The sequence below is a fragment of the Luteimonas sp. TWI596 genome, from assembly GCF_039674105.1.
Taxonomy (GTDB): Bacteria; Pseudomonadota; Gammaproteobacteria; order Xanthomonadales; family Xanthomonadaceae; genus Luteimonas.
Genome location: NZ_JBDJMU010000005.1, coordinates 112,684 through 169,466 on the forward strand (window position 1 = coordinate 112,684; position 56,783 = coordinate 169,466).

The window sequence follows — 56,783 nt, forward strand, 5'->3', positions numbered from 1 at the left end:
TCGCGGCCGGTGCCGACACTGTGCACCTGATAGCTTTCCAGCGACAGGTCCACGCCGGTCGCCGTCGCCAGCGCGGCGAACAGGGCGTCCACCGGCCCATCGCCCAGTGCGCTTTCACCGACCTTGTTGCCGTCCGGGTCGGACAGTTCGATCACCGCGCTCGCGCGCTGGCCGCGATCGCTGATCGTCATCGACGCCAGGCGCCAGCCCTGGCCATGCACGTCGCCGTGCATCAACGCCTCCAGGTCGTCGTCCTCGACCACGCGCTGGCGCTCGCACAGCGCCTTGAACGCAGCGAACACCTGATCGAGCTGCGCATCCTCGACCGTGTAGCCAAGCGCGCGCAGCCGGTGGCCGACCGCGGCGCGGCCGCTGTGCCGGCCCAGCACCAGCTTGGAATCGGGCCAGCCGACGTCCGAGGGGTTCATGATCTCGTAGGTGCCGCGGTGGCGCAGCATGCCGTGCTGGTGGATGCCCGATTCGTGCGCGAACGCGTTCTCGCCGACGATCGCCTTGTTGCGCTGGACGCTCATCCCGGTCAGGCGGCGCAGCAGTTGCGAGGTCGGGACCAGACGGCGGGTGTCGATGCCGGTGTCGATGTCGTAGAACGCGTTGCGGACTTTCAGCGCCATGACCAGTTCTTCCAGCGCGGCATTGCCAGCGCGCTCGCCGATGCCGTTGATCGTGCACTCGACCTGGCGCGCGCCGCCCTCGATCGCGGCCAGCGAGTTGGCGACCGCCAGGCCCAGGTCGTTGTGGCAGTGCGCGCTGAAGATCACGTCACGTGCGCCGGGGACGTTGGCGATCAACCGCTGGAACAGCGCGCGGCTTTCCTCGGGTGTCGCATAGCCCAGGGTGTCGGGAACGTTAATCGTGCCGGCGCCGCTGGCGATCGCCGCGGCGATGACCTCGGCCAGGAAATCGTCCTCGGTACGGGTGCCGTCCTCGGTCGAGAACTCGACGTCGTCGACCAGCCGTCGGGCATGCGCGACGCTGGTGGCGGCCATGTCCAGCACCTGTTGCCGGCTCATGCGCAGCTTGTGCTCTCGGTGCAGCGGGCTGGTGGAGATGAAGACGTGGATACGCGGACGGGCGGTGCCCTCGAGCGCACGCGCCGAGGCTTCGATGTCGGCGGGCAGGCAGCGCGAGAGCACCGCCAGCGTCGGCGTGCGGACTTCGCGTGCGATCAGCCGTGCGGCCTCGCGGTCGGATTCCGAACTGGCGGGAAAGCCGGTCTCGATGATGTCCACGCCCAGCTCGGCGAGTGCGCGGGCCATCACGACTTTCTGTTGAGGCGACATGCTGCAGCCCGGCGATTGCTCGCCGTCGCGCAGGGTGGTGTCGAAAATTCGGATGGTGTCGGAAGCGGTCATGCGGGAAGTTCCTCGGCAATACGGTGGGGCGTGCGGTCGGGCGGCGCTTTGATCGCGCGTCGAAGTCGCGGTTCGCCGCCTCCGGCCGGCGCCGTGGTGCCCAGGTCGTTGCGCCGCCGTGGCGTGGCGGCCGGTGCCGGCGGCGCCGCGGTGGTCGCGGTCGCGTCGACGATGCGCTGGCGACGCCTCGGCTTGCGCGGTGGCCGTGGGCGGACCTCCGACAGCAGGCGCGCCAGCACCCCGGCGTCGAGGTTGCCGCCCGAGACCACCGCGACCTTGCGGCGCCCGGCGACGCGGCGGCCGGCCGCCAATGCCAGTGCGCCGGCGCCCTCGGCGATCACGTGTTCCTCCAGCGCCAGACGCACCAGCGTCTCGCGCAGTTCCGCCTCGCGGACGATGACCACATCGTCGAGCAGGTCGGCCAACAATGCCCGGGTCAGCTGGCCGGGGTCGGCCACGCGCACGCCGTCGGCCAGCGTGGCGACCGGCGAGAACGGGGCGTCATCGCCGCGCAGCACGCGTGCCATCGCGTCCACGCCCTCGACCTGGGCACCGACGATGCGCACCCCCTGACTCTTGAGCGCGAGGGCCACGCCGGCCGCGAGCCCGCCGCCGCCGATCGGCACGATGACCACGTCCGGCACCAGGGCCGCGGCGATCTCCAGGCCCACAGTGCCCTGGCCGGCGATCACGTCGATATCGTCGAAGGCCGACAGCAGCCGGAAGCCGTTCTGCGCCGCCAGTTCGCCTGCGAACGCCTTGGCCTCGTCGTAGGTGTCGCCGTGCAGGCGCACTGTGGCGCCCCAGTGCGCGACGCCGGCGATCTTGGTCTGCGGCGCGTTGCGCGGCATCACCGTGATCGCCGGAACGCCGAGCCGGTAAGCGGCCCAGGCCATGCCCTGGGCGTGGTTGCCGGCCGAGGCGGCGATGACCGTGCGGTCGTCGCCGCGCTCGCGTGCGGCCAGCAGCGCGTTGAGGGCGCCGCGCACTTTGTACGAACCGGTGCGCTGCAGATTCTCCAGCTTCAGCCAGCAGCCGAAGCGCTCGGCATAGTGGATCGGCGTGACGTCGAGATGGCGGCGCAGCCGCGCCTGCGCCGCCAGCACATCGCTGGCGGTGGCGCGCGGCACGCGGCGTACATCGGGGTCGGGCATGCTCAAACCGCCGTCAGCCAGCCGCGGCCGGCCTCGGCCTGGCCGCGCACCACGCGGGCGTAGAGATCGGCCAGTTCGCGGGTGACCGGATTGTCGCCATAGCTCCGGTCCTCGATCGCCTGCACCGGCGCCACCTCGGCGGCGGTACCGCAGGCGAACACCTCGTCGGCATCCAGCAGTTCGGCGACGGTGACCGCGCGCGAGGACGCGCCGGTCAGCGCGATCAGCGTGTCGCGGGTGATCCCGGGCAATGCGTCGCGGTGGGCAACCGCGGTCAGGCGGCCGTCCTTGACCAGGAACACGTTGGCGCCGGTGCACTCGACCACGAAGCCGTCGGCATCGGTGAACAGCGCTTCGTCGAAGCCGCGCGACTTGCTCTGCCGTTTGGCCAGTATCGAGTTGACGTAGGCGCCGCACAGCTTGAGCGGCGGCAGCGAATCGGCGGGATTGCGCCGCCAGCTGCTGATGCCCAGCCGTGCGCGGGTGCCGGCCAGGTGCACGCGCGTGGCGGTGGTGGCGACCATCAAATGCTCGGCATGGCCCTCGACATCGAGCCCGAAGCCGCCCTCGCCGAACCAGGCCAGCGGCCGGATGTAGGCGTCGCGATGGCGGTTGGCGCGCAGCGTCGCCAGCACGGCCTCGGTCGCGAGCGCGGGATCGAACGCCATGCCCAGCAGCGCCGCCCCCTCTCGCATGCGCGCCAAGTGCTCGGGCAGCCGGAACACAGCGGCGCCGTCGTCGGTGGCATAGGCGCGGATGCCCTCGAACACGCCGCTGCCGTAATGCATCGCGTGCGTGGTCAGGCCCGCCTGCAGCGCATCGACAGCGTGCAGCGCGCCGTCGAACCAGACCCGGTCGCTGGGCGCGCGTGCGGCCTCGGCGATCGGTGCGACCGCGACCGCGGCATCGGCGGCGACGTTCAACGACATGGCTGCACCTCCACCGACAGGCAGTCGTAGAGCTTGGCCAGCTGGCCTTGCAGTGCGCTCGCGGCGCGGTCGCCCTCGACGGTCATGCGCAGGCACCAGCGGTCGTCGTCCTCGCCGGCGGCGCCTTCGAAGGTCAGCGGTCGGAAGCCGCGGCGCTCGGTGGTACCCAACACACGCACCAGCGCACCTTCGGCGCGGCGCAGGGTCATCTCAAACTGGTAACGCATGGCGGCATTCCTCGGGCGCGGGGGCAGTGGGGTCGGTCAAGGCGGAGGCGCCGGCTGTCGCGGCATCGTCCTCGATGTCGGCATCGGCGTGGTCGAGCATCTGCGCGTTGTTGTGGTTGGGCGGCACCAGCGGCCAGACGTTGGCGGCGGTGTCGATGGCGACATGCAGCAGCGCCGGGCCCGGCGCATCGAGCAGGGCCTGCAATGCCGTTTCGACGTCGTCGCTGCGGTCGACCGACAGCGCCTGGATGCCGAACGCGCGGGCGACCTGGGCGAAGTCGGGGTTGTCGGACAGGTCGATCTCCGAGTAGCGACGATTGAAGAACAGCTCTTGCCATTGCCGCACCATGCCCAGCGCCTGGTTGTCGAGCAGCACGATCTTCACCGGCACCTGGTAGCGCTTGAGCGTCGCCAGCTCCTGCACGTTCATCAGAAACGAACCGTCGCCGCTGACGCAGACCACGCGGCGCCTCGGGTCCTGGAGCTGGGCGCCGATCGCGGCCGGCAGGCCGAAGCCCATCGCGCCCAGCGCGCCACTGGTCAGGTGCTTGCGCGGATGGTCGAAGCGCCAGTGCTGGGCGACCCACATCTGGTGCTGGCCGACGTCGCAGGCCACCACGGCGTCAGGCGCCAGTTCGCTCAGGCGCTTGAGCAGCGCGGGGGCATAGACCTTGTCGCCCGGGGCGTCGTAGCGGGCAGCGAAGCGTTCGCGTCGCTCCGCGCACAGCGTGCGCCATTGCGCACGCGCCGCGGCAAAGCGCCCGTGTGTGTGCGCCGCGCATGGCGCGGCCAGCCGCGACAGGCTGGCGGCGACATCGCCGCAGACCGCGACATCGGTCTGCCGCAGCTTGCCGATCTCACACCCGTCGCCGTCCAGGTGCACGATCCGCGCGTGCGGGGCGAACTCGGCCAGCTTGCCGGTGGCCCGGTCGTCGAAGCGGGCGCCCACGACCAGCAGCAGGTCGGCCTCCTGCACCGCCAGGTTCGCGGCGCGCGTGCCGTGCATGCCGAGCATGCCCAGGTTCGCAGGGTGCGATGGCGGCAGTGCGCCGAGACCACGCAGCGTCAGCACGGTCGGGATCGCGGTCAGGTCGGCGAACTCGCGGAATGCCTCCAGTGCATCACCTAGCACGATGCCGCCGCCGCCGTAGACGACCGGACGCTGCGCTTGCGCCAGCAGCGCCGCCGCCTCGTGCAGCGCGTGGTCGGCGCAGGGCGGCATGGTGTCGGCGCGCGAGGGCACGTGCGCTCCCAGATGGGCGGCGTCGCCGATCTGCACATCCTTGGGCATGTCGATCAGCACCGGCCCGGGACGCCCGGAGCGGGCGATCCGGAACGCCTCGGTGACGGCATGCGGCAGCTCGTCGACGCTGCGCACCAGGAAGCTGTGCTTGACGATCGGCAACGTCATGCCGAACACGTCCAGCTCCTGGAACGCGTCGGTGCCCATCAGCGGCGTGGCGACCTGGCCGGTGATGATCACCATCGGCACTGAATCGAGCATCGCATCGGCGATGCCGGTGACCAGGTTCGAGGCGCCCGGGCCGGAGGTCGCTACACAGACGCCGACGCGCCCGCTGGCCCGCGCGAAGCCGTTCGCGGCGAATGCCGCGCCCTGTTCGTGGCGGACCAGGACGTGCTTCAGCGACGCGCCATGCAGCGCGTCGTAGAACGGCATGATCGCGCCGCCCGGATAGCCGAAGATCGTCTCGACTCCTTCGGCCTCCAGCGCCTGCACCAGCCAGCGGGCGCCATTCATCACGCGACTTCCGTACGCTGTGAAGGAGCGTCGGCCTGCTCGCCCAGCCAGGTCATCTTCGCGCGCAACTGGCGGCCGACCTGCTCGATCGGGTGGTCGAAATCGGCCTGCTTGTAGCGCTTGTAGTTCGGCAGCCCGGCCTCGTACTCGGCAACCCAGTTCTTGGCGAATGTGCCGTCCTGGATGTCGGCCAGCACGTCCTTCATGCGCGCCTTGACGCCGGCGTCGATCACGCGCGGACCGCTGACGTAGTCGCCGTACTGCGCGGTCTCGGAGATGAACTCGAGCATGCGGGTGATGCCGCCCTCGTAGAACAGATCGACAATCAGCTTGAGCTCGTGCAGCACCTCGTAATAGGCGATCTCGGGCTGGTAGCCGGCTTCGACCAGCGTCTCGAAGCCGGCCTGCACCAGCGACGACGCACCGCCGCACAGCACCGCCTGCTCGCCGAACAGGTCGGTCTCGGTCTCTTCCTTGAACGTGGTCTCGATCACGTTGGCGCGCGCCCCGCCCAGGCCCGCGGCATAGGCCAGCGCGGTATCGCGGGCATGACCACTGCGATCCTGGTGCACGGCGTAGATGCACGGCACGCCGCGGCCGATCTCGTATTCGCGGCGCACCAGGGCGCCGGGCCCCTTGGGCGCGACCAGGACCACGTCCAGGTCCTCGCGCGGGGCGATCATGCCGTAATGCACGTTCAGGCCGTGCGCGAACAGCAGCGTCGCGCCCTGCTTCATATGCGGCGCCAGCACCTCGGCATAAAGCTGCTTTTGCACCATGTCCGGCGTCAGCACGGCGACCAGGTCGGCCTCGCGCACGGCGTCGGCGGGCGCCTTGACGGTGAAGCCGTCGGCCTTGGCCTTCTGTTCGGTCGGCCCGCCGGGACGCAGGCCGACAACGACGTCGAAGCCAGAGTCGCGCAGGTTCAGCGCGTGCGCGCGACCTTGGCTGCCGTAGCCGACGATGGCGATGGAGGGGTGTGCATTGCTCATGGGCGATCGTGTCCGCTGGAGGAAAAGGAGGAGGGGGGCGTCGGGATCGACGCCCGGATACGACGACGGCCGGAGGTCGAGGGCATCGCCCTGTTCCATCCGGCCGTCGCATGCGTCGTCGCCATCGCAGCGCCCGTGCGTGCAGGTGTCCGACACGCCCGCGCCGCGCCGCGAGCGCCTTGGGCGGCGCTGCGGGCGGGGGTGAAGACGGGCATCGTGTCGGGCATCGGTTCGCTCTGGTGCTAGGCAATGGGCAACAAAAAACCCCGCGCTTGTCGGCGCGGGGTTCGGTTCTTTCGACCTTGGGTTTCGCTTTTCTTACACGAACCCCGTTCCCGCGCCTGACTGGACGGTAATAAGAAGTACGGCAATAAGAAGCGCGGTGGTCGCGGCGAACATGACGGTCCGGCCGTCACCGGTGGCGGTGCGGGCGGGGAGCTGCATGCGGGTGCTGCGCTGCGTCATGGGTCGAGAAAACCATGCCCGGGACGGGCTGTCAACAGTTGCGTCGACAACCAATTCATTGACCCGGCAGATCAGCGCTTGCGCGCCGCGCGATGGGCGCGGCGCAGCAGGCCGAGCGTTGCCTGTTCCCACTGCCGCGGACCGCGCGCGTTGGCGGCTGCGCGCTGCAGGCGGCCGTCGCGCCACGCGGTGTAGAGCACCGGATCGATGTAGGCCTTGCGGCACACCGACACCGTGTTGCCCAGCGTCGCGGCGACATCGGCGATGACCTGCTTCTCCTGCAGCGCCAGCGCCCGCTCGCTCGGCGGGCCGCCATTGCGTCCGGTGGGCAGGGGCCGCGCGGCGAACTGGCGGAACGCCAGTGCGGTGCCGCCCCAGGTGCGGAAATCCTTGGCGGTGAACGACTCGCCCATGGCCTCGCGCAGGTAGTCGTTGACCATGCCTGAATCCACACCGCGGCATTCGCCCTCGTCGTCCATGTACTGGAACAGCGCCTGCCCCGGCAATTGCTGGCAGCGGCGTACCAGCCGGCACAGCCGGGCGTCGTCGATCGCGATGTCGTGCGCCTGACCACTCTTGCCGCGGAAGCGCAATCGCGCGCCGCCGGCCTTGGCCCGCTCGAAGTGCCGGTTGCGCAGCGTGGTCAGGCCGAACGATCCATTGCTGCGGGCGTAGGTGTCGTTGCCGACCCGGATCAAGGTCTGCGACAACAGCGACACGACGATCGCCAATACCTTCTCGCGTGGCATGCCCGGGCGCGCCAGGTCGCGTTGCAGCGCACGGCGCAGGCGTGGCAGTGCGTCGCCGAACGCGACGATCCGGTCGAACTTGCCCAGGCCGCGCGTGGTCGACCAGTCGGGATGGTAGCGATACTGCTTGCGCCCGCGTGCATCGCGCCCGGTGGCTTGCAGATGGCCGTTGGCATATTGGCAGATCCACACGTCGGTGTAGGCAGGCGGGATGGCCAGTTGCCGGATCCGGGCGAGCACCTCGCGGTCCCGCACCGCTGCGCCGCCGGGATCGCGATAGCTGAATCCTTTGCCGGCGCGGCGGCGGCACAGGCCGGGATCGCGATCGCAGACCCAGCGCAGGCCGGCGGCCCGGGCCGCTTCGAGACTCGCCTGCGTGACAGGCGCGGCAGGGGGGAGATGACGATTCATGAGCGGCTGATAACAACGGGGCGCGCTGCGCGCCGTGAACATGTCGCCTTCACCCCCCCGGCACGGGGAGGCTGCGCAGACTCGCGGCACACCATAAGATTCGGAGGACGCCCAATGATGACTCTGCACAAGACCCTGATGGCCGGCGCGCTTGCAGGTGCGGTTGCATTCACCGGTTCGGCGCTCGCGCAGGATCACGACCGCAAGGATCACACCACTGCCGCGCAGACCGATTCGCATCAGCCGATGTCCGACACCTGGATCACCACCAAGGTCAAGGCCGATCTGCTGGCGTCGAGCGATGTGTCCGGTCTGGATATCAGCGTGGAGACCAGCAACGGCATTGTCAGTCTGTCGGGCGATGTCGAGTCGCAGGCGCAGATCGATCGCGCGACTGCGATCGCACGTGGCATCGAAGGCGTGAAGAGTGTGGACGCCAAGCAGCTGAAGGTTGCCACGGGCACCCGCACCTCGCGGCCCTGATCGACGGCATTGCATTATCGAAGGCCCCTGCCATCCGGCAGGGGCCTTTTTCATTGGGCGCCAGGACACCACACGGCACCGGTGCTCGGTCAGCGGCACAGGGGCCTCGCGCTTACGCGGTCGCAAGCACGGCCAGATGGTCTGCAAGTCCGCCCGCGTCGCAGGCCGCGTTCACATGGTCAAAGTAGTCGTACCAACCGCTATCGCGAATACCGGCCAGTAGGGCATCCCGGGCCGTCGTGTTGGGAAATCGCCACAGCCCCAAGTAACGGTGGCCGCTCGCATGATCGATGTCGGCGTCCGCTTCGCCCAGCGCCAGGGCCTCAATGCCGAGACTGGACAGCCCGCCCATTCCAGCGTGGATGCTGGCCAGGAAGCGTTCGCGGTTGGCGTTGGGCAACGCGCGCCATGCGGCGTTCGCGCTATAGAGTTCGACGAGGTAGTGAGCCATGGGCTTGGGGTCTTCGTTTCAGGTTGTATGGCAGGAGTGGCGGAGATGCCGGCGTGTATGGATCGCCTGTGGTCGCAGTAGCTGCGCACGCGCCATGGGGCGAATCCGGTCGCTCCGTCGTGGTCTTCGCCGCATGCTCATCCGTACGCTTGAGGCAAAGGGTCGGATCGGTATCGGGTTAGCCGCCGCATGGTATGGCGGCTAATTATATCGACATTGTGCACAACGTCCAGCCGGTCTGGCTGGACAAGGCGATGCGTCAGCGGCGTCGCTGCCGCCCGCGTCTTCGCCCGACCCCCTGGGCATGGGGGCCAGCGCCCGGTGTGTCGGGCCTGGGACGCTTGCTCGGGCGCACGCCGCCCGAACGAGCGTCGGTCAGCCCATGTCGGCAGTCCGGTGCCAGCGTTCGAGCGTTTCGGCAAGGGCGTCCGCATCGGCCGGCAGCGGAGTGTCGCGCGCGGGGCGTGCCAGGCAGTCGGCGAGCGCGGGCGGTAGCGGCACGTCGTGTCCGATCAACGGCTCGACGATGGTTTCGAACTTCGCCGGGTGTGCGGTCGCAACGACCGCCCAGCCGCGTGTATCGCCGGCTTCGCGCAGTCGTTCGAGCACGGCCAGCGCCGTCGCGGTATGCGGACAGGACACGATGCCGTGCCCCGCCGGTGCCGCTGCGATGATCCGGCGGATCGTGGCATCGTCCACGCTGTCTGCGGCGAAACCGGCGCGCAGCGTGGCGTCGTCGACATGCCAGTGGCGCAGCCGCTCGAAGTTGCTCGGCGCACCGACGTCCATCGCATTGGCGAGCGTGGCCCGCGTGGGCTGCGCGGCGTAGTCGGCACCGGCGAAGAAGCGTGGCAGCGTGTCGTTGGCATTGCAGACCAGGCGGATCTCGCCCAGGGGCGCGCCCATCGCGCGCGCGAGCACCGCAGCGCAGGCATTGCCGAGGTTGCCGGTGGGCACGATGAGGTTCAGAGGCTCTCCATGCCGGGCGTGATGTGCGGCCGCGGCATGCACGTAGTACGCCGACTGCGGTAGCAGACGGCCCAGACTGATGCTGTTGGCCGAACCCAGCGGCACGCGCGCCCGCAGCGCGGCATCCGACAGCGCGTGCTTGGCGAGGCGCTGGCAGTCGTCGAAGCTGCCGTCGACGCGGAACGCGCGTACGTTGTCCCCCCAGCATGCCAGGCCGTGCGCCTGACGCGGAGATACCCGGCCTTCGGGATAGAGGATGGCGACACGGAAGCCCGGCCGCCTGTGGAAGGCCGCGGCCACCGCGGCCCCGGTATCGCCCGAGGTGGCGACCACGATCGTGGTGTCGGACGCGGTGGGCGAGCGCAACGCGCCCAGCGCACCGGCCAGGAAACGGGCGGCGTAATCCTTGAACGCGGCGGTCGGGCCATGGAACAGCTCGAGCACATGGTCACCGGCGCCGCGCAGCGGGCGCAGCGGCGCCTCGAAGGCGAACGCCTCGTCGCACAGTGCCGGTAGCTGTGCCTCGAGCCGGGATCCCGAGAACCAGGGGGCCAGGGTCGCGGCCGCGGTCTCGGCGAGCGCGGCGCGCGGTACCTCCAGGTCGAGGACAGGAATCGACGCGGGCACATACAGGCCACCGTCGGGCGCGAGGCCCGCCACGAGGGCATCGTCGATCGGTGTCGGCGGCACGCCACCGCGGGTGCTCAGGAAATGCATGGTGCGCTCGTCACTGGGAGAAGGGTAGATGCGCGGCGCGCGTGCCAAGCGGCCGCGATACCGGGCTCGGGTCGAGCAGCGCGGCCCGTGGGCCAACCACTGGACCGACATAGGTGCGGGCGTCGAAACCGGCGTCGGCGAACGCCTGGCGCATGACTGGTGCAGCGGCCTCGGCCTCGGTGCGCGAGGCGAACCAGGCGAAGACGCTCGGTCCACCGCCCGAGATGCTGGCGCCGAGCGCGGCGTGGTCGAGTGCGGCCGACTTGACCTGCGCGAACCCGGGAATCAATCCGGCGCGGCGCGGCTCGACCAGCACGTCGCGCAGTCCGGCACGCACCAGATCGAGGTCACCGCGTTGCAGGCCGGTCAGAAACAGCGCCAGGTGCACGCTATGGGCAACGATGTCGTGCAATGGATAGGGGGCGGCGAGCACCGCACGCGACCGGCGCGTTTCCAGCACCTGGTCGGGATGCACGACGACCGCGTGCAGCGTCGCTGGGACCTCGAGTGCGATCGCACGGTCGGCGGTGGCCAGGGTCACCCCGCCCAGCAGCATCGGCGCGACGTTGTCGCCGTGCCGGCTGCCGCTGGAGATCGCTTCGCCGTCCAGCGCGAACGGGTACAGCGCATCGCGCGGCAGGGGGGCGTCGAGCAGCGCATTCGCGGCCACCAGTGCCGCGACGCACGAGGCGGCCGAGCCGCCGAGCCCCGATCCCAGCGGGATGCCTTTCTCCAAACGCAGTGCGAAGCCGTACGGCAGCGACAGCGCCTCGCGCAACGACTGCAACGCAAGGCCGGCGGTATTGCGCGTCGGATCGAGCGGGATCGCGTCGATGCCCGCAACGTCGCCGTCGATCGCCTCGATGACGACGGTCGGCGCGGCGATGCGACGTACCCGGGCGATGTCCCGCGGCCCGTCGATCGCGTGGCCGAGCAGGTCGAAGCCGACGCCGATGTTGCCGACGCTCGCCGGCGCAAACGCCGCGACCCAGGGATGTTCGGGCATGGTGGAGCCTCCTGCTGCCGCCCGGTCGGCGGCGTTGGATCGTGACATCGACATCGTATCGACCAGGGGCGGCCGGGTCGGCTTTCGTGCCTGCGCCGTCATCCGCAGGCCGCCGATTCGATGGCCTGCGCGTTGCATCCATCATGCCGCAGGAACGGCAGGCCGGCCTGCTTGCCGAGCGCATGGGCGATCGTCAGCACATCGGCGAATACGCCCGCGGCGGTCACTTCCGGGCCGGCCCCTGGCCCCTGGACGACCAGCGGGTTGTCCGCGTAGCGGGCGGTGCGGAACTGCACGAGGTTGTCGGTCAGCCGGGTGTGGCAGCACGAGTGCTCGGCCGGTAGCGCGACCACGCCGACACTGGCCCGGCCGTCGCCTTGCAGGCGTGCCAGGTGACGCAGCGCATGGCCGTCGGCGCGGGCGGCATCGAGCCTGCTTTGCATCGGCGCGTCGAGCTCATGCAGGCGGTCGAGAAACGCCGCCAATGGCACGTCGCGCAGGGTCTCGGGCACCAGGCTTTCGACCGCGACGTCCTTGAGGGACAGCGTCCGGCCGGCTTCGCGCGCCAGAATCACCAGTTTGCGCGCGACGTCCAGGCCCGACAGGTCGTCGCGCGGGTCGGGCTCGGTGTAGCCCAGCGCCCGGGCCTCGCGCACCAATTCGGAGAACGGATGACTGCCGTCGTAGCGATTGAACAGCCAGGCCAGCGTGCCCGAGAGCATGCCGTCGATGCCGTGCAGCGTGTCGCCGGTATCGAGCAGGCCGCGCAGGGTCTGGATCACCGGCAGGCCGGCGCCCACGGTGGCCTCGTACAGGAAGCGGCCGCCCCCGGCGCGCTGGGCCCCGCGGATCGCCGCATAGCGTGCCCACGCGCCGCTGCCGGCGTGCTTGTTCGGGGTGACGACGTGGATGCCGGCGGCCAGCCACTCGGGATACTTCGCCGCGACGGCATCGCTGGCGCTGCAGTCGACGATCAAGGCATGCGGCAGATGACTGGCGCGCACGTGCGCGGCGAACGCGTCCAGGTCGCAGGCCGGCGCGGTGGTGTCGAGCGTCGCGGCGGCATGGGCGGGATCGAGCGGCGCGTCGTCGAGATGCATCCGCCGGCTGCTGGCGATCGCGCGCAGCCGCAGGTCCACGCCTGCGCGCTCGCGCAGCGCCGGTACCACGTCGGCCAGTTGCGCCAGCAGTGCACGGCCGACGTTGCCTGGCCCGATCACGCCGACCGAGACCGTCTGCGGCGACAGCCAGAAGGCCGCATGCGCGGCGCGCAATGCGCGGGTGGCGTCGGTTTGGGCGATCGCGACCGAGATGTTGCGCTCGCCCGCGCCCTGCGCAATGGCGCGGATGTTGACGTGGGCCTGGGCGAGGCCGGCGAACAGCCGCGCGGCGACGCCCTGGGTCCCGACCATGCCGTCGCCGACCGCCGCCAGTACGCACAGGTCGCTGGTCACGGTCACCCCCTGGGCCTGGCCCTGGGCGATTGCGTCGGCGAACGCGGCGACGATCGCGGCGCGGCCGCGCTCGACCTGGCCGGCCTGCACGACGCAGCAGATCGAATGCTCCGACGAGCCTTGCGAGATCATCGTCACCGATACGCCGGCCGCATGCAGGGCCGCGAACATGCGCTCGGCGGTGCCGGGCACGCCGACCAGACCATTGCCGACCAGTTCGAGCACGGCCACATCACGCACCAGGCTCAGGCCCTTGACGGGCGAGGCCGCTGCCGCGGCCGCCGGTGCGATCGTCGTGCCCGGCGCAGACGGATCGCGGCTGTTGCGGATGCGCACTGGAATGCCCCGGGCCTGTACCGGCGCCAGGGTCTGGGGATGCAGCACGCTTGCACCGAAGTAGGCGAGTTCGCAGGCCTCGGCATAGGACATCGCCGGCAAACAGACCGCATCGGGCACCAGGCGCGGATCGGCCGAGAGCACGCCGTCGACATCGGTCCAGATGGTCAGGGCCTGGGCGTCGAACAGGTTGGCGAAGATCGCTGCCGAGTAGTCGCTGCCGTTGCGCCCGAGCGTGGTGTCGCGACCGTCGCCGTCGCGGGCGACGAAGCCGGTGATCACCACATCGCGCGCGGCGTGGGCCAGGCGCCAGCTCGCCAGACGGGCGCGACTTGCGTCCCAGTCGACGACCGCGCCCATCTCGCCGTGCCGGACCACCAGCACGTCGCGTGCGTCCAGGCGCTGCCAGCCCGGACCGAGCGCGGCCTGGGCCAGTCGTGACGACAACTGCTCGCCGCAGCCGTGGATACGCGCCAGCCGCGCGTCGCGATCGGCGGCGTCGGTGTGCAGACTCTGCAGGTCGTGGGCGAGAGCGGCGAACTCGTCCTCGAGCGCGGCGTGCAGCGGGCCGTCGGCCTCGTGTTCGAACGCGTCGGCGGCCGCGACGTGGCGCTGGCGCAGCGCGTCCCACGCCGGCTTCCAGTCATCGAGTGCGAGGGCGGCGTCGGCGAGCGCGATCAGGGCATTGGTGGTGCCCGACATCGCCGACACGATCACCGGCCGCACCCGCGCGTCGGCCGGCACCAGGCGGGCCAGCGCCGCGATGCACGGGGCATCGGCCAGGCTGGTGCCGCCGAACTTGTGGACATGGCAGGCGAGCGCCGGCGACGCATCGTCGGCGGTGGGGACGGACTGGGCGCGAAGCGCGACGGCGGACGACATGGGGAGCTCCTGGAAAGGGGCTCCGCATCACGATCGGGCGGGACGTGGCGTCCGCATCCCGGGAGGGATGCGGAGCGGGCGGTCAGGTCAACTGGCGGCGCGCGTCCACATCCCGGTCCCGGTGATACCGGTGCCGGTAATGCCGACGATCGTCGTGATGATCGCCGCCGCCGCGCGCCCACGCACCACCGCACGGATGGCGGTCGTCGACAGGCGGGAGGCGTTGGTGCGATGCATCATGTCCGCAGCACATCATGCCGCCGCGCGCGTTGTCAACCGGTTTTTCGTACAGGCCTGCGCCGCGGGGTGCCTGGAGATCCTGCGTCGACTGATCCGCGCACAACGGCGTCGGGACGCCGGTGGCGCCCGTCTCGGCTTGGGTGTTCGCGCCCCGCATGGTCTAATCGGCCCCGAAGCGGGGGTACCGACGTCAGTCGGTTGAGACAGTCCCTTCGAACCTGATCCGGTTGATACCGGCGTAGGGAAGCTTCGCAGCCGGCCCCCGGACCGATGGCGCGCGCATGCGTGCCAGCGGCACGCGGTCCGGGCGCGCCGCCGCTTCGTCCCGCCTTGCGAATCCCTCGCTGGCGACGCCCGCATCCCACGATGCGGCATCCAACAGGACGAATGCCATGAACGCCCAGCCCGTCAGCTTGTTGCAGCAGGCCCAGCAACTCTCCGATTCGGTCACCCGCCCCATCCCCGGGTCGCGCAAGATCCATGTCCAGGGCTCGCGCCCGGATCTGCGCGTGGCGATGCGCGAGATCGCGCTGACCCGCACGCCGACGCTGTTCGGCGGGCAGGACAATCCGCCGGTCACTGTCTACGACCCATCGGGCCCCTACACCGACCCGGACGTGAAGATCGACCTGGCTGCGGGCCTGGCACCGCTGCGCGCGGCCTGGATCGCCGAGCGCGACGACACCGAGGTCCTGCCTGGCCTGTCGTCGAGCTTCGGGCGGGCGCGCGAACACGATCCGCGGCTGGCCGGCGTGCGCTTCCCGTCGCGCGTGCAACCGCGTGCGGCCAAAGCCGGCGCCAACGTGACCCAGATGCACTACGCGCGCCGCGGCATCGTCACCCCCGAGATGGAGTACGTCGCGATCCGCGAGAACCAGCGTCTGGAGCTGGTGCGCGATGCGCTGCTGCGCAGCCAGCATCCCGGTCAGGCCTTCGGTGCGAGCATTCCGCCTTCGATCACTCCGGAGTTCGTGCGCGACGAGATCGCGCGTGGTCGCGCGATCCTGCCTTGCAACATCAACCATCCCGAAAGCGAGCCGATGATCATCGGCCGCAATTTCCTGACCAAGATCAACGCCAACATCGGCAACAGCGCGGTGTCGTCGGGCATCGCCGAGGAAGTGGAGAAGCTGGTCTGGGCGATCCGTTGGGGCGGCGACACGGTCATGGACCTGTCGACCGGCAAGCACATTCACGAGACCCGCGAATGGATCGTGCGCAATTCGCCGGTGCCGATCGGCACGGTGCCGATCTACCAGGCGTTGGAGAAGGTGGACGGCCGCGCTGAGGCGCTGACCTGGGAGATCTTCCGCGACACGCTGATCGAGCAGGCCGAGCAGGGCGTGGACTACTTCACCATTCACGCCGGCGTACTGCTGCGCTACGTGCCGCTGACCGCCAAGCGCGTGACCGGCATCGTCTCGCGCGGCGGTTCGATCATGGCCAAGTGGTGCCTGGCGCACCATCGCGAGAGCTTTCTGTACGAACATTTCGAAGACATCTGCGAGATCATGAAGGCCTACGACGTGGCGTTCTCGCTCGGCGACGGCCTGCGCCCGGGCTGCATCGCCGACGCCAACGACGCAGCGCAGTTCGGTGAGCTGGAGACGCTGGGCGAGCTGACCAAGATCGCCTGGAAGCACGACGTGCAGACCATGATCGAAGGGCCGGGCCATGTGCCGATGCAGCTGATCAAGGAGAACATGGACAAGCAACTGCGCGAGTGCGGCGAGGCGCCGTTCTACACACTCGGCCCGTTGACCACCGATATCGCACCGGGCTATGACCACATCACCAGCGCGATCGGTGCGGCGATGATCGGTTGGTACGGCACCGCGATGCTGTGCTACGTCACGCCAAAGGAGCACCTGGGTCTGCCCAATCGCGAGGACGTGCGCGACGGGATCATGGCCTACAAGATCGCCGCGCATGCCGCCGATCTCGCCAAGGGGCATCCGGGCGCGCAGGTGCGCGACAACGCGCTGAGCAAGGCCCGGTTCGAGTTCCGCTGGCAGGACCAGTTCCACCTGGGGCTCGACCCGGAGAAGGCGGAGGCCTTCCACGACGAGACCCTGCCCAAGGACGCCCACAAGGCCGCGCACTTCTGCTCGATGTGCGGGCCGCACTTCTGCTCGATGAAGATCACCCAGGACGTGCGCGAGTACGCGGCCGAGCATGGCGTGGAGGCCGAGCAGGCACTGGCTGCGGGCATGGCGGAGAAGTCTGCCCAGTTCCGGGCACAGGGCGCCGAGGTCTACCTGCCCGAGTGACCGCGGTGGCGGCCGGATGGACCATTCGTCCGGCCGTCGCGTCCGCTCGACGGCGCGCCGCGTATGTTCAGGGCCGGTATCGTGGCGGCGCGCCAAGATCCATCCGTCAATAGGGAGACCCCAAGATGAAGACTTCCACGTCCCGCGTGGCCGCCTGGCTGGTGGCCCTGTGCGGCCTCGCGCTGCTCGCCGGTTGCGCGACCGGGCCCCGCATCACCACCGAAGCCGATCCCAGGGCGGACTTTTCGGCCTATCGCACCTGGTCGTTCTACACGCCGCTGGCGATCGAGAAGGACGGCTACGAAACCCAGACCAGCGAGGTCACCAAGGCCGCCGTGCGCGCCGAGATGGAGCGCCGCGGCTACCGCTACAGCGAGGCCGACCCGGACCTGTGGGTGAACATCAACGCCTACATGGAACGTCGGACCGATGTCACCAGCTATCCGACGGTCGACTACGCCTACTACTACAGCTATCGCCACCGCGGCTACTTCGCGGTGCCGTACTGGAACGAGCGCACCAGCGTCTACCGCTACACCGAGGGCACGATGAACGTGGATCTGGTGGATGCGCGGCAGAAGCGGTTGGTGTGGGAGGGCATCGCGGTCGGACGCGTCGCCAATCTCAAGCCCGAACAGCGCGAGCAGCGGATCCGGTCGACGATCGCCGAGATCTTCGCCAGCTATCCGCACCAGGCCGGCGTGCGCAGCCAAGCGCTGTAATCGCTCAACGCGGGAAACGAAGAAGCGGGCCGATGGCCCGCTTTTCGTTTGTGTTCCGGCCGCGGACGGTCCGGGGTCAGCGCTGCGTTTGCCAGCGAGCCTCGATGAAGACGCCGATCTCCTGCGCCAGGTCGTCATCCTCTGGCGTTGCGCCCATGAAGCCGCCATGGGGCATGCCTTCCCCGAGATAGAGCTCGACCGGGACCTTGGCTCGGACCAACCCGCGATGCAGGCGCGCCGCGTTGGAGAGGAAAAGGTCGCGGGTCCCCGTTTGCAGGAAAGTCGGCGGCAGGCCGTCGAGTTGGCCGAACAAGGGGGACAGATAGGGATGGCCGAGGTCTGCGCCTCCGGCATAGAGCCGATTGATCTGCATCAGCGGGAGGGGGAGCATCACGTCCATGTAGCGATTGGTGTGAAAGCTGTCGCCGGACTCGGTCAGGTCGACTTCGGGCGACAGCAGCACCAGGCCGGCGGGCATCGGCAGGCCTTCATCGCGTCCGCGCAAGAGCATCGCCAGGGCGAGGTTGCCGCCCGCCGAACGCCCGATGAGGACGATATCGGTGGGCGCGTGCTGGGTCAGGACATGCCGATAGGCCGCCAGACAATCGTCCAGCGCAGCAGGGTAGGGATGCTCGGGCGGCAAGCGATAATCCACGCCATAGCAGCGGGCACCGTAGCGGTCCGCCTGTTGCTGCGCGCTGACACGGCAGGCCTCGCCACCACCGAACAGCAGGGCGCCGCCGTGCAGGTCGATACAGGCGCGCTGGGGGTGCGCCGACGCGTCAGGCGTGGCGACGTGGATCTCAGCCTCGCCGAGGATCAAGGTGTCGACCCTGGCGCGAAGGTGCTCGGCCAGGCCTTTCATGGCAGCCGCGTACTGGCTGTCCACCTGGTCCCTGAGGGCTTGCCAGGCCGCTGTATCTTCCGCCGCGGGCAGGGGCATGAGCGCATTCACCGGCGCACCCTGCGCCGTGACCAAGCGCTGCAGTGCGGCCCTGGCCTGCGCGCTGATCGAAGTCGGAAAGGGGACAATGCGTTCAGGCAGCGACACGCCGTTGCATGGGGTGGTGGACTTGGCCTGTGTCATGAGCGATTCCAGCGCGATGGTTGTAATGGGGGCAATGGCACTGGTCTACGAAGAAGAATCCCCCGCTATAGCGCTTCGTCGAGCGCCGGTCCCGGCGCAGACTACATCGGGGCTACGCAACACCCGCGTCGATCCGGCCCCGGACGACATCCACCACCCATGTCAGTTCAATCGTAAAGGAGCGTAGGCGACAGCGCAGTCACGCCAGGCACGCCCGACAATGCTGTCGTGTTGCGCCCGTCCGCTTTGCCGGATCTGGCGTAACATCGTGCTGCGTTCAGCTGTTGTTGACTAGGCTTGGCGACCCAGCAGTTGGGATTGCAGCATGACCGTTTCACGCCATGGAGAGGACGCCGTTCCACTGCCACGTCTTCGTGTCGGCGTTGGTATGGTGGATTTCGCGACGCGCGAGGTCGAGATGCCCGGTGCGCGCCGGCCCATGCGCGTGACGCCGAAGGCCGCCGCCGTGCTGCGCGCCCTGTCACGCAGTCCGGGCACGGTGCTCTCGCGGCATGAACTGCTGGCAGAAGCCTGGCCGGATACGCTGCCGACCGACGACGTGCTGACCCAGGCGATCACCCAACTGCGCAGAGCATTCGGGCAGGGCGACCTCGGCACGGCCGAGGGACGGCGTTACATCGAGACTATTGCCAAGAGCGGCTATCGGTTGACGGTTCCGGTGTCGACAGTCGACAGCGAATCGACGGCATCGCCGGCGCCTGTGGACGCGACGTCGCCGGTATCCGGGGGGCCGATGACGACGGCTCCGTCGGCGAGCGAAGGGCCGTCCCGACCCCATTCGGTGCGGATGCAGGGACAGGCGGGTTGGTGGGCAGGCGCAGTGTTCGCGCTGCTGGCGATTTGTGTCGTGAGCCTGGTCCTGCTGGCGCCGCCGACGTCGGTCCCGCCGCCGCCGCTGTCCGACGCCGCCGCGGCGGTTGCACCGGGGCGCTCGTATCGGCTCGTGACCTCCGCTGCAGGATTTGAACTGTCGCCCAGCCTGTCGCCAGATGGCAGCCAAGTCGCGTATTCGGCCCGTACGCTGCATGACGGGACGCCATTGCCGAGCGCATCCATCCTGGTGCAAGCGACGAGTGGTAGCGCACCTTGGGCGCTGTCGGTGCCGACCGCCGGAGAACGGGACGATCTGCCTGTATGGTCGCCTGACGGGGCGCGCATTGCGTTCGTCCGTTGGGACGATGCGGGCCGCTGTCGGATCATGCTCGCCGCCGCCGACGCTGTGGGGCAGGAGCGAGAGATCGTGCGTTGCGATGGAAGCGAACTCCTCAGCTTCGATTGGTTGCCCGACGGCAGCGGGCTGCTGTTCGGCACCATGACCGGCAGCCCGGACGGCGGCGGCGTGCGGATCTTCGACCTGGCGACGGGCCAGTGGCGCGCTGTGCGCTATCCCACCGTCCCCGGTGCCATCGACTACCTGCCCAAGGCATCCCCCGACGGTCGCTGGATCGCCTTCGTTCGCAATCCGCAGCTCGGTGATGTGTGGCGGATCCCGGTCGAGGGGGGGAGCGCCGAGCAATTGACCCAGATCGGTGCGGAGTTGCGCGGACTGAGCTGGACCCGCGACAGTCAGGCGCTGGTCTATGGCAGGAGGATCGATAGCGAAACACGCCTACACCGCCTGGACCTGGCGACCAGGACGACCGCCGATCTCGGGGTCGAGGATGCGCAGATGCCGGCGACTGCGCGGGATGCGGATCTGGTGGCCTTCGTGCATCGGCAGCCGCAGTTCGGTATCAGCCGGATCGATGCGACCTCCGGGCATCGCGAACGCTTGTTCGCATCGTCGGGGCGCGACACCCAGCCAGTCGTGGCGCCGGATGGCCGGCAGTTGATGTTCACGTCCGACCGCTCTGGTAGTTCCGAGTTGTGGTGGGCCGATCTTGAGCGCCCCGATTCGCTACGTCCGATCCCGGGGGTACGCCCTGATACGCGGCAGCCGCCGGCGTGGTCTGCCGACAGTCGGCGTTTGCTGGTCTCCACATTGGACGCGACAGGCCGGCCCGGCATCGTCGAAGTCGAGCCGGAAGCAGGCACCGCGACACCACTTCCGGTGCCGGCCGCGCAGCCGTTGCAGGTTGCGTATGGCGCGGACGGTGGGTTGCTTGTGGTCGAGGAGGAACACGAGGGGCGGACAGTGCTGATTGCTTACGATCGCCGTTGGCGTGTGATCGGACGTCTGGATGGCGTTTCACATGTCCGGTTCGATCCGCGGCGAAATCAGGTGCTCTACACTCGGCTGGACGGCAATGGGATCTGGAGCGCGGCTGCCGATCTGACCCATCCGCGCCGTCTCAGCGCGGACGTGCCGTCACGATGGCGCTACCGCAGTTGGGCGCTGATGTCCGACGGGCGGTTGTCATATCTGGACAGCGACGACCAGTGCCTCACCCGGATGACTCGATTCGCGATCGGCCAGGACAGACTGCGTCGTGAGGACCAGCAGTGCCTCGACGCTTCCAACCGCAGTGCGGTCAACGGATTCAGCGGTTACCAGCAGGACTGGCTGGTGTCGATCGCGACGGAAGACGGAACCGATATCGGCGTGATGCCCCTGCCTATCACTCGCAGTGGGTCCCAGAGTCTGTTCGCTAAGTTGTTGATGGCATTGAGAAGAAAGGCGTCGTGAGGATTTCGGAAAAACATCGGAGCGAATTCGGCAAAGCGTAGTCGCGCCATCGGGCAAGTGTGCAGCGCAGATGGCAAAAAGGACGCTCCTCCGTCACCGGTGTGCTCGCATGTCTATCGCCCCGTGGTCCCAGCGCGGTCATCTGCTTCAATTCGACCAAGTCGTGATGCCGGCGCAGTGCGTCGGCGCGTCCCGCCTGGGTGTGGTGCAGGTCACCGCACCGGCATTCAGTGTCTGGGTGCAGGTGCGCGGCGATGGTTGGATCGAGTCTCGCGAGGGTCGATTCCGCATGCGTCGCGGGGACTGGATGGCGTTCGAGAAGGAGTCCGCGCCGCTGATCCAGGCGGGGCCGCACGGCATCTGTATCGGACTCGCACTCGATGCGCGCGCGCTCTCGGAGTTGCAGGCGCTGGACGACGGCGGTTTGTATGCCGGGCGCGGCCGCATTTCGCCGCAAGATGTCCGCGTGTTACTGCGGCTGTGGCGGGAGGCTCAGCGGGGGCATTGCGACCGACTCAGCGTTCGGCCGCTACTACTGCAGCTCGCGATCGTGCAGCGCGACCTGGCGGCTCGGGCGCGCCGATGTCCGGGCCGCTCGCGAAACCGAAAGCGTCAGGTGTTCGGCCGCATGCAACGGGCCAGGCTCTATTTGGAAGGCAATAGCGACCGGGTGGTCCGTATCAGCGAGTTGGCCGATTTGACGAGCTTCTCCAGTTGGTACTTCTCCAAGGCGTTCCACGCACTGTACGACGAGAGCCCGCAGGCATTGTCGGTGCGCCTGCGACTCGAGCGGGCGGGCCATCTGTTGCGGACCACGTCCATGATGGTCGGCGAGGTCGCGGCCGCGACCGGCTTCGACAACTGTTGCAGCTTCGCCCGTGCATTCAAGGCGCACCACGGTATGTCAGCGAGTCAGTATCGCGCCGCGGGCCAGGCTACAACGGGCGAACGGATGACCCGCGAGATGTACGCGAGCGCATGACATGCCGTTGTGACGACAGTCGCATCCTCGTCTCCCATTCATCGAAAGGGACAGATTCGGCAAAGTCAGACGGTGGAGGATGCAAGGCGTGAGTCCAGTGTGCAGACGTAACGTGCGATGGGCGTCTTAACGCGTCAGTAACACAACCACTCTGGAGAGAGAATTTTGATGAACCTTCGCACCTCCGCGATCCGCAAGGGCCTGCTGCCCGCCGCGATCGTGTTCGCGCTCGCGCCCGTCGCTGCCAGCGCGCAGACCCAGACGCAGGGCACCACCGAACTCGACCGCATCCAGGTCACCGGTTCGCGTATTCGCAAGGTCGATGTCGAGAATGCGCAGCCGATCCAGACGATCTCGCGCACGGACATCGAGAATCAGGGCTTCCAGTCGGTTGGCGACATCCTGCAGAACATTGCATCCACCGGTAGCCCGTCGCTGAGTCGGTCCGATCCGCTGAGCTCGGGCGAGAGCCCCGGTGGTACGTTTGTCGACCTGCGCAACCTGGGGCCTCAGCGGACCCTGGTCCTGGTCAATGGCCGCCGCCTCGGTGTGAACAACGACGGGCTGCAGGATCTGGCCACGATTCCGTCTTCGATGGTCGAGCGGATCGAGGTGCTCAAGGACGGCGCATCGTCTCTGTACGGCTCCGACGCAGTCGCAGGCGTGATCAACGTCATCACCCGTCGCAATTTCGATGGTGCCGAAGCCAACGCCTACTACGGCCAGTACGGTCAGGGTGACGGTGCGATCCAGTCGTTCGACTTCACCATCGGATCGCAGGGCGAGCGCAGTTCGATCGTGTTCGGCGCGCAGTACGACAAGGAAGAGCCGGTCTTTGCGAAGGACCGTGAGTTCTCGCGCTTCTCGTATCCGGGGCAGAGCGAAGACAACAACTACACGCCGGTCGGTGCGATCGGCAACATCCGCAACCCGAACCAGCCAAACGCTAGGGCGGCTGATGCGTGGCTTGTCCTGCGCGACGGCGGCGATCCGACCAACCTTGCCGATTATCGCCCGCAGGTCAATCCGAGCCCGGGCGTCATCGGTGACTCGAGCAATGCCGCCGAGCAGATGATGGTCAAGACCGGCATGGAGCGCACGTCGATCTTCACCAGTGCCGATTTCGATTTCACGGACAATCTGCGTCTGAAGACGGATGCGAGCTTCAATCGACGCGAGACCAGCGTCCAGGTCGCCGGTTACCCGCTGCAGAGCGGCGCCGTTGACGTGCAGACGCCGATGAGCCCGGATAGCTACTTCAATCCCACCGGCGAAACGTTGAACTTCCGCCGCCGTGGCTGGGAAGTGCCGCGCACCACCGATCGCCGTCTCGATACCTACCGTTTCAGCGCCGCGCTCGAGGGTTCGTTCGAGGTGGGCGAGAAGTTCTTCGACTGGGATGCCGGCTATCTGTTCACCCGCGGCGACGCGACCATCCGGGGGCGGGGCGACTTCAACAAGCTCGCCGTTCGCCAGGCTGTCGGCCCGTCGTTCCTGAACGGTAATGGCGTCGTCCAGTGCGGCACGCCCGACGCACCGATCGCGCTTGCCGACTGCACCCCCTGGAGCCCGGTGCTCAGTGAGGGGCCGAACTCGCTGGCCAACCCGGACATCCAGCGTCGCTTTTTCCTGATGGAAAATGCGACGTCGGAGACGACGACTCATAACTACTTCGCCAATGTCAGCGGTTCCATCGTGACGCTGCCGGCGGGTGAACTTGGCTTCGCCGCTGGGCTGGAGAACCGTCGCGTCAAGGGACGCTACTCGCCGGATGCCTTCGCGCAGACGGGCAACTCAACCAACCTTGCTGCTCAGGAAACCTCCGGCGGCTACAGCGTCAACGAGGCGTACCTTGAGCTCGACATCCCGCTGCTGGCAGACATGCCGGGTGCGCAGGAGCTCGCGCTGAACTTGGCCAGTCGTTACTCCGATTACGACGTGTTCGGTAACACGACCAACAGCAAGGCCAGCTTCCGTTGGCGTCCCATCGAGGATCTGCTGGTTCGCGGTACGTGGGCACAGGGTTTCCGTGCTCCGTCGGTCTCGGATCTCTACGGCGGCGTCGGCCAGACCTTCGACTACTATGTCGATCCTTGCGACACCGTTCGTGGCGTCGCGGCCAACAACCCGGATGTCTATGCGCGTTGCGCGGCCGACATCGCCAACTACGCGGGCTACCGTCAGCTCGGCCAAGGCGGTTCCATCGCTTATGGCGGCCAGACCGGAACGCCGTTCCTGAGTGGCTCCAACCCGAATCTGACACCGGAAGAGTCAGTGAGCCGCTCGCTTGGCTTGGTGTACAGCCCGCAGTACGTCAGTGGCCTTGGCATGTCGCTGGACTGGTGGAAGACCCGCATCGACAACGTCGTGACCTCGTTCACTGCGTCAGGCATCCTGTCGGACTGCTATGTCTACGATATCCAGTCGCAGTGTCAGTACTTCACGCGTGGCGAGAACGGCGTTGTCGACAATCTGACCCGTATCGGCCGCAACGCCGGCTACTGGGAAATCGAGGGTTACGACTTCGACGTCAATTATCGGATGCCGGAGACCAGCGTCGGTACCTTCGGCGTCAACTGGTCGACGACGTACTACAGCAACTTCGAGATCAAGGCAGACAGCACCGATAACACCACGCCCCAGCCGCGGGTCGGGTTCGGAGGCAACTTCCGCATCCGATCTGTTGCTTCGCTGAACTGGGATATGGGTGATTTCGGTGCCAGTTGGACGGCGCGCTACTTCTCGAGCATTAAGGAGCAGTGCTACTTCGAGGACACGTGTAACCTGCCCGACTACATCGATCAGGACGACAACGCGATTCCGCAGAACAAGACCGGCTCGGTGACGTTCAACGACGTCCAGGTTCGCTGGAATGCGCCGTGGAACGCCACCGTCTCGATTGGCGTGAACAACGTGTTCGACAAGGTCGGTCCGCTGGTCTACACGCAGCCGACCACTGGCTTCTCCTACCAGGCCGCTTTCGACATCGGTCGTTTCACCTACATGAAGTACCAGCAGCGCTTCTGATCGATCGAAGCAACGCACGTGACAAGACTACGGCCCCGAAAGGGGCCGTAGTTCTTTGCAGCGGAGGCGTTGGTCGTGTGGCTCGCCATCCACGAGGTAGGCGGGGCAGGGGTGGCATGAAAGCGAGGCGCCCTGACGCACCGCGGGTCGCCCCAAGGCGATGCATCAGTGCGCGGCGGATGCCTGGGCGGCGCTGAGCGCCCATGCGCGCCAATCCTCGAGCCGCTCCAGCACGCCGACGCGTGCCAGATAGTCCTCCCGCAGCGGCAGGTCGCCCGCGAGTGATGTGGCGACGTGCACAGCCCCGGCGATCCAGAAGCCGCGTGTGCCGGCGCGGGCGGGATCGCGCTGGAACGCGACGGCCTCGATGATCGGCATCGGCAGGCCCCACAGGCCCAGCAGGTAGGCGCCGGCCTCGATGTGGCCGGGGGCATCGGATCGGGCGTCGTCGCCTGTCGCCACCACCTCCAAGTGGGGATCGCGGACGCCGGGCAGCAGCAGGCCGATGTCGGCCAGCAGGGCGGCGGTCGCGCCGAGTTCGGCGCTGGAATCGGGCAGTAGCCGGCGCGCGAGCTGCGAGGCGTGCAGGGCGCGCTGCTGCAGCGCGTGGCGGTCGACGTCGATCCGGCCGGGCTGGGCGAAGACCTCGCTGGCGAGCACCAGGTCGCGCATTGTCGACAGCCCCAGGCGGGTCACCGCGGTCCGCAGGTCGGCGATCGTCCGGCCGGCCGCGTAGTAGGCCGAGTTGCACAACTGCAACACCTTGGCGGCAATCGCCGGATCGCGGCCGATCAGCCGGGCGATGTCGGCCGCGCCGGTGGCGTCTTCCGCCTCCAGCGCATGGGTCAGTGCCAGATAGGTCTGCGGCGGCGGCGGCAGCCGTTCGATGCGGCCGATGCACGTGCGCAGGGCCGGGTCGTCGAGCAGGTCGCGCAGTTCCTGGAGGCTGCCGACGGCCTCGAGCAACTGCGCGTCATCGACCGGAAGCGGCAGGAAGCGGTGGGCGAGCGAGAGCACGCGTGCCGGCGGCTGGGCGCCGATCAGCGCGATACGCGAGGTCTCGGGTCGCAGCGTCCGGATCTGGCCGAGCAGCATGGCCGCGGACATGTCCGCCAGCGTGGGCGCCACGACGACGACATCCTGCGGCGATTCGGCGGCCAAGGCCATTGCAGCGCCGCCGTCTTCGACATGCGTGATGTCCCAGCGCGCGTCCATGCCGCCGACCAGTTCGAGCAAACCGGCGGGCAGGCCGTCGCTGCCTCCCACGAACAGAATGCGCACCTGTGCCTCTCCCCCTGCGGGACGCCACGCGGGCGCAGCGTCGATGCGCCCAGCGCCTTGCGAGCGCGCCGGGCGGGCTCCGGCGCGCTCACCACGCCGGATTCGGATCAACCAGCCTGCTTGTAGGCCTCGATCGCGTCGACCAGGATCTGCTTGGCCTCGGCGGCGTCGCCCCAGCCTTCGACCTTGACCCACTTGCCCTTCTCGAGATCCTTGTAGTGCTCGAAGAAGTGGCCGATACGCTCGAGCCAGTGCGTGGACACCTTGTCGAGATCGTCAACGTGGGCATAGCCGGCGAAGATCTTCTCGACCGGCACGGCGAGGATCTTCTCGTCGCTGCCGGCTTCGTCGCTCATCTTCAGCACGCCGACCGGACGGCAACGGATCACCGAACCGGGCACCAGTGGCAGCGGGAGCACGACGAGCACATCGGCCGGGTCGCCATCGCCGCAGACCGTCGAGGGCACGTAGCCGTAGTTGCACGGATAGCGCATCGGCGTGGACAGGATGCGGTCGACGAAGATCGCGCCGCTCTCCTTGTCGACCTCGTACTTGACCGGCTCGGCGTCTTTGGGGATCTCGATGATGACGTTGATTTCGTGCGGCGGGTTCTTGCCGGTGGAGACGGAATCCAGGCCCATGCTGCTGCGGTTCCAGTGCGGAAAGTGGGCCGTCATTCTACGCGCAAGGCATGTTGCGGCGCAGCGAGGGCTATTGGTCCGTTTCGCCTGAAACCGTTTCAAGCGGGTTTGGCCTGGGGTACGCCCCAGTACGGGCGCCCCATACGCTGGCGTACATATGGACGCCACCTTTCTCGCGCAGGCCTGCCATGACCACGCTCGATTCGCTGTCGCCCACGTCTGTTTCGTCCGCAAGCACCCAGGGGTACTGGGACAACCCGCTCGATCCCAACCCGCATCGCCACGATGGCCCGGCCGACGGCATCGATCTCAACCAGCCGATCAAGGGCCTGGAGGACGACGGCCCGCAGGTGACCGTGCGCCAGGGGCTGCAGCGTGCGGCCGAGGGCACGGTCGAGATCGACGGCACGGCCAGCAATCCGAGCCAGCGCACCACCGGCAGTACCCCGGACGGCAAGCCGATCCAGATCGATCCGCTGCACAAGGACGGGCAGGTGGAGATCGCGCGCGAACGCACCGTGGCCCAGGGCTATGTGAGCCGCGACCAAGTCGTGTTCACCACCGGCAGCGGCGACGACGATGTCGGCGTCAGCCAGCGCGACGACGGCACGCTCGATGTCACCGTCAATGACGAAAGCTACGAGGTACGGTTGGGCGAGGGCCAAGAGCTGACGCTGCGCACCGGCGAGGGCAACGACACGATCAAGGTCGCCCCGAATGTCGACGTCAACATCGTTGTCGATGCCGGTCAGGGCGACAACGACGTGCTCGTCGAGGGCAACGGCGACAATCGCATCAGCAGCGGCGACGGCGACGACCTGATCCGCGTGACTGGCAGCGGCCGCAACGACATCCACACCACCGGCGGCAGCAACGAGATCCACGGCGGTAGCGGCGTGAACGTGATCTACGGCGGCGACGGCAGCGACACCATCCACGCCGGTACGGGCACCAACTACATCGAAGGTGGCCGCGGCGACGATGTCATCCATGGCGGCGGCGAGTTCGACATCATCTCGGCCGGACGCGGCGACGACACCATCCACGTCGGTGAGGGCCGCACCACGGTGTATGCCGGCGACGGCCAGGACACCATCGAGGGCGCCCACGCGCAGACGACGGTGTACGCGGAGGTCTCGGACCTGGTCAACGCGGCGACCGGCGCCAAGCCGACCGTGGTCAATGTCGAGATCGACAACAGCGCCGGCGACCGCGGCATCGCAGTGAAGGGCTCGGATGCCTTCGTGCAGCGCATGCAGTCGGAACTGGATTTCCTGCGCGCCTCGCCCAACGGTCAGCAGATGCTCGCCGAGTTCGACAAGGCGGCCGAGACCAAGGGCAACAGCGTGACCATCCAGGAACTGTCCAATGAGGACAACGGCTACGCCCAGACCTTCAGCAACGATGCCGACATCGTCAATGGGCGCCCGGGCGCGGGCGGCGATGTGACGATCAGCTACAACCCGTCCTTCCACATGGATGCCTTCCCGGCGCCGTCGGTGGTCCTCTACCACGAAATGTCGCATGCCTATAACGGCGTCAACGGCACCTTCCTGCCGGGCACCTACCGCGGCGAAGGCCCCGACAGCGGTCAGGTGCCCAATGCCGAACGGCAGGCCGTGGGCCTGGAGACCAGCGCCCAGCCTTACGACTTCGATGGCACCGGCCCGATCACCCACAACCCGATCCACTTGACCGAGAACGGTATCCGCCGCGAACTGGGCCTGCCGGATCGGCCGAGCTACGCGCTTTGATCGACTGCGCTGCGGCGCGGTGAGTGCGACACGGAAGGCGGCGCTTGCGCCGCCTTCCGCGTGATGTCGACTGCGCCGCGGATGCGGGGCGTGCGCGCGGCGCTCACGGCGCTCGCCGCATTCTGGCCGTCGCCGGCGCGTCGTCCGCAGCGCCGTCACCGCGATTCTGCTGGTGCAACTGTTCGCGCTGTGTCCCGCCGTTGCTTCCCGAGAAACGAGGTTCTCCATGACGCCGACCGATACTGCCCGCGCCCATGTCGACGCCGACGGCGTCGCGCTCGAAGCGGTGTTCGCCGTGACGACGCGCGGTGCGCTCGAGGTCCGCTATCGGCTGCGCAATCTCGGCAGCGTCGCGCTCGCCGTGTTCGACCGGGGCGACCGCCATGCGGTGCTGACCGGGCGCCAGACGCAGGGCGCAACCGGCATGCCTTATCTGCGCGAAGAAGGCGAGGGTCGGGTTACGCTCTCGCACGTCGCGCAGGCGCTGCCCACGCCGGCACCGACGGTGCCGCCCACGCCGCTGGCACGTCGTGTCGAGCCGGGCGGTGAACGGGTCGGCGAGTTCGCGTTCTCGCAGTGGCTGGGCGATGCGCCGGCCGCGGTGCGCTGGTGTCTCGGCGTCGCCCCGGCCGACGCCGCGCGGTTGCTCGCGCCCGAGCCGGGCGAGGACGGTGAGGTCTGGCGGGCCGATTTCGCGTTCGCCGATGTCCAGCGCCTACTGTGCACCCCATGGTTCGATCTCGCGCAGGGCGTGTTCTTGCGCGACTGACTGCGACCGAGGTCGGTTGCACGCGCGAAACGCCGCGATAGGCGCTGCGCCCGATTCCCTGCAGCGACAGCGCCGTCCCGTCGGCGCCGTGCCCGAGATCCGGCGCCCGTGACGACGCGTCGATGCCGCCGCCGGCCTAAAGCAGCGGAACGAGCAGCAGCGCGACGATGTTGATGATCTTGATGAGCGGATTGATCGCCGGGCCGGCCGTGTCCTTGTACGGATCGCCGACGGTGTCGCCGGTGACCGCTGCCTTGTGCGCCTCGCTGCCCTTGCCGCCGAAGTGGCCATCTTCGATGTACTTCTTGGCGTTGTCCCAAGCGCCGCCTCCGGTGGTCATCGAGATCGCGACGAACAACCCCGTGACGATCGTGCCGATCAGCAGGCCACCGAGCGCGCGGATCCCCGCACCGGGGCCCATCAGCACATTCATCCCCAGTGCCACGACGACGGGCACCAGCACCGGCAGCAGGGACGGGATGATCATCTCCTTGATCGCCGAACGGGTGAGCATGTCGACCGCGCGGTCGTACTGCGGCTTGCCGGTGCCGGCCATGATGCCGGGGATCTCGCGGAACTGGCGGCGCACTTCCTCGACGACCGCGCCCGCCGCGCGGCCGACCGCCTCCATCGCCATCGCGCCGAACAGATAGGGGATCAGACCACCGATGAACAGGCCGATGATCACCGCCGGATCGGCGAGGTCGAAGCGGAACTCGACCCCCGGATACCTCGCTTCCAGGTTGTGGGTGAAATCGGCGAACAGCACCAGCGCCGCCAGTGCCGCCGAACCGATCGCGTAGCCCTTGGTCACGGCCTTGGTGGTGTTGCCGACCGCATCGAGCGGATCGGTAATTTTGCGTACCTCCGGCGGCAGTTCGGCCATCTCGGCGATGCCGCCGGCGTTGTCGGTGATCGGGCCGTAGGCGTCGAGCGCGACGATCATGCCGGCCATCGACAGCATCGCGGTCGCCGCGATCGCGATGCCGTAGAGCCCGGCGAACGAGAAGCAGGCCCAGATCGCGAAGCACACCGCGACCACCGGCAGCGCGGTCGACTTCATCGATACCCCGAGCCCGGCGATGATGTTGGTGCCGTGCCCGGTCGTCGACGCCTGCGCGATGTGCTGGACCGGTCCATACTGGGTGCCGGTGTAGTACTCGGTGATCCAGACGATCGCGCCGGTGAGCAGCAGCCCGATCAACGCGCACCAGTAGAGATTGCCTGCGCCGTGGGCGTTGCCGGCCATCAACTGCGTGGTGATCGGCCAGAACAGCACCGCGGCGATCACACCCGAGACGATCACGCCCTTGTACAGCGCGCCCATGATCGAGCCGCCCGGCTGCACGCGCACGAAGAACGTGCCGACGATCGAGGCCAGGATCGAGGCGCCGCCCAGCACCAGCGGATAGAGCACGCCGTTGGCGCCGACCTGGCCGGCCATCAGATGGCCCAGCAGCATTGTCGCGATCACCGTGACCGCGTAGGTTTCGAACAGGTCGGCGGCCATGCCGGCGCAGTCGCCGACGTTGTCGCCGACGTTGTCGGCGATCACCGCCGGGTTGCGCGGGTCGTCCTCCGGGATGCCGGCCTCGACCTTGCCGACCAGGTCGGCACCGACGTCGGCGCCCTTGGTGAAGATGCCGCCGCCCAGGCGCGCGAAGATCGAGATCAACGAACTGCCGAAGGCCAGGCCGACCAGTGCGTGCAGTGCGGGCTCGCCGGCAATGCCGAAGTGCGGCAGCAGCATCCAGTAGCCGGCCACGCCCAACAGGCCCAGGCCGACCACCAGCATGCCGGTGATCGCGCCACCGCGGAACGCGACGTCCATGGCCGGGCCGATGCCGCGCCGGGCGGCCTCGGCGGTGCGCACGTTGGCACGGACCGAGACATTCATGCCGATATAGCCCGCCGCCCCCGAAAGCACGGCGCCCAGCAGGAAGCCCAGGCCGGTCGACCAGCCCAGGAACAGGCCGATCAGCACGAACAGCACCGCGCCGGCGATCGAGATGGTCAGGTACTGGCGGTTGAGGTAGGCGCGCGCGCCTTCCTGGATCGCGCCGGCGATCTGTTGCATGCGTTCGTTGCCGGCCGGTTGCCGGTTGATCCAGCCGGCCGAGACCACGCCGTAGAGAATCGCGATGGCCGCGCAGACCAGCGCCAGCCACAGACCGTATTGCTCGAGCATGGACCCCCTCCCGAAAGTGGTGATGCCAAACAGAACAGCGGTGATGCGGGCCGACTATCGCACAGCGCGAGCGCCACGGCATGCGGCGCCGCCGCGAGGGCTCAACGGTTCGGGGCGACCTGCAACGTCGGCGCGCCGGTGGCATCGCAGCCCAGCCGAAGCGATGCGCCGAATGTCTGCGACAGCCAGGCCTCGGTCAGCATCGCCTCACGCGGTCCCTCGGCCAGGATCCGCCCGTCGCGCAGCAGCACCACATGCCCGATCTCGGGCAGCAGTTCCTCGGCGTGGTGGGTCACCAGGACCAGCGTGGTGCCGCTGCGCGCCAGCGTGCGCAGGCGGTCGAGCAACTGCACGCGGGCGACGACATCGAGTCCGGTCGAGGGCTCGTCGAGCAGCAAGGCCTCGGGACGATGGACCAGCGCACGGGCGATGAGGACCCGGCGCGCCTCGCCGGCCGACAGGGTGGCGTAGCGGCGTCCGGCCAGGTGCGTGGCGGCCATCGCGGCCAGCGCGTCGCGCGCTGCACTCCGCAGGGCGGCATCGACGCGCGCGGGCGCAACAGACGCGATGCTGCCGTGCGCCGCCGCGACGACGGCGTCCTCCACCCGCAGCGCCGGGAGGGACAGCAGGTCCTGGTGGATGCGACCGGTCACGATGCCCAGGCGCGCGCGCAGTTGCGTCACATCGCCCAGCCGGGCGCCGAACACGCGCACCGGCGGCGTGCCGTCGGCATGGGCCAGGGGGTGCAGTTCACGCGTGAGCAATTGCACCAACGTGGACTTGCCGCAGCCGTTGGCACCGAGGATCGCGGTGTGCCGCCCGGCCGGGATCTGCAGCCGCAATCCGTGCAGCACCGTGCGGCCGTCGCGGACCACGGTCGCGTCGTGCAGCTCGAGCAGCGGCGGTGTCGGGCCGTCTGGCGTGTTCATGTCGCGCGCAGTGTGACAGGCCTGAACGCCAAGGCTCACCATACGGCCGGGCAGGGATGGCAATCGTCGCAGGCCCGTCCCATCATGGGACGTACACCCGAACCCGTTGCCCGTCGCCATGTCCGTCTCGTTGTTCGACTTGTTGTCCGGTGGCCTGCTGCAGTGGGGGTGGGGCGCGATGCTGCTGTACCTGCTGGCCGCCACCCAGCTCACGATCTTCGCCGTGACGCTGTACCTGCACCGCAGCCAGGCGCATCGCGGCGTGGATTTCCATCCTGCGATCGCGCACGTGTTCCGGTTCTGGACCTGGTTGACGACGTCGATGATCACGCGCGAATGGGTCGCGATTCATCGCAAGCACCACGCAAAGTGCGAGACCGAGGACGATCCGCACAGCCCGATGCACAAAGGCATCGGCAACGTATTCTGGCGCGGCGTGGAACTGTATCGCGAGGCCCGCGCGCAACGCGCCGACATCGAGCAGTACGGCAAGGGCACGCCCGACGACTGGATCGAGCGCCGCCTCTACACCCCGCACGCGAATCTCGGCCCGACGGTCCTGTTGCTGGCGAGCTTCGTGCTGTTCGGCTTCAAGGGCGTCGCGGTCTGGGCGATCCAGATGGCGTGGATTCCGTTCTGGGCCGCCGGTGTCGTCAACGGCCTGGGCCACTGGTGGGGCTACCGCAACTTCGAAACCACCGACACTGCGACCAACCTGACGCCCTGGGGCGTATGGATCGGCGGCGAAGAACTGCACAACAACCACCATGCATTCCCGAGCTCGGCGAAGTTCGCGCTGCGCCGCTGGGAGTTCGACATCGGCTGGGCGGTGATCAAGACACTGGAGACGCTGCGGTTGGCGCGTGTGCTGCGCGTCGCGCCATCGCTCGACGTGCGCCCGAACATCCACGCGCCTGACACCGACACGCTCAAGGCGCTGCTCGCTCACCGCTTCCAGGCGATGACCGACTACCAGCGCAACGTGCTGGGTCCGGCGCTGCGCGAAGAGGCGCAGGCGGCCGGCGCCAAGTTGCGCGCGTTGCTGCCGCGCAAGCTGCGCCGGGGCCTGGTCGACGATGGCCGCTGGCTCGCGCCCGATGCGCGCGCGCAGTTGCAGGCCTGGGTCGCGCAACGGCCGCGCATCCGGACCCTGGTCGAGCACCGTGCGCGCCTGGCGGCATTGCTGGAGGCGCGTACGCACAACGCCGGCGAGGCGCTGCAGCACCTGCAGGCCTGGTGTCGCGAAGCGGAGGCCAGCGGCATCCGCGCGCTGCAGGACTACGCAGCCCGGCTCAAGGGCTACTCGCTGCAGAGCGCGCGCGCCTGAGCCGGCCGCTCGCATGATGCGTCCAGCTGGGTCGCGTACCGCGCAGCGGGCGATCGCGCTGGTCTGCGCCGTCTTCGCGACGGGCGCAGGCGCCCAGGTGGCGCGCACCACCGACTACCTGGAGCGGATGGATACCGACGGCGATGGCCGCGTGTCGCTCGCTGAGTATCAGGCGTGGATGGGCTACGCCTTCGATCGCCTGGATCGCAACGGCGATGGCGTGCTGTCGGTCGACGAGTTGCCAGGCGGGCAAGGCCGTTCGATCAGCCGGGCCGAGCACCTGGCACGCCTGGCCGCGACGTTCAACCGCCAGGATCGCAATCGCGACGGTTATCTCGACGCCCGGGAGCTGGCGGCGCCGCCGCAGCGCTGACGGCGAGCGTCATCCGGGCACGCGCCTGGCGGAACCCGGCGGCGCAGTCGCAGGGCCGCGCCGGGCGTTCACCGCGCGCCGCCGCTGCGACTTCGAGAAGCAGACAGCGGATTCTCGCCTGTGATGTCGGTCTGCGCGCGCGCCCCAAACGCGCTCCGTACAGCGACGGATGTCGAGCACGGGCGGTGGGCCTGCCGACCGGGAGGAATGCGTGGCAGGCGACGCATTCGCCCTCCGGATCTCGGGCGGCTGACATCCTGAACGACGAACGCCGGCCCTAGGGCCGGCGTCCGGGTCTTGCGTGCGGGTCTTGGTGCCCGCCGAGGGCGCTACTTGGTGATGTCGACGTTGCGCGTCTCGCGCAGGAAGAACGTCCCGATCACCAGGGTCATGATCGCGATACCGATCGGGTACCACAGGCCGTAGTAGATGTTGCCCGTGCCGGCCACCAGTGCGAACGAGATCGCCGGCAGGAAGCCCCCGAACCAGCCGTTGCCGATGTGGTAGGGCAGCGACATCGACGTGTAACGGATCCGGGTGGGGAACAGCTCGACCAGGTAGGCGGCGATCGGGCCGTAGACCATCGTCACGTACAGCACCAGGATCCACAGCAGCAGGATCGTCATCGGTACGTTGATGCGGTCGGTGGCCGCCTTCTCCGGATAGCCGGCCTGGGTGAGCGCGGCCTTCAACGCGCCGCCGAACTCGCCCTGCTGCGCCTTGAGCGCGTCGCCCGCCAGGCCCTCGGCCTCGTAGGAGGGGACGACGGTCTGGCCGACATGCACCTGCGCCAGCGTGCCCACTGGGGCCGGATCGACGCTGTAGGGCACGCCGGCGCGGGTCAGCGCCGCGGTCGCGACATCGCACGAACTGGTGAACTTGCGGATGCCCACCGGATCGAACTGGAAGCTGCAGGTCTTGGGGTTGGCGACCACGACGGCCGGCGAGTTGGTGCTGGCTTCCTCGATCGCCGGGTTGGCGTAGTGGGTGATGCCCTTGAAGATCGGGATGTAGGTGACCGCGGCGATCAGGCAGCCGGCCATGATGATCTTCTTGCGGCCGATCCGGTCCGACAGCCAGCCGAAGAACAGGAAGAATGGCGTGCCCAGCAGCAATGCCGCCGCGATCAGCAGGTAGGACACCGTGAGGTCCACCTTGAGCATGCTCTGCAGGTAGAACAGCGCATAGAACTGGCCGGCATACCAGACCACGGCCTGGCCGGCGGTCGCACCGAAGAGCACCAGCAGCATCAGCTTCAGGTTGCCGCCCTTGAGCGAATCGCGGAACGGCATCTTCGAGCCCTTGCCCTGCGCCTTCATCTCCTGGAACAGCGGCGATTCCGACAGCTGCAGCCGGATCCACACCGAGATGCCCAGCAGTACGATCGAGCCCAGGAACGGGATGCGCCAGCCCCAGTCCTCGAATGCTTCGACGCCGAGAATCCAGCGACAACCCAGGATCACCGCCAGTGACAGGAACAGGCCCAGCGTCGCGGTGGTCTGGATGAAGCTGGTGTACAGCCCCCGCTTGCCGGCGGGCGCGTGCTCGGCGACGTAGGTCGCCGCGCCGCCGTACTCACCGCCCATCGCCAGACCCTGAGCCAGGCGCAGCACGATCAGGATCACCGGCGCGGCGACGCCGATCGAGGCGTAACTGGGCAGCACGCCGACCAGGAACGTGGAGATGCCCATGATCAGAATCGTGACCAGGAACGTGTACTTGCGCCCGATGCGATCGCCGAGGCTGCCGAAGAACGCTGCGCCGAACGGCCGGACGAAGAAGCCCGCGGCAAACGCCAGCAGCGTGAAGATCATGCCGGTGGTTTCGTTGACGCCGCTGAAGAACTGCCGCGAGATGATGATCGCGAGCGAACCATACAGATAGAAGTCGTACCACTCGAAGACGGTGCCGAGACTGGATGCGAAGATGACCTTCTTGTGGCCCTTCGTCAGCGGGCCCGTAGGCGCTGCGTTGGCGGTCGTGCTGGACATGGGAAGCTTCCCCTTTCGAAGCGTGCGTGGGATGGACGGCCCGGCGGGATGCCGATGGTCCGGTCGTGCGTGCGGCAGGCGCGCGAGCGCGTTTCGGCGCGGTCGATGCGGCGACCGCGCCGAGATGGATCAGAACGAGTAGCGGGCCATCGTGTGCAGGCGCATCAGTTCGCCATCCGCGCCCGATTCGAGGGTGCGTTCGCCCCAGATCGCCTCGACGCCGAAGTCGAGCTTGGGCACCGGCGACCAGATCACGTTGGCATGCACCGAATGCACCTTGCGGGTCACGCCCAGGCCGGTCCAGGCGGTGTTGTTGTCCCACTGCGAGCGTGCGTAGAACAGGTTGCCGCGCACCGCCGGGCTGAACACCTGGCGCACGCCGAAGTAACCGGCCCAGCCGCCGAGCGCATCGAGGTTGCCGGCCGCATCGACCATCGCGTCCTGCTGGATCGTCGCCAGGCCGATGTAGCGGCCGATGCCTTCACCGCCGCTGACCTGATAGCGGATGTCGGTGTTCTCGCCCAGCTTGACCAGGCCGCTGACGGTCGCGCCGAACCCGGTGTCGGTGCTGTCCAGGCCCGGCGCGGGCTCGTACTTGAGCTGACGTGCCATGCCGGCAAAGCTCACATGGCCCCAATCGGCCTTGTGGGTGTAGCGGGCGATGACATCGGGGATCGCGCTGTTGTCGCCTGCGATGATCCGTGCCGCGCCGCCATAAGGCTGTACCGTCGTCTCCGGGCTCTCGACCGACACCGTCCACGGGCCGCTGGTGTAGCGGACCTGCGGCTGGCGCACGAACACCACCGCATCGGTCGGGCCGACGAAGTCCACCGCGTCGATCAACGCGTTGGTGTCCATGAAGTTCGACCATGTCTGGCCGACCAGCCAGTTGTTGTAGGTCAGGTAAGCGTGGCGCAGCGTGGCGCCGTAGGTGTTGGTCGCCGCCGAGTTACCGAGCGTGCCGCCGAAGAAGTCCATTTCCACGCGTGCGCCGAGCTTGTCGCCCGAGTCGAGCACGGTGCTGGCGTCGAACCACAGCCGCGAGAACTTCGCGTGCGCGTCCATGTAGGTGTCCGGACCTTCGCCGCCGACCGGGATCGCGCCGGGCACGTAGAAGTCGCGCCCGGCGGTGCCCTTGGCGATATCGCCGTCGGTGGTCTTGGTGGCCATGCCATCGATGCGGATCATGCCGCCGACGGTGAACTTGGTGCCCGGATTGGCCTGCGGGGTGATCGTGGTGGCCTGGATCGGCTGGCTGCCGGCCGGGGCCGCGGCGATGGCCGGCGCGGCCGCCTGCGCGGTGCGCACCTCCTGCACCTGCGCGGCGGTCTGTTGCTGTTGCCCGAGCAGTGCCTGCACCTGCGATTCGAGCTGCGCGATCCGCGCCTCGAGCTCGCGCTCCTTGGCGGTCTGCGCGAATGCGGCGCCCGGCAGTGCGAGCGCGACGAGCACGGCGGCCGTGAGCAGGCGCGGCCTGGCCTGCGCGGCGATGGTCTGTGTCATGTCCCCTCCCGAGGGATGCGTGAGCCTGAACCTGGTCGAACCGGCGCCCGGTCCTTCGCGCAGACTGCACGGCGACGCGCCCCGCGCCCATTGGCCATTGGTCGAAGTGGAGCCGCCCGCCGATGCCCGGCACGCACCCCGGGCAGGTGAGCGGACGCACTGGGCCGGCGGGGCTAGACCAAGGTCCTAGCGTCGCGGGCCGGCAGATGCGGCACACTGGGAAGACGCGCAACAAGGGGAAGAGGTCCCGCATGTCCAGTTCCGAAGAACGTCATCCGGTCCCGGCCGGTTTCGCCGGTCCCGATACCATCACCCAGGACGACTACGCGCGCGACTACGCGCGCTCGGTCCAGGAGCCCGAGGCCTTCTGGGGCGAGATCGCCCAGCGACTGGACTGGTACCGGCCGCCGACCCGGATCCGCGACGTCAGCTATGACCTGGCCGACTTCCGCATCCGCTGGTTCGACGACGGCGAGCTCAACGTCAGCGTCAATTGCCTGGACCGTCATCTGGCGCGCAGCGGCGACAAGACCGCCTTGATCTGGGAGCCCGATGGTCCCGACACCGAGGCGCGCCACATCAGCTATCGCGAACTGCACGCCCGCGTGTGCCGGCTGGCCAACGCGCTGCGCAACCTGGGTGTCGCCAAGGGCGACCGGGTCACGATCTATCTGCCGATGATCGTCGAGGCGGCAGTGGCGATGCTCGCCTGCGCACGCATCGGCGCGGTGCACTCGGTGGTCTTTGGCGGCTTCTCGCCCAATTCGATCGCCGACCGCGTCGGCGACTGCGGCAGCAAACTGATCATCACCGCCGACGAGGGCATGCGCGGTGGCAAGCGCGTGCCGCTGAAGGCGAATGTCGACGCCGCGCTCAAGCTGCCCGGCGCGCAGAGCGTGGAAACGGTGCTCGTGGTGCGCCACACCGGCGGCGCGGTCGACATGCAGATGCCGCGCGACCGCTGGTACGACGCCGTCGTCGATGGGCAGCCCGACACCTGCGAGCCCGAGCGCATGAACGCGGAGGATCCGTTGTTCATCCTCTACACCTCCGGCTCGACCGGCAAGCCCAAGGGCGTGCTGCACACCACCGCCGGCTACCTGCTGTTCGCCAGCTACACGCACGCCTCGGTGTTCGACCTGCGCGACGACGACATCTACTGGTGCACCGCCGACGTGGGCTGGGTGACCGGCCACAGCTACATCGTCTATGGCCCGCTGGCGAACGCGGCGACCTCGCTGGTGTTCGAGGGCGTGCCGAACTACCCGAGCGTGTCGCGCTTCTGGGAAGTGATCGACAAGCACCAGGTCACGATCTTCTACACCGCGCCGACCGCGATCCGCGCGCTGATGCGCGAGGGCGAGGCGCCGGTCAAGAAGACCTCGCGCGCAAGCCTGCGCCTGCTCGGCAGTGTCGGCGAGCCGATCAATCCCGAGGCCTGGCGCTGGTACTCCGATGTGGTCGGCGACGGCCGTTGCCCGATCGTCGACACCTGGTGGCAGACCGAGACCGGCGGCATCCTGATCTCGCCGCTGCCCGGCGCGATCGAGGCCAAGCCCGGCTCTGCGACCAAGCCGTTCTTCGGCGTGCAGCCGGCGCTGGTCGATGCCAATGGCACGATCCTCGAAGGCGCAGCCGAGGGCAACCTCGTGATCACCGACTCGTGGCCGGGGCAGATGCGCAGCGTCTACGGCGACCACCAGCGCTTCATCGACACCTATTTCAAGGCCTACCCGGGCATGTACTTCACCGGCGACGGCTGCCGGCGCGACGAGGACGGCTACTACTGGATCACCGGCCGCGTCGACGACGTCATCAACGTTTCCGGGCATCGCATCGGCACCGCGGAGCTGGAAAGCGCGCTGGTGCTCCACCCCAAGGTCGCCGAGGCCGCGGTCGTCGGTTTCCCGCACGACATCAAGGGGCAGGGCATCTACGCCTACGTCACCCTCAAGGCCGGCGAGGAGTACACCGAGGCGCTGCGCAAGGAACTGGTTGCCCACGTGCGCCGAGAGATCGGGCCGACCGCGACCCCGGACCACATCCAGTGGGCGCCGGGATTGCCCAAGACCCGCTCGGGCAAGATCATGCGGCGCATCCTGCGCAAGATCGCCGAGAACGCCCCCGACCAGCTCGGCGACACCAGCACACTGGCCGACCCGTCGGTCGTCGATGCGCTGGTCAAGGAGCGGCACGTCCCCAACGCCTGACGCCGCCCGATGACGACCCTGCTGATCGCCGACGACCACCCGCTGTTCCGCGAGGCGCTGCGTGGGGCGATCGCGCGCGCCGTGCCCGATGCCCGCCTGCGCGAGGCGCACAACGTCGAGGCGCTGTATGCGATGGTCGAGGCCGAGCCCGACGCCGACCTGTTGATGCTCGACCTCAACATGCCCGGCGCCCAGGGGTTCAGCGCGCTGGTGCACCTGCGCGCGCAGTTCCCGCAATTGCCGGTGCTGATGGTGTCGGCGCGCGAGGAGCCGGCGGTGATGCGCCGGGCACTCGACCACGGCGCGGCCGGCTTCGTTCCGAAGTCGGCCGATGCCGAAACGCTGGCGCGCGCGGTCGCACAGGTGCTCGATGGCGACCGTTTCGTCCCCGAGGCTGCAGTCTCGGCGCCGGCGGTCTCGTCCGGCGAACACGACGTCGCCGCGCGGCTGCGCGACCTCACGCCGCAGCAGTTCCGCGTGCTGCAGATGCTCGGCGACGGCATGCTCAACAAGCAGATCGCCTACGAGCTGGGCGTCTCGGAGGCCACGGTCAAGGCGCATATGACGGCGGTGCTGCGCAAGCTCGGCGCCTCCAATCGCACCCAGGCGGTGCTGATCGCCGGCAAGCTCGCCGTCGACCCCGACATCGACGGCATCCCGCCCGACGCCCGATAGGCCGCGCGCCTGCTACCCCTTTCCCCGCTTGCGGGGAAGGCCCGCATCCGTGCAACAAGCCGAGGGGCTTGCAACCTCCTTCCCCCCGCTTGCGGGGGAAGGCCGGCATCTGCGCAACAAGCCGCGGCGCTTGCAACCTCCCTCCCCCGCTTGCGGGGGAAGGCCGGGATGGGGGCAAACGATCCGATCGCGCGTTGATCGGTTCCCAACAGACCGTGGTCCTTGGGCCGCAATCCGCTAAGGCTGAAGGGCTACCCCCACGTCCCCTCCCGCATGTGCGGGAGGCGCGAGTGCCTCAGCGGTGACGGTACGCCCGCGGCAGGCCGCCTTCGCTGGCTGGCGTCGCCTGCGGCAGGTAGCGGTCGCGCAGTTCGGTCTGACGCGAGCGCATCTCGATCGCGCGGCCGCCCAGCCACACCTGGTCGGCGGTGTAGGCGACATCCAGCGGATCGCCCGACCACAGCACCAGGTCGGCGGTGCGCCCGACCGCGATCGTACCGATCGCCGCGTCGACGCCGAAGGTCTCGGCCGGCACGCGCGTCAGCCCGGCCAGGCCGGCTTCCCACGGCAACCCGTGGGCGACCGCGTTGCCGGCGAGCTGGCGCAGCTTGCGGGCGTTGTGCGAGGCATCGCTGGCCTGTGCGAAGCCGACACGCACGCCGGCCGCATGCAGCCGTGCGGCGTTCTCGAGCGTGGCCCCGATCTGGTCGAAGTCCGATGGCAGGTTGACCAGCGGATCGACGAACACCGGCACGCCGGCGGCGGCGAGCTCGGGCGCCAGCTTCCAGGCCTCGGCACCGCCGCGGATCGCGATACGCAGGCCGTGGCGCTTGCTCCAGCGCAGCAGTTGGCGGATGTCGGAGGCGCGGTTGACGCCGACGACGATCGTGCCCTGGCCATCGAGGTAACGCGTCAGTGCGCGTTTGCCGGCCGGGGTCAGCGACGCGACGTGCGAATCGGCCGGCAACCGGCCACGGGCCTCGTCGATCAACTGGTCGAGCAGCATCCACTGCGCCGCGCGCGATTGCCCGCTCTGCTCGGCGCCGGCGCTGCCCAGCGCCAGGTACAGCACCTTCGGACCGGCGGGATCGATGCTGCCGTCCAGGCGCATCGCTGCGCCCTGTCCACCGACGATTGCATTGGCATTGCCGGCCGACAGCAGCGTGAAGCCGATGCCTTCCACGCGCGCGACCGGGATCACGATCGAGTCGGGATTGAACGCCAGCGTGACGTCGAACTCCGGCCGCACGACCATGTCCTCGGCGCTGCCGAGCGACAGGCGGTCGTCGCGCGTGCCACGCTCGCCCGAGACCTCCTCGATGCCGATCCCAGTCACGCCGCCGAACAGGGTCGGCGTCAGCGGACGTCCACCCGCCTCGACGACCGGCACGCCGGCCGCAGACAGCCCGGGGCCGACCGCGGCGATGCGGCCGCCGCGCACCAGTACGTCGGTCTCGCGCAGCGTGCCTTGGGCACCGGCGGTGTGGACCGTCGCGCCGCGGATCAGCACGTCCTGCGCGGCGACCGGCAGCGTGGCGGCGACCAGCGCGCCCACGCACAGCAGGCGCGCGATTGCGCGCGAGGCGCGCCGGGTCGAGACCGCGCGGCTCATCGGGCACCTCCAGTGGCGGCTGCGCCCTGGCCGAGCATGAAGTCCGTCACCGGCTGGCGCGTCGGGTCGAACCGGTCGTACACGTGTGCGCCGTCGATCCATACCTGCTCGGCGAGTGCATAGACGCTGAAGGGGTTGCCGTTCCACAGCACCACGTCGCCCATCTTGCCCGGCGCCAGCGTGCCGGTACGCTCGAGCACGCCCAGCGAGCGCGCCGCGTTCTCGGTCAGCCAGCGGATCGCATGTTCGGGCGCAATGTCGAGCCCGGCGCGCTGGGCGCTGGCCAGCACCTTCGCCGCCTCCTGGTTGAGGCGCTGGATGCCTTCGTCGGAATCCGAATGCACGATCGCGCAGCCTCCCGGCGCGCGGTCGACGATCGCGATGTTCTCCTGGATGCCGTCGAAGGCCTCCATCTTGAAGCCCCACCAATCGGCCCACAGCGCACCGCACACGCCCTCGGCGGCCAGCCGGTCGGCGATCTTGTAGGCCTCCACGCCGTGATGGAAGGCGGTGATATGGAAGTCGAACTCATGCGCCAGATCCAGCATCTGCGCCATCTCGTCAGCGCGGTAGCAGTGGATGTGCACCAGGATGTCGCCATCCATCGCACCGGCCAGTGTCTCGAGCTTGAGGTCGCGCTTGCCTGGCGAATTGCTGGCCTGCTTGTCGCGGTACTCGGCCGCATCGATCAGCGCGGCGCGGTAGCCGGCGACATTGCCCATGCGCGTGGCCGGGCCGCCCTTCTCGCCGTAGACGCGCTTTGGGTTCTCGCCGCAAGCCATCTTCAGTCCATAAGGCGCGCCAGGAAATTTCATGCCCTGCACCGTGGTCGCAGCGACGTTCTTGAGCGTGACGCCGCGCCCGCCGACGAGGTTCGCCGAGCCGGGCAGGATCTGCAGCGTGGTGATGCCGCCGGCCAGCGCGGCGCCGAAGCCCGGGTCCTGGGGCCACACCGAGTGTTCGGCCCAGACCTGCGCGGTGACCGGCGCGGTCATCTCGTTGCCGTCGCTGTGCGCACGCGCGCCGGGGCTGGGGTACACACCCAGATGCGAGTGCACGTCGATCAGGCCCGGCGTAACCCACTTGCCAGTGCCGTCGACGCGCTGCGCATCGACCGGGACTTCGAGCCCGCGGCCGATCGCGGCGATCCTGCCGTCGCGCAGCAGCACGTCGGCGCCGTCCAGGCGCTGGCCGTCGCCGATCAGCACCGTGGCGCCGCTGATCAGCACTGGCGCGGCGGCGATCGGTGCGTAGGTGCTGGGGTAGGGCGTTGACGCAGCGGCGGCACGGGACGGCGCGCCGGATGAGGCAGTGGTGGCACAGCCGCCCAGCAGGACGGCCGCCAAGGCGGCGGACAACAGACGAGACATCGACAACTCCCCGAAGCGATGATGGAACAGCCGTCGCGCGCGCGCGACCCCCAAAAGCGTCGTCGAGTGTACCCGTGTCGCCGCCGCGTGCACTGGGACCGCGCGCCCAGTTGCGACGCGTGCTGCGACCGATGCCGGCGCGATGCGAGAATGCGCGCGAAAGAAAAAGGAGAAGACGATGAAAGAGAAAGACCAGATCGTCGGCAACTGGCTGCCGCGCTACACCGGCGTGCCGCTGGACCAGTTCGGCGAACACGTGCTGCTGACCAATTTCGGCGGGTACCTGCATCACTTCGCGCGTCTGACCGGTGCCGAAGTGGTGGGCCTGGACCGGCCCATGCCCAGCGCCACCGCCGATGGCATCACGATGATCAACTTCGGCATGGGCAGCCCGAATGCGGCGACGATGATGGACCTGCTCTCGGCGGTCATGCCCAAGTCGGTGCTGTTTCTGGGCAAGTGCGGTGGCCTCAAGCGCAAGAACCAGCTGGGCGACCTGGTGCTGCCGATCGCGGCGATCCGCGGTGAGGGCACCAGCAGCGACTACCTGCTGCCCGAAGTGCCGGCGCTGCCGGCGTTCGCATTGCAGCGCGCGGTCTCGACGATGATCCGCGACCTCGGCCACGACTACTGGACCGGCACTGTCTATACGACCAACCGCCGGGTCTGGGAGCACGACGACGCGTTCAAGGAACGGCTGCGGGCGATGCGCTGCATGGCGATCGACATGGAAACCGCGACCGTCTTCGCCGCCGGCTTCGCCAATCGCATCCCGTCGGGGGCGCTGCTGCTGGTCAGCGACCAGCCGATGATTCCCGAAGGCGTCAAGACCGAAGCCTCCGATGCCCGGGTCAGTGCCGACTTCGTCGAGCGTCATATCCAGATCGGCATCGAGGCGTTGAAGCTGATCCGCCGTCACGGCAAGTCCGTCCGGCACCTGCGCTTCGACGAGTGAGGGCATCGCAGTTGCCGCATTAGAGGATCCCGCACGCGGACGTCGAACAAAAGGCTTCTTCTGCCAAGTGTCGGGATGGCCGTTCCACTTCGGATCGGCAGCAGCCTGCCACCCGGAAGCCGCTCTCCCCTCGGCAAGGCATCCTGCCTTGACTCGGGCGCGCGCCATCCATGGCGCGCTCGACGCGGCCACCGGGCGTCAGTCCGCTGCCGTAGGCTTTCTGCACCTCGACTTCGGGTAGGCGCAGGGTCACATGTTGGCTCCGGCGAAGAACGAAAAGAACGCCCCGCGATGCGGGGCGTTCTTTCGTGGCCGGAGGCCTCAGCGCTTCATCGACGAGAAGAACTCGTCGTTGGACTTCGTGCTCTTCATCTTGTCGAGCAGGAACTCCATCGCGGCGATTTCGTCCATCGGATGCAGCAGCTTGCGCAGGATCCAGATCTTCTGCAGCAGCTCCGGCTCGATCAGCAGGTCCTCGCGGCGGGTGCCCGACTGGTTGACGTTGATCGCCGGGTAGACGCGCTTTTCGGTGATGCGGCGGTCCAGGTGGACTTCCGAGTTACCGGTGCCCTTGAACTCTTCGTAGATCACCTTGTCCATCGCGCTGCCGGTGTCGACCAGCGCGGTGGCGATGATCGTCAGCGAGCCGCCTTCCTCGACGTTGCGGGCCGCACCGAAGAAGCGCTTGGGCCGGTGCATCGCGTTGGCGTCGACACCGCCGGTGAGCACCTTGCCCGAGCTCGGCACGACGTTGTTGTAGGCACGGGCCAGGCGGGTGATCGAGTCGAGCAGGATGACCACGTCCTTCTTGTGCTCGACCAGACGCTTGGCGCGCTCGATCACCATCTCGGCGACCTGCACGTGGCGCGCGGCCGGCTCGTCGAACGTCGAGCTGATGACCTCGCCGCGCACGGTGCGCTGCATCTCGGTCACTTCCTCGGGCCGCTCGTCGATCAGCAGCACGATCAGATGCACGTCGGGGTGGTTGTAGGTGATGGCGCTGGCGACCTGCTGCATCATCATCGTCTTGCCGGCCTTGGGCGGCGAGACGATCAGGGCGCGCTGGCCCTTGCCCTGCGGGGCCATCAGGTCGAGGACGCGGCCGGCGATGTCCTCGCTGGAGCCGTCGCCGCGCTCGAGCTTGAAGCGCTTGCGCGGGAACAGCGGGGTCAGGTTCTCGAACAGCACCTTGCCCTTGCTGGCTTCCGGCGGCTCGCCGTTGATGGTGTCCACGACCGACAGCGCGAAGTAGCGCTCGCCGTCCTTCGGCCAGCGGATCCGGCCGAGCAGGTGGTCGCCGGTGCGCAGGTTGAAGCGGCGGATCTGGCTGGGCGAGATGTAGACATCGTCCGGACCGGCCAGGTAGCTGGCCTCGGCCGCGCGCAGGAAGCCGTAGCCGTCGGGCAGGATCTCGAGCACGCCATCGGCGACGACGCCCTCGCCGTGGCGGGTCAGCACCTTGAGCAGGGCGAAGATCACATCCTGCTTGCGGGCGCGGGCCACGCCTTCGATCGCGAGCTGGTCGGCGATGTCGAGCAGCTTGTGCGCCGGCATCCGCTTCAGGTCGCTCAGCGAGTACTGCGGAAAGCCCTCGGGCACGTTCGGCGGCGGCAGGCGCTGTGCGTGGTCGTTGCCGCCGTCCTGCGGCAGGCCGTCGTCGCGGCCGCCGCGCTGGCGGTCACGACGGTTCTTGAAGCGGTCACGGCGGTTGCCCTGGTCCTGGCGATCCTGCCGGTTGTTCTGGTCCTGGCGGTTGTTCTGGTAAGGCTGCTGCGGGCGCGGGTCGCCGCCCTGGCGTTCACCGCCGTTGCGGGGTTCGCCCCCTTGGCGCGGCTCGTTGCGCTGTCCGCCGTCCTGCGGCGTGCCATCGCCGCTTGCGGCGGGTGGGGCCTTCGGCGGCTGCGGGCGCGGTGCCTCTGGAGCGGGGGCAGCCGGGGCCTCGGCCGCCGGACGCGACGGCGCGGGGGCGGCAGGGGCATCCTGGGGAGGAAGCTGGAGTTGCGGCTGGGGGGCGTCGGACGCAGCGTCGGCGGGCTTTTTGGCCGCGCGGGGCTTGCGGACGCGCTTGACGGCAGTGTCGGCGGCCGGCGTGCCGGCGTCGTCAGGGGTGTTGTCGGACAAGAGCAGAATCCTCGCTCGGTGCGAGCGCCCGGAGGGCGGAAGGTGGAAACGGGCAGGGCCGGGAGATGCGCCCGGCAGGTGCAGTTCAGATGGGTGCGGCAGGCGAATACCTACCGGAGTCGCGCAAACCTAGCATCGCCACGGGGGCGTCGGCAAGCGGTCGCGGCGACGGCGATTCAGGCCGAGGCCGCCTGCGGCGGCGCTGAGGCCGCCGCGGGCGGCGCGCTCAGAGCGCCTTGTCGATCAACTGGGCCAACTGCGCCTTGCCGACCGCGCCGATCTGGGTGCCGTGGACCTGGCCGTCCTTGAACACCAGCAGCATCGGGATCGAGCGCACGTGGTACTTCAGCGCGGTGGCCTGGTTCTGGTCGACGTCGACCTTGACCACCTTGGCGCGCCCGGCGTAGTCGCCGGCCAGCTCGTCCAGCGCCGGGGCGATCATCCGGCAGGGGCCGCACCACGGCGCCCAGAAGTCCACCAGCACCGGCACGTCGGCCTGCAGGACGGTGGCGTCGAAGTCGGAATCGGTGGCATGGATGACGCGTTCGCTCACGGGCTTCTCCGGATCAAGGAGGCGCCGGCTGCGGCAGCGGCGCCGGGATGGATGGTAAAGTGGGGGATCGTCGGCCCGAATCAAGGCGGCGCATCCGCGGGACGACCCACGCGTCCTGCATCCAGGCAGTCTGCGTTGCGGATGCCGCCCACGCAAGCACGCGGCGCCCTCTGCCGGCGACGCCCGGATACAGACCTACGCATGAGCGACAAACCCCTTACCGACCTCACCTTCGCGTCCTTCGAGCTGCATCCGGCCCTGCAGGCCGGTCTGGAAGGCGCGGGCTTCACCCGCTGTACCCCGATCCAGGCGCTGACGCTGCCGCTGGCGCTCAATGGCCGCGACGTTGCCGGCCAGGCCCAGACCGGCACGGGCAAGACCCTGGCGTTCCTGGTCGCGGTGATCAATCGCCTGCTGACCCGCCCGGCGCTGGCCGACCGCAAGCCCGAGGACCCGCGCGCGCTGATCCTGGCGCCGACCCGCGAACTGGCGATCCAGATCCACAAGGACGCGGTCAAGTTCGGCAGCGAGCTGGGCCTGAAGTTCGCGCTGGTCTACGGCGGCGTCGACTACGACAAGCAGCGCCAGATCCTGCAGGAGGGCGCCGACGTCATCATCGCGACCCCCGGCCGGCTGATCGACTACGTCAAGCAGCACAAGGTCGTCAGCCTGCACGCCTGCGAGATGTGCGTGCTCGACGAGGCCGACCGGATGTTCGACCTGGGCTTCATCAAGGACATCCGCTTCCTGCTGCGCCGCATGCCGGTGCGCACCGAGCGCCAGACCCTGCTGTTCTCGGCGACGCTGAGCCACCGCGTGCTCGAGCTCGCCTACGAGCACATGAATGAGCCCGAGAAGCTCGTCGTGGAAACCGAGTCGATCACCGCCGCGCGCGTGCGCCAGCGCATGTACTACCCGGCCGACGACGAAAAGCTGCCGCTGCTGATCGGCCTGCTGTCGCGCAGCGAAGGCGCGCGCACGATGGTGTTCGTCAACACCAAGGCGTTCGTCGAGCGTGTCGCGCGCGCGCTGGAGAAGGCCGGCTACCGCGTCGGCGTGCTGTCGGGCGACGTGCCGCAGAAGAAGCGCGAGTCGCTGCTCAAGAAGTTCCAGGCCGGCCAGCTCGAGCTGCTGGTGGCGACCGACGTCGCCGCCCGCGGCCTGCACATCGACGGCGTCAGCCACGTCTTCAACTACGACCTGCCGTTCGACGCCGAGGACTACGTGCATCGCATCGGGCGCACCGCGCGCCTGGGCGCCGAGGGCGATGCGATCAGCTTCGCCTGCGAGCGCTATGCGACCTCGCTGCCGGACATCGAGGCGTACATCGAGCAGAAGATCCCGTCCGAGCCGGTCACCCAGGAACTGCTGACCCCGCTGCCGCGCAAGCCGCGCGAAGGCATCGAAGTCGATGCCGCCGAGGGCGAGAGCGTCGGCGAGATCTTCCGCGAGGTGCGTGAGGCGCGCGCCGCCGAGGACGCCAAGCGCGGCGGTGGACGTGGTGGTCCGGGGGGCGGGCGCGGTGCGCCGGGTCCGCGGGGGCCGCGTGCGGGCGGTGGCGAAGGCCGTGGCGAGCGCGGTCCGCGCAAGCCGCGCGCCCCGCGGCCGGACGCGACGACGGTCGATGCGGCCGCCGCGCCGTCCAAGCCGGTCGTCGATGCCGCCGGCGCCGTCGCGCAGGCGATGCCGGACGAGTCGCGGCCGCCGCGCAAGCGCCGTCGCCGTCGTGGCGGCAAGAAAATCGAGGGGGCCGAAGCCACGGCGCCGCAGACCGGCGAGACGAAGTCGACCGAGTCCAAGCCGCGCGGCAACGGCGGCAAGGGACCGCGCGAAGTGCGTCCGACCCTGCGCCCGGCAGCGACCGCGGCCGAGAAGGCGCCGTCGCTGCTCAGCCGCATCGGGCGTGGGCTGCGTCGTCTGGTCTCCGGTGGCGATTCGCGCTGATCCAGTGCGAGGTCGCAGGTATCAAGAAGCCCCGCTCCAGCGGGGCTTTTTCGTTCTGTGGATTCCGGACGAGGCGCAGTGTCTTGTGCTTGAGCCCTCCCCCGCGCGGGAGGGGGGGCAAGGGGACCGTCCGGTCCGAACAGCGCGACAAGCCCTCCCTCGCGCGCGGGGGAGGGTTGGTGGGGGCGAACATTCCGATGGCGACAGCGCGGCCCGAGCGGCTCGACCGTGCAATCGCCCCCATCCCATCCTTCCCCCGGAGACGGGGGAAGGTGCCATGCATCGCGCCAATCCAGTGACAGCGCCCTGCACGCGTTCCCTGCAATAATCCCGCACATGAGCGTTCTGCGATTCGATAACGTGAGCAAGCAGTACGCCGGCGGCCATGTGGCGCTGTCGGACGTCAATTTCGCCGTGTCGGCGGGCGAACTGCTGTTCGTCACCGGCCACTCGGGCGCGGGCAAGAGCACGCTGCTCAAGCTGATCCATTTGGCCGAGCGGCCCAGCCGCGGCGCGGTGGTGTTCGCCGAGCGCAACCTGCTGAAGGTGCGCGGGCGCGGCGTGGCACTGCATCGCCGCGATGTGGGCGTGGTGTTCCAGGACCATCGGCTGCTGTCGGACCGCAGCGTGTTCGACAACATCGCCTTGCCGCTGATCCTGCGCGGCCAGCGCCGCGCCGAGATCGGCAAGCGGGTGCGCAGCGCGCTCGAGCGGCTGGGTCTGGGCAATCGCGAGCGCGCGCTGCCCACGCAGCTGTCGGCCGGTGAGCAGCAGCGGGTCGGCATCGCGCGTGCGATCGTCGGCGAGCCGCGGCTTCTGGTCGCCGACGAGCCCACCGGCAACCTCGACCCGACGTTGTCGGCCGAGATCATGGCGCTGTTCGCCGAACTGCCCGAGCGCGGCACCAGCGTACTGATCGCCAGCCACGACCTGGGCCTGGTCAAGCGCATGAAGAAGCGCACGCTCGTGCTCGATCACGGCACCCTGGTCGACGACATCTCGCCCGAGGATCTCGCCGATGCCTGAGGCGCCCCGCAACCAACCGGCCCGCACCGGCGCATCCCCGGTCGGCACCTGGGTCGACCACCATGTCTACAGCGTCGTCGCCAGCCTGGGCCGCATCTTCCGCAAGCCCTGGTCGACCGCGCTGACCATCGGCGTGATGGCGATCGCGCTGGCCCTGCCGCTCGGTCTGTGGCTGGTGCTCGACAACGTCGGCCGGCTCGGCGGCAGCATCGACGCCTCGCGCGAGATCAGTGTGTTCCTGCAGCGCGATGTCGATGCCGAGCGCGCCGTCGCGCTCGCCGGCGAGCTGCGCGCCCGCGGCGACGTCGGCAGCGTGGTGCACCGTACGCCCGATGAGGGCCTGGCCGAATTGCGCGAGCGCGGCGAATTCGGACCGGCGATCGATGTCCTCGATGAGAACCCGTTGCCGCACGTGCTGATCCTGACGCCGTCGGGCGACGAGATGCTGCTGGCCGATGCGCTGCGGAAACTGCCCGAGGCCGAACTGGTGCAGCACGACGCGCAGTGGCGCCAGCGTCTGGACGGCTGGCTGCGCTTCGGCGGGCGCGTGGTCTGGGTCCTGGCCGCGCTGCTCGGGCTGGGCGCGTTGCTGGTCGTGGGCAACACCGTGCGGTTGGACATCCAATCGCGGCGCGAGGAACTGGGCGTGCTGCAGCTGCTGGGCGCGACCGACGGCTTCATCCGGCGGCCATTCCTCTATCTGGGCGCCTGGTATGGGCTGGCCTCGGGCGCGGTTGCACTGGCGCTGCTGGGCGCGGCGGCGGCCGCGTTGCGCGCGCCGCTGGCCGAGGTCGCGGCCAGCTACGGCGCCACGTTCGCGCTGCGCGGCTTCGGGCCGCTCGGCGTGCTGGCGGTGCTGGGCGGCTCGACCGCACTGGGCTGGCTCGGCGGGGGCATCGTCACCGGCCACTTCCTGCGCCAGACGCGTCCGGACCATGCTTGATTCGCAAACGACGACGCCTGCGGCCGAGACCGCCTCCCGGATCAAGCTCGAGCCCTCGTGGAAGGCACGCGTCGGCGACTGGCTGCTCCGCGACGATATGCAGGCGTTGTCGGCCTTCCTGCGCGCCCGCCGCGCCGAGGGCGCGCGGATCCATCCACCGGGCCCGGACATCTTCGCCGCGTTCGACGCGACCCCGTTCGACGCGGTCAAGGTGGTCATCCTCGGGCAGGATCCCTATCACGGACCCGGCCAGGCCCATGGCCTGTCGTTTTCGGTGCGTCCGGACGTGCGCATCCCGCCGTCGCTGGACAACATGTTCAAGGAGATCACCCGCGACCTCGGCCTGCCCAGGCCCGACCACGGCTGGTTGATGCCTTGGGCGCGCCAGGGCGTGCTGCTGCTCAATGCGGTGCTGACGGTCGAGGAAGGCCGGGCCGGCTCGCACCAGGGCAAGGGCTGGGAGGGGTTCACCGACCACGTCGTCGACACCCTCAACCGCGAGCGCGAGGGCCTGGTGTTCCTGCTGTGGGGCAGCTACGCGCAGGCCAAGGGCAAGCTGGTCGACACGCGCCGCCACCGGGTGCTGCGCAGCACCCATCCTTCGCCACTGTCGGCGCATCGAGGGTTCCTCGGCTGCGGTCATTTCTCGGCCACCAACGACTACCTGCAGCGTCGCGGCGAGCGGCCGGTCGACTGGTCGCTGCCATCGCGGGCCTCGCTTGCATAAAAAACCCGGCAGCGCGAGCTGCCGGGTCGGCCCGGGCGAGGGAGGGATCGCCCGAGTGTTCGGTGGCGTGCGGGCCGTGGGCCCGCATGCGGTCAACGCTTGGCGGTGGGCTTGCCCGCGGCGGCCTTGGCGGCGGTCTCGGCCTGCGCGCGGACGTCGGCGGTGGCCGATTCGAGCTGCGCCTTGGCGAGTTCCGCGATCGCTTCGTGGGTCTTCACAGTGCGGCCGATGACGTCCTGGCCTGCGCTGACCAGGCGCTCGACGTTCTCACGAGCGATCTGCGCGCCCTTGGGCCACAGCGCCTTCATGCCGTCGAGATCGCGGACCTCGATCGCTTCGTTGACGAACGCGAACGTAGCGTTGGCGTTCTCGCCAAGGGTGGTGAAGTGGACGCCGAAGGCCTTCTCGACATTCTCGAGGGTCAGGCGGTTGATCTGGGCCGCGGCATCGGCGAACTGGCGCGACGCGGCGGTGAACTGCTCGTTGAACTGGTAGGACATGGCGGTTACCTGCGTGGGCCGGCGGCTGCCGGGTTTGTGCAATGCAGCATAGCGCGCCTATGCTGCATTGCAACATCGAGCCGACGAACGGTCGCCGTGTGTTCAGTTTTGTAGATGGATCAACGGTTTGCGCGCGCTGCTCAAGCAGGCTGCTCAGGCGGATTGCGGGGGCGGCTCGCGCGCGTCCGCCGTGATCGCCGGGTGCCAGCGGGTGCCCGCCTCAGGGACCGGTGTAGCGACAGCCCGAGGTGCAGGTCTCGCGGATCACGATCGCGCTCAACGCCGGCAGGGTCGGCTTGAGCCGTTCCCAGATCCAGATCGCCAGCCGCTCGCTGGTCGGGTTCTCGAGCCCCGGGATCTCGTTGAGGTAGTGATGGTCGAGCTGGGCGTAGAGCGGTGCGAACGCGGCCTTGAGGTCGCCGAAGTCCATGATCCACCCCGAGTGCTCGCCCGGCTCGCCGGAGACGTGGATCTCGATCTGGAACGAGTGGCCGTGCAGCCGCGCGCATTTGTGCCCAGGCGGCACGTTGGGCAGGCGATGCGCCGCCTCGACGGAGAAGACCTTGAAGATATCCATGGCGGCATTGTCGAGCGTGGCCGGCAGCGCGGCAATCGCGGCGTAGCAGAGTGACGCTGGACGCCGGCCGCACGGCGCCCGAGGACACGCGATGCGGCGCTGGCCGTGCATAGAATGCGCGCATGCATCGTCGCACGCGCTTTCGCTGGGCCTGGTGGCTGCTGGCCTACGCCAGCCTGGGCCTCGGCATCCTGGGCATCTTCGTGCCGGGCCTGCCGACCACGGTGTTCATCCTGATCGCCGCCTGGGCCGCCTCGCGTGGGTCCGAGCGCCTGCATCGCTGGCTGCTTGCGCACCCGCGCTTCGGGCCGTCGATCCGCGACTGGCAGGCGCATGGCGCGGTCAGCCGCCGCGCGAAGTGGTTGGCGACGGTGGCCATGCTGGCTTGCTCGGCGATTCTGGTGGCGCTCGTACTGGCGATCCCGGCCCACCGCTGGTGGATGAGCGCGCTGCCGATCGGCTGCATGGCCGTCGTCGGCACCTGGCTGTGGTTGCGGCCCGAACCGCCGGCGGCATGATGCGCAGGTGCGCGCTGCGACAGTGCACTCAGCGCGCGCCGGTCTCGGCCTTGTAGCGGTCCAGGAACCCGTCGAGCGGCGAGTAGAGCAGGTCGCCGGCCAGTCGCCGCGGCGGCTCGTAGGAAAAATCGAACGAGAACCGGCCGGTCGGCTCGATCGTCAGCAGCACGCTCGACCACGCGCCGCGCTCCTCGCGCATGGTCTCGCGCAACGCCACCAGCGCCTCCTTGGCTGCTCGCGAGAGGCGGAAGTCCACGTCTTCGAGTGGCTGCGCGGGGATGGCCGCGATCGCGGAGGTCTGCGAGCTGATCCTGCGGCCGCCTTCGGTGTCGATTTCGGCATGCAGGCCGATGCGCTTCCACTCGCGTGCGCCCCATTCGCCTTCCATCATATCGGTGACGCAGGCGGCGACTTCGCGCACGACCCGTTCCTGGGCTTGCTGGATGGTGATGGCGTCGAGCATGGGATTCCGGGCGGGACTCGGGGATCAGTGGATGTTATCGAAATCGAACTCCACCCACTTCCCGCCTTCCTGCCGGTAGGCGGCGACGAAGCCGTCGGGCCGCGATGTCGTGTTGCCGGCGTCGTAGTAGGGCTCGACGCGGATCTGCACGTCGAGCTCCGGATTCTCCTGCTTGAGTGCGCGGATCTGGCCCTCGAACTGGTGGCCGTAGGCGCCGGTGTTGAGGTTCTTGGTGCCGTCGGGCAACGGCTTGCCGTTGCCGGGCACGACGTTGAGCCGGTTGGTCGGGCCGGCGAATGAGTCGGCGATCAGGTGGAAGCCGACGTCGGTGGGATAGCCCTCGTGTCCGATCTGCCGCTGCAGGCCGGGATCGTTGCGGCCGGCGGGTTCGAGCGACACGCTGCCTTCGGCCTTGACCACACGGCCGGCCTCGTCGGTGCTCCAGCGGTAGTCGCCGAACGCGTAGACCGTATCGGGACGTGCGGCGTTCGCGGCGACATTGAAGTCGTCCATCGTGTCGAACTGCAGCAGCGGCCGCCCGCCGACGGTGCGGCCGGTGTCGGCGCGGGCGAGGATCTCGGCCAGATCGGCGGCGTCGTCGCCGCGCGCGGCGACGCGTCCGCCATCCCCCAGGTCCTGCGCGTGCTCGGCCGCGCGCGCGGCATCGGCGATATCGCCGGCGGCGTCGGCCGCCTTGGCGCCCTTGGCGGCCTTGTCGACGCCCTTGGTGCCGGCGACCGTGAGCACCAGCTCGGCGGCGCCGCGGCCGATCGCCTCGCCGTAGCGCCCGGCCTGCCAGTCGTCGACGATCGGGTCGACGACCGCATCGACCAACAGGCCCGGATTGCGCGCGATCGTGGAGACCAGGTCGGCCGCGGCCTCCATGCGCTCGCCGCCGCGTTCGGCCGAGGGCAGCCAGTCGGGGACATCGAGCGTGTCGCCGGTCGCCTGCGTGTAGAGCGCCGACGCGCCGTCGGCCAGCCAGCCTGCCGGGCCGAGGTCATAGCCGGTCTTCAACGCGTTCGCGCCCAGTGTCGCCACGCCCTCGCCGGTCTCCCAGAGCACCTCGCCGGCCCCCTTGAACGCACCGCCCACCTGCGAGGCGGCGCTGCCCAGCCCTTCGAGAATGCCCATCGTGCGGTCCTGTGGCGCGTGACCCTCGCAGTGTGGGCGGCGGGTGCTGGGCCGGACAATCTGGGGCCGACCCTACTGCGTCCATGAACACGCGCATCCGTGGCGCCCGCCGCCGCGTATTCGGGCGGACCGGCGGCCGCGGCGCCTGTACACTTCGCCGATGAGCAACCGTCTTCCGATCGTGCTGACCGCCCTGTTGCTGGCCGCCTGCGGCAACAAGGCCGACCTGCTGATGCCCTCCCAGGTGCCGCCGGAGGACGCCGGCCGCTTCCTGATCAAGTCCTCGGTGCCGACGCGCGCGCAGCGCGACGCCGGCACCGACGCAGTGCAGGAGGACGCGGACGACGCTAACCCGGCGCAGGACCGCCCCGCGCCCGCGGTGCCGGTGATCCTGGACGTGCCGCCCGCGACCGGGACGCCGTGACCGGGCGCAGGCCCGTCGCTTCGAGGGCCCGGTGTTGATGGCCGCGTCTTCCCCGCCGCTGCGCTTTTCGAAGATGCACGGCGCCGGCAACGATTTTGTCGTGCTCGACCTGCGCGACGGCACGCCGCCGCCCGATGCCGAGCAGTGTCGCGCGCTCGCCGACCGGCACCTCGGCGTCGGTTGCGACCAGATTCTGACCATCGAGGCGCCGCATGCGGCCGGGGCGGTGGCGCGCTATCGCATCTGGAATGCCGATGGTTCGTCGTCGCAGCAGTGCGGCAACGGCGCGCGCTGCGTCGCTGCCTGGCTGGTGCGCGACGGTGTGGCGGGCACGAACGGTTTCGTGCTCGAAAGCCCCGCTGGCCTGCATGCGGTCGATCGCGAGGGCACGCACTTCCGTATTGCGATGGGCGTACCGGCGTTCGCGCCCGACGACGTACCGCTGGCCAGCTTCAACGCCGCGCCGTTGTACACGGGCGTGCTCGACGACGGCACGTCGGTGGCCTTCGGGGCGGTGTCGATGGGCAATCCGCATGCGGTGATCGAGGTCGACGACCTTCAGGCCGCGCCGGTGGCGCGCATCGGTGCGGCCTTGCAGGCCTCGCCCTGGTTTCCCGAATCGGTCAACGTCGGGTTTGCGCAGGTGTTGGCCGCGGACAAGATCGCGTTGCGCGTGTTCGAGCGTGGCGTTGGGGAAACCCGCGCCTGCGGCAGCGGCGCCTGCGCGGCGGTCGCGGTGCTGGCGCGGCGCGGTCGCATCGCGCGCTGCGCCGACGTATCGTTGCCCGGCGGCACGCTGCGCATTGCCTGGCCCGAGGATGCAGCCACGCTGACGATGGCCGGCCCGGCCGCATTTGTATTTGAAGGGGAGTGGAGCGCATGAGCGAGACCACCGAGACACTTGGCGCGCACGAAGTGGCCGCCTGGCTGCGTCGGCAGCCCA

The 56,783-nt window shown here is 68.9% G+C and carries 47 protein-coding genes, 1 pseudogene and 1 riboswitch (2 of these 49 only partly in view); of the genes and pseudogenes, 21 read left to right on the forward strand and 27 right to left on the reverse strand.

The features are described from left to right. The 7 genes from ABE487_RS05770 to ABE487_RS05800 all read right to left on the reverse strand — a co-directional run. Positions 1-1,373 carry the 5' portion of a 2-isopropylmalate synthase gene (locus ABE487_RS05770; RefSeq protein ID WP_346447106.1) on the reverse strand. It extends 187 nt beyond the left edge of the window, so 1,373 of the gene's 1,560 nt are visible here — the first part of the coding sequence; the start codon lies at positions 1,371-1,373; its stop codon lies off the left edge, out of view. Beyond that, complete coding sequence (locus tag ABE487_RS05775; RefSeq protein ID WP_346442679.1) at positions 1,370-2,527, reverse strand: threonine dehydratase; 1,158 nt, start codon at positions 2,525-2,527, stop codon at positions 1,370-1,372. The genes ABE487_RS05770 and ABE487_RS05775 overlap by 4 nt, the downstream gene beginning before the upstream one ends. Positions 2,528-2,529: 2 nt before the next feature. Next, positions 2,530-3,456 carry an aminotransferase class IV gene (locus tag ABE487_RS05780; protein WP_346451746.1) on the reverse strand — a complete coding sequence of 309 codons (927 nt, stop codon included), beginning with the start codon at positions 3,454-3,456 and terminating at the stop codon, positions 2,530-2,532. Further along, complete coding sequence (locus ABE487_RS05785) at positions 3,447-3,683, reverse strand: ACT domain-containing protein (RefSeq protein WP_346442683.1); 237 nt, start codon at positions 3,681-3,683, stop codon at positions 3,447-3,449. The genes ABE487_RS05780 and ABE487_RS05785 overlap by 10 nt, the downstream gene beginning before the upstream one ends. Further along, complete coding sequence (gene ilvG, locus ABE487_RS05790) at positions 3,667-5,442, reverse strand: acetolactate synthase 2 catalytic subunit (protein WP_346442685.1); 1,776 nt, start codon at positions 5,440-5,442, stop codon at positions 3,667-3,669. Before ilvG ends, ABE487_RS05785 begins: the two co-directional genes overlap by 17 nt. Continuing rightward, the gene (gene ilvC / locus ABE487_RS05795) at positions 5,442-6,434 is read right to left on the reverse strand and encodes a ketol-acid reductoisomerase (RefSeq protein ID WP_346442687.1); all 993 of its coding nucleotides are present in this window, start codon (positions 6,432-6,434) and stop codon (positions 5,442-5,444) included. Before ilvC ends, ilvG begins: the two co-directional genes overlap by 1 nt. Before the next feature lie 536 nt (positions 6,435-6,970). Then, positions 6,971-8,059, reverse strand: coding sequence for a DNA topoisomerase IB (locus ABE487_RS05800; protein WP_346442691.1), 1,089 nt, complete (start codon positions 8,057-8,059; stop codon positions 6,971-6,973). Between the two features lie 138 nt (positions 8,060-8,197). Between ABE487_RS05800 and ABE487_RS05805 the strand changes: the two genes are divergently transcribed. Further along, complete coding sequence (locus ABE487_RS05805) at positions 8,198-8,542, forward strand: BON domain-containing protein (protein WP_346451790.1); 345 nt, start codon at positions 8,198-8,200, stop codon at positions 8,540-8,542. Between the two features lie 112 nt (positions 8,543-8,654). Here the strand turns inward: ABE487_RS05805 and ABE487_RS05810 are convergent, their stop codons facing one another. The 5 genes and pseudogenes from ABE487_RS05810 to ABE487_RS05830 form a co-directional block, all read right to left on the reverse strand. Further along, positions 8,655-8,993: a DUF6616 family protein gene (locus tag ABE487_RS05810; protein ID WP_346451748.1), complete on the reverse strand. Its 339-nt coding sequence runs from the start codon at positions 8,991-8,993 to the stop codon at positions 8,655-8,657. A gap of 375 nt (positions 8,994-9,368) precedes the next feature. Continuing rightward, positions 9,369-10,679, reverse strand: a complete 1,311-nt coding sequence (gene thrC, locus ABE487_RS05815; protein WP_346451750.1) for a threonine synthase — start codon at positions 10,677-10,679, stop codon at positions 9,369-9,371. A gap of 10 nt (positions 10,680-10,689) precedes the next feature. Beyond that, positions 10,690-11,685, reverse strand: coding sequence for a homoserine kinase (locus ABE487_RS05820; protein WP_346451752.1), 996 nt, complete (start codon positions 11,683-11,685; stop codon positions 10,690-10,692). 185 nt (positions 11,686-11,870) lie between these two features. Then, positions 11,871-14,357, reverse strand: a pseudogene (gene thrA / locus ABE487_RS05825) (bifunctional aspartate kinase/homoserine dehydrogenase I); the annotation flags it as partial. An 87-nt stretch (positions 14,358-14,444) separates the two neighbouring features. Next, positions 14,445-14,597, reverse strand: a complete 153-nt coding sequence (locus tag ABE487_RS05830) for a hypothetical protein (RefSeq protein ID WP_346447090.1) — start codon at positions 14,595-14,597, stop codon at positions 14,445-14,447. 167 nt (positions 14,598-14,764) lie between these two features. Beyond that, a riboswitch (TPP riboswitch) is annotated at positions 14,765-14,860 on the forward strand. A gap of 129 nt (positions 14,861-14,989) precedes the next feature. Between ABE487_RS05830 and thiC the strand changes: the two genes are divergently transcribed. Continuing rightward, on the forward strand, positions 14,990-16,867 hold the full coding sequence (thiC, locus tag ABE487_RS05835; RefSeq protein WP_346442702.1) for a phosphomethylpyrimidine synthase ThiC: 1,878 nt from the start codon (positions 14,990-14,992) through the stop codon (positions 16,865-16,867). A gap of 125 nt (positions 16,868-16,992) precedes the next feature. After that, complete coding sequence (locus ABE487_RS05840) at positions 16,993-17,589, forward strand: DUF4136 domain-containing protein (protein WP_346442704.1); 597 nt, start codon at positions 16,993-16,995, stop codon at positions 17,587-17,589. 76 nt (positions 17,590-17,665) lie between these two features. Here the strand turns inward: ABE487_RS05840 and ABE487_RS05845 are convergent, their stop codons facing one another. Then, positions 17,666-18,676: an alpha/beta hydrolase gene (locus ABE487_RS05845; protein ID WP_346451754.1), complete on the reverse strand. Its 1,011-nt coding sequence runs from the start codon at positions 18,674-18,676 to the stop codon at positions 17,666-17,668. 325 nt (positions 18,677-19,001) lie between these two features. On the opposite strand from ABE487_RS05845, the gene ABE487_RS05850 reads away from it, so the two are divergent. From ABE487_RS05850 to ABE487_RS05860, 3 genes are all read left to right on the forward strand, one after another. Next, the gene (locus tag ABE487_RS05850) at positions 19,002-21,323 is read left to right on the forward strand and encodes a winged helix-turn-helix domain-containing protein (RefSeq protein WP_346447084.1); all 2,322 of its coding nucleotides are present in this window, start codon (positions 19,002-19,004) and stop codon (positions 21,321-21,323) included. A 166-nt stretch (positions 21,324-21,489) separates the two neighbouring features. Further along, positions 21,490-22,305, forward strand: coding sequence for a helix-turn-helix domain-containing protein (locus ABE487_RS05855; RefSeq protein ID WP_346451792.1), 816 nt, complete (start codon positions 21,490-21,492; stop codon positions 22,303-22,305). A gap of 168 nt (positions 22,306-22,473) precedes the next feature. Beyond that, complete coding sequence (locus ABE487_RS05860) at positions 22,474-25,332, forward strand: TonB-dependent receptor (RefSeq protein ID WP_346447082.1); 2,859 nt, start codon at positions 22,474-22,476, stop codon at positions 25,330-25,332. 165 nt (positions 25,333-25,497) lie between these two features. Here the strand turns inward: ABE487_RS05860 and ABE487_RS05865 are convergent, their stop codons facing one another. Together ABE487_RS05865 and ppa are read right to left on the reverse strand one after the other, a co-directional pair. Next, complete coding sequence (locus ABE487_RS05865; protein ID WP_346442712.1) at positions 25,498-26,613, reverse strand: HDOD domain-containing protein; 1,116 nt, start codon at positions 26,611-26,613, stop codon at positions 25,498-25,500. A 107-nt stretch (positions 26,614-26,720) separates the two neighbouring features. Next, the gene (ppa, locus tag ABE487_RS05870; RefSeq protein ID WP_241945145.1) at positions 26,721-27,254 is read right to left on the reverse strand and encodes an inorganic diphosphatase; all 534 of its coding nucleotides are present in this window, start codon (positions 27,252-27,254) and stop codon (positions 26,721-26,723) included. 188 nt (positions 27,255-27,442) lie between these two features. On the opposite strand from ppa, the gene ABE487_RS05875 reads away from it, so the two are divergent. Together ABE487_RS05875 and ABE487_RS05880 are read left to right on the forward strand one after the other, a co-directional pair. Next, a complete protein-coding gene (locus ABE487_RS05875; protein ID WP_346442714.1) occupies positions 27,443-29,008 on the forward strand; it encodes a M91 family zinc metallopeptidase in 1,566 nt (521 codons plus the stop codon). Positions 29,009-29,234: 226 nt separating this feature from the next. Next, complete coding sequence (locus tag ABE487_RS05880) at positions 29,235-29,777, forward strand: hypothetical protein (RefSeq protein ID WP_346442716.1); 543 nt, start codon at positions 29,235-29,237, stop codon at positions 29,775-29,777. 136 nt (positions 29,778-29,913) lie between these two features. Here ABE487_RS05880 and ABE487_RS05885 read toward each other — a convergent pair whose 3' ends face one another. Together ABE487_RS05885 and ABE487_RS05890 are read right to left on the reverse strand one after the other, a co-directional pair. Continuing rightward, positions 29,914-31,965 carry a sodium-translocating pyrophosphatase gene (locus ABE487_RS05885; RefSeq protein ID WP_346451756.1) on the reverse strand — a complete coding sequence of 684 codons (2,052 nt, stop codon included), beginning with the start codon at positions 31,963-31,965 and terminating at the stop codon, positions 29,914-29,916. Between the two features lie 101 nt (positions 31,966-32,066). Then, entirely contained in the window at positions 32,067-32,894 is an 828-nt protein-coding gene (locus ABE487_RS05890; protein ID WP_346451758.1) for an ATP-binding cassette domain-containing protein, read from the reverse strand. 118 nt (positions 32,895-33,012) lie between these two features. Between ABE487_RS05890 and ABE487_RS05895 the strand changes: the two genes are divergently transcribed. Next, on the forward strand, positions 33,013-34,221 hold the full coding sequence (locus tag ABE487_RS05895) for a fatty acid desaturase (RefSeq protein WP_346447072.1): 1,209 nt from the start codon (positions 33,013-33,015) through the stop codon (positions 34,219-34,221). A 13-nt stretch (positions 34,222-34,234) separates the two neighbouring features. Continuing rightward, a complete protein-coding gene (locus tag ABE487_RS05900; protein WP_346451760.1) occupies positions 34,235-34,594 on the forward strand; it encodes an EF-hand domain-containing protein in 360 nt (119 codons plus the stop codon). Positions 34,595-34,923: 329 nt separating this feature from the next. Here the strand turns inward: ABE487_RS05900 and ABE487_RS05905 are convergent, their stop codons facing one another. Together ABE487_RS05905 and ABE487_RS05910 are read right to left on the reverse strand one after the other, a co-directional pair. Next, positions 34,924-36,585, reverse strand: coding sequence for an MFS transporter (locus ABE487_RS05905; protein WP_346447070.1), 1,662 nt, complete (start codon positions 36,583-36,585; stop codon positions 34,924-34,926). A 129-nt stretch (positions 36,586-36,714) separates the two neighbouring features. After that, entirely contained in the window at positions 36,715-38,088 is a 1,374-nt protein-coding gene (locus ABE487_RS05910) for a DcaP family trimeric outer membrane transporter (protein WP_346447068.1), read from the reverse strand. A 251-nt stretch (positions 38,089-38,339) separates the two neighbouring features. On the opposite strand from ABE487_RS05910, the gene acs reads away from it, so the two are divergent. Beyond that, the gene (gene acs, locus ABE487_RS05915) at positions 38,340-40,298 is read left to right on the forward strand and encodes an acetate--CoA ligase (RefSeq protein ID WP_346451762.1); all 1,959 of its coding nucleotides are present in this window, start codon (positions 38,340-38,342) and stop codon (positions 40,296-40,298) included. 9 nt (positions 40,299-40,307) lie between these two features. Next, positions 40,308-40,973: a response regulator transcription factor gene (locus ABE487_RS05920; protein WP_346442729.1), complete on the forward strand. Its 666-nt coding sequence runs from the start codon at positions 40,308-40,310 to the stop codon at positions 40,971-40,973. A gap of 295 nt (positions 40,974-41,268) precedes the next feature. On the opposite strand, the gene ABE487_RS05925 is transcribed toward ABE487_RS05920, so the two are convergent. After that, positions 41,269-42,585, reverse strand: coding sequence for an amidohydrolase family protein (locus ABE487_RS05925; RefSeq protein ID WP_346451764.1), 1,317 nt, complete (start codon positions 42,583-42,585; stop codon positions 41,269-41,271). Continuing rightward, on the reverse strand, positions 42,582-43,955 hold the full coding sequence (locus tag ABE487_RS05930) for an amidohydrolase (protein ID WP_346442733.1): 1,374 nt from the start codon (positions 43,953-43,955) through the stop codon (positions 42,582-42,584). The genes ABE487_RS05925 and ABE487_RS05930 overlap by 4 nt, the downstream gene beginning before the upstream one ends. A gap of 178 nt (positions 43,956-44,133) precedes the next feature. Between ABE487_RS05930 and ABE487_RS05935 the strand changes: the two genes are divergently transcribed. Beyond that, positions 44,134-44,910, forward strand: coding sequence for an AMP nucleosidase (locus ABE487_RS05935; RefSeq protein WP_346442734.1), 777 nt, complete (start codon positions 44,134-44,136; stop codon positions 44,908-44,910). 321 nt (positions 44,911-45,231) lie between these two features. On the opposite strand, the gene rho is transcribed toward ABE487_RS05935, so the two are convergent. Both rho and trxA read right to left on the reverse strand, forming a co-directional pair. Then, positions 45,232-47,031, reverse strand: coding sequence for a transcription termination factor Rho (gene rho / locus ABE487_RS05940; RefSeq protein WP_346442736.1), 1,800 nt, complete (start codon positions 47,029-47,031; stop codon positions 45,232-45,234). 226 nt (positions 47,032-47,257) lie between these two features. Next, positions 47,258-47,584: a thioredoxin gene (trxA, locus tag ABE487_RS05945; RefSeq protein ID WP_047135552.1), complete on the reverse strand. Its 327-nt coding sequence runs from the start codon at positions 47,582-47,584 to the stop codon at positions 47,258-47,260. 201 nt (positions 47,585-47,785) lie between these two features. On the opposite strand from trxA, the gene rhlB reads away from it, so the two are divergent. From rhlB to ung, 4 genes are all read left to right on the forward strand, one after another. After that, complete coding sequence (gene rhlB / locus ABE487_RS05950; RefSeq protein WP_346442737.1) at positions 47,786-49,528, forward strand: ATP-dependent RNA helicase RhlB; 1,743 nt, start codon at positions 47,786-47,788, stop codon at positions 49,526-49,528. Positions 49,529-49,864: 336 nt separating this feature from the next. Beyond that, positions 49,865-50,554, forward strand: coding sequence for a cell division ATP-binding protein FtsE (gene ftsE, locus ABE487_RS05955; RefSeq protein ID WP_346442739.1), 690 nt, complete (start codon positions 49,865-49,867; stop codon positions 50,552-50,554). Next, positions 50,547-51,497 carry a permease-like cell division protein FtsX gene (gene ftsX, locus ABE487_RS05960; protein ID WP_346451766.1) on the forward strand — a complete coding sequence of 317 codons (951 nt, stop codon included), beginning with the start codon at positions 50,547-50,549 and terminating at the stop codon, positions 51,495-51,497. The genes ftsE and ftsX overlap by 8 nt, the downstream gene beginning before the upstream one ends. Next, a complete protein-coding gene (ung, locus tag ABE487_RS05965) occupies positions 51,490-52,224 on the forward strand; it encodes a uracil-DNA glycosylase (RefSeq protein ID WP_346451768.1) in 735 nt (244 codons plus the stop codon). Before ftsX ends, ung begins: the two co-directional genes overlap by 8 nt. Positions 52,225-52,316: 92 nt before the next feature. Here the strand turns inward: ung and ABE487_RS05970 are convergent, their stop codons facing one another. Continuing rightward, positions 52,317-52,724, reverse strand: a complete 408-nt coding sequence (locus ABE487_RS05970; protein ID WP_346442743.1) for a phasin family protein — start codon at positions 52,722-52,724, stop codon at positions 52,317-52,319. 220 nt (positions 52,725-52,944) lie between these two features. After that, entirely contained in the window at positions 52,945-53,301 is a 357-nt protein-coding gene (gene queD / locus ABE487_RS05975; RefSeq protein ID WP_346442745.1) for a 6-carboxytetrahydropterin synthase QueD, read from the reverse strand. Positions 53,302-53,423: 122 nt separating this feature from the next. Here queD and ABE487_RS05980 point away from each other — a divergent pair, with 122 nt between their 5' ends. Then, positions 53,424-53,819 (forward strand): YbaN family protein, encoded by a 396-nt coding sequence (locus tag ABE487_RS05980; RefSeq protein WP_346442746.1) that lies wholly within the window; start codon positions 53,424-53,426, stop codon positions 53,817-53,819. 28 nt (positions 53,820-53,847) lie between these two features. Here ABE487_RS05980 and ABE487_RS05985 read toward each other — a convergent pair whose 3' ends face one another. Continuing rightward, entirely contained in the window at positions 53,848-54,282 is a 435-nt protein-coding gene (locus ABE487_RS05985; protein WP_346447058.1) for a hypothetical protein, read from the reverse strand. A gap of 24 nt (positions 54,283-54,306) precedes the next feature. Further along, complete coding sequence (locus ABE487_RS05990; protein WP_346447056.1) at positions 54,307-55,416, reverse strand: DNA/RNA non-specific endonuclease; 1,110 nt, start codon at positions 55,414-55,416, stop codon at positions 54,307-54,309. A 160-nt stretch (positions 55,417-55,576) separates the two neighbouring features. Between ABE487_RS05990 and ABE487_RS05995 the strand changes: the two genes are divergently transcribed. The 3 genes in view from ABE487_RS05995 to ABE487_RS06005 are tightly spaced (at most 37 nt apart) and all read left to right on the forward strand, a layout consistent with a single transcriptional unit that may run on beyond the window. After that, a complete protein-coding gene (locus tag ABE487_RS05995) occupies positions 55,577-55,840 on the forward strand; it encodes a hypothetical protein (RefSeq protein WP_346451770.1) in 264 nt (87 codons plus the stop codon). Positions 55,841-55,877: 37 nt separating this feature from the next. Then, positions 55,878-56,723 carry a diaminopimelate epimerase gene (gene dapF / locus ABE487_RS06000; protein WP_346447055.1) on the forward strand — a complete coding sequence of 282 codons (846 nt, stop codon included), beginning with the start codon at positions 55,878-55,880 and terminating at the stop codon, positions 56,721-56,723. Then, positions 56,720-56,783: the 5' portion of a DUF484 family protein gene (locus ABE487_RS06005; protein ID WP_346442755.1), read on the forward strand. The gene runs 608 nt beyond the window's last position; 64 of the gene's 672 nt are visible here — the first part of the coding sequence; its start codon is at positions 56,720-56,722; the stop codon falls past the right edge of the window. Before dapF ends, ABE487_RS06005 begins: the two co-directional genes overlap by 4 nt.

Excerpts from the sequence above, each read along its gene's own strand:
- ABE487_RS05890 (WP_346451758.1), bottom strand. The coding sequence starts at position 32,894 with ATGAACACGCCAGACGGCCCGACACCGCCGCTGCTCGAGCTGCACGAC.
- ABE487_RS05830 (WP_346447090.1), bottom strand. The coding sequence starts at position 14,597 with ATGATGCATCGCACCAACGCCTCCCGCCTGTCGACGACCGCCATCCGT.
- ppa (WP_241945145.1), bottom strand. The coding sequence starts at position 27,254 with ATGGGCCTGGATTCCGTCTCCACCGGCAAGAACCCGCCGCACGAAATC.
- thiC (WP_346442702.1), top strand. The coding sequence starts at position 14,990 with ATGAACGCCCAGCCCGTCAGCTTGTTGCAGCAGGCCCAGCAACTCTCC.
- ilvC (WP_346442687.1), bottom strand. The coding sequence starts at position 6,434 with ATGAGCAATGCACACCCCTCCATCGCCATCGTCGGCTACGGCAGCCAA.
- rhlB (WP_346442737.1), top strand. The coding sequence starts at position 47,786 with ATGAGCGACAAACCCCTTACCGACCTCACCTTCGCGTCCTTCGAGCTG.
- dapF (WP_346447055.1), top strand. The coding sequence starts at position 55,878 with ATGGCCGCGTCTTCCCCGCCGCTGCGCTTTTCGAAGATGCACGGCGCC.
- ABE487_RS05820 (WP_346451752.1), bottom strand. The coding sequence starts at position 11,685 with ATGCCCGAACATCCCTGGGTCGCGGCGTTTGCGCCGGCGAGCGTCGGC.
- thrC (WP_346451750.1), bottom strand. The coding sequence starts at position 10,679 with ATGCATTTCCTGAGCACCCGCGGTGGCGTGCCGCCGACACCGATCGAC.
- ABE487_RS05905 (WP_346447070.1), bottom strand. The coding sequence starts at position 36,585 with ATGTCCAGCACGACCGCCAACGCAGCGCCTACGGGCCCGCTGACGAAG.
- ftsX (WP_346451766.1), top strand. The coding sequence starts at position 50,547 with ATGCCTGAGGCGCCCCGCAACCAACCGGCCCGCACCGGCGCATCCCCG.
- ABE487_RS05860 (WP_346447082.1), top strand. The coding sequence starts at position 22,474 with ATGAACCTTCGCACCTCCGCGATCCGCAAGGGCCTGCTGCCCGCCGCG.
- ABE487_RS05840 (WP_346442704.1), top strand. The coding sequence starts at position 16,993 with ATGAAGACTTCCACGTCCCGCGTGGCCGCCTGGCTGGTGGCCCTGTGC.
- ABE487_RS05900 (WP_346451760.1), top strand. The coding sequence starts at position 34,235 with ATGATGCGTCCAGCTGGGTCGCGTACCGCGCAGCGGGCGATCGCGCTG.
- ABE487_RS05920 (WP_346442729.1), top strand. The coding sequence starts at position 40,308 with ATGACGACCCTGCTGATCGCCGACGACCACCCGCTGTTCCGCGAGGCG.
- ABE487_RS05985 (WP_346447058.1), bottom strand. The coding sequence starts at position 54,282 with ATGCTCGACGCCATCACCATCCAGCAAGCCCAGGAACGGGTCGTGCGC.
- ABE487_RS05935 (WP_346442734.1), top strand. The coding sequence starts at position 44,134 with ATGAAAGAGAAAGACCAGATCGTCGGCAACTGGCTGCCGCGCTACACC.
- ABE487_RS05845 (WP_346451754.1), bottom strand. The coding sequence starts at position 18,676 with ATGACACAGGCCAAGTCCACCACCCCATGCAACGGCGTGTCGCTGCCT.
- ABE487_RS05800 (WP_346442691.1), bottom strand. The coding sequence starts at position 8,059 with ATGAATCGTCATCTCCCCCCTGCCGCGCCTGTCACGCAGGCGAGTCTC.
- acs (WP_346451762.1), top strand. The coding sequence starts at position 38,340 with ATGTCCAGTTCCGAAGAACGTCATCCGGTCCCGGCCGGTTTCGCCGGT.
- ABE487_RS05925 (WP_346451764.1), bottom strand. The coding sequence starts at position 42,585 with ATGAGCCGCGCGGTCTCGACCCGGCGCGCCTCGCGCGCAATCGCGCGC.
- ABE487_RS05895 (WP_346447072.1), top strand. The coding sequence starts at position 33,013 with ATGTCCGTCTCGTTGTTCGACTTGTTGTCCGGTGGCCTGCTGCAGTGG.
- ABE487_RS05970 (WP_346442743.1), bottom strand. The coding sequence starts at position 52,724 with ATGTCCTACCAGTTCAACGAGCAGTTCACCGCCGCGTCGCGCCAGTTC.
- ABE487_RS05775 (WP_346442679.1), bottom strand. The coding sequence starts at position 2,527 with ATGCCCGACCCCGATGTACGCCGCGTGCCGCGCGCCACCGCCAGCGAT.
- ABE487_RS05855 (WP_346451792.1), top strand. The coding sequence starts at position 21,490 with ATGCCGGCGCAGTGCGTCGGCGCGTCCCGCCTGGGTGTGGTGCAGGTC.
- ABE487_RS05885 (WP_346451756.1), bottom strand. The coding sequence starts at position 31,965 with ATGCTCGAGCAATACGGTCTGTGGCTGGCGCTGGTCTGCGCGGCCATC.
- ABE487_RS05880 (WP_346442716.1), top strand. The coding sequence starts at position 29,235 with ATGACGCCGACCGATACTGCCCGCGCCCATGTCGACGCCGACGGCGTC.
- ABE487_RS05995 (WP_346451770.1), top strand. The coding sequence starts at position 55,577 with ATGAGCAACCGTCTTCCGATCGTGCTGACCGCCCTGTTGCTGGCCGCC.
- ABE487_RS05930 (WP_346442733.1), bottom strand. The coding sequence starts at position 43,955 with ATGTCTCGTCTGTTGTCCGCCGCCTTGGCGGCCGTCCTGCTGGGCGGC.
- ABE487_RS05780 (WP_346451746.1), bottom strand. The coding sequence starts at position 3,456 with ATGTCGTTGAACGTCGCCGCCGATGCCGCGGTCGCGGTCGCACCGATC.
- ung (WP_346451768.1), top strand. The coding sequence starts at position 51,490 with ATGCTTGATTCGCAAACGACGACGCCTGCGGCCGAGACCGCCTCCCGG.
- ABE487_RS05910 (WP_346447068.1), bottom strand. The coding sequence starts at position 38,088 with ATGACACAGACCATCGCCGCGCAGGCCAGGCCGCGCCTGCTCACGGCC.
- ABE487_RS05850 (WP_346447084.1), top strand. The coding sequence starts at position 19,002 with ATGACCGTTTCACGCCATGGAGAGGACGCCGTTCCACTGCCACGTCTT.
- ABE487_RS05990 (WP_346447056.1), bottom strand. The coding sequence starts at position 55,416 with ATGGGCATTCTCGAAGGGCTGGGCAGCGCCGCCTCGCAGGTGGGCGGT.
- ilvG (WP_346442685.1), bottom strand. The coding sequence starts at position 5,442 with ATGAATGGCGCCCGCTGGCTGGTGCAGGCGCTGGAGGCCGAAGGAGTC.
- ABE487_RS05875 (WP_346442714.1), top strand. The coding sequence starts at position 27,443 with ATGACCACGCTCGATTCGCTGTCGCCCACGTCTGTTTCGTCCGCAAGC.
- ABE487_RS05980 (WP_346442746.1), top strand. The coding sequence starts at position 53,424 with ATGCATCGTCGCACGCGCTTTCGCTGGGCCTGGTGGCTGCTGGCCTAC.
- queD (WP_346442745.1), bottom strand. The coding sequence starts at position 53,301 with ATGGATATCTTCAAGGTCTTCTCCGTCGAGGCGGCGCATCGCCTGCCC.
- ftsE (WP_346442739.1), top strand. The coding sequence starts at position 49,865 with ATGAGCGTTCTGCGATTCGATAACGTGAGCAAGCAGTACGCCGGCGGC.
- ABE487_RS05785 (WP_346442683.1), bottom strand. The coding sequence starts at position 3,683 with ATGCGTTACCAGTTTGAGATGACCCTGCGCCGCGCCGAAGGTGCGCTG.
- ABE487_RS05805 (WP_346451790.1), top strand. The coding sequence starts at position 8,198 with ATGGCCGGCGCGCTTGCAGGTGCGGTTGCATTCACCGGTTCGGCGCTC.
- ABE487_RS05810 (WP_346451748.1), bottom strand. The coding sequence starts at position 8,993 with ATGGCTCACTACCTCGTCGAACTCTATAGCGCGAACGCCGCATGGCGC.